The 56,174-nt window shown below is 59.7% G+C and carries 54 protein-coding genes (2 of these 54 only partly in view); 27 read left to right on the top strand and 27 right to left on the bottom strand.

Going from position 1 to position 56,174, the window contains the following annotated elements; all coding sequences use genetic code 11:
- Positions 1-617: the start of a murein biosynthesis integral membrane protein MurJ gene (gene murJ / locus KVQ82_RS05295; RefSeq protein ID WP_041065293.1), read on the bottom strand. It extends 922 nt beyond the left edge of the window; only the first 617 of its 1,539 coding nucleotides appear in the window; the start codon lies at positions 615-617; its stop codon lies beyond the left edge, outside the window.
- Positions 618-869: 252 nt separating this feature from the next.
- Between murJ and rpsT the strand changes: the two genes are divergently transcribed.
- The gene (gene rpsT / locus KVQ82_RS05290; RefSeq protein ID WP_003228351.1) at positions 870-1,142 is read left to right on the top strand and encodes a 30S ribosomal protein S20; all 273 of its coding nucleotides are present in this window, start codon (positions 870-872) and stop codon (positions 1,140-1,142) included.
- Between the two features lie 119 nt (positions 1,143-1,261).
- Here the strand turns inward: rpsT and KVQ82_RS05285 are convergent, their stop codons facing one another.
- From KVQ82_RS05285 to rplU, 5 genes are all read right to left on the bottom strand, one after another.
- The gene (locus tag KVQ82_RS05285; protein WP_222018292.1) at positions 1,262-1,729 is read right to left on the bottom strand and encodes a CreA family protein; all 468 of its coding nucleotides are present in this window, start codon (positions 1,727-1,729) and stop codon (positions 1,262-1,264) included.
- A 12-nt stretch (positions 1,730-1,741) separates the two neighbouring features.
- Positions 1,742-2,860, bottom strand: coding sequence for a glutamate 5-kinase (gene proB, locus KVQ82_RS05280; protein WP_041065290.1), 1,119 nt, complete (start codon positions 2,858-2,860; stop codon positions 1,742-1,744).
- A 123-nt stretch (positions 2,861-2,983) separates the two neighbouring features.
- Positions 2,984-4,207: an Obg family GTPase CgtA gene (gene cgtA, locus KVQ82_RS05275; protein WP_041065287.1), complete on the bottom strand. Its 1,224-nt coding sequence runs from the start codon at positions 4,205-4,207 to the stop codon at positions 2,984-2,986.
- A 194-nt stretch (positions 4,208-4,401) separates the two neighbouring features.
- On the bottom strand, positions 4,402-4,659 hold the full coding sequence (gene rpmA, locus KVQ82_RS05270; RefSeq protein WP_003228360.1) for a 50S ribosomal protein L27: 258 nt from the start codon (positions 4,657-4,659) through the stop codon (positions 4,402-4,404).
- Positions 4,660-4,694: 35 nt separating this feature from the next.
- Positions 4,695-5,006: a 50S ribosomal protein L21 gene (gene rplU, locus KVQ82_RS05265; RefSeq protein ID WP_003228361.1), complete on the bottom strand. Its 312-nt coding sequence runs from the start codon at positions 5,004-5,006 to the stop codon at positions 4,695-4,697.
- Between the two features lie 241 nt (positions 5,007-5,247).
- Between rplU and KVQ82_RS05260 the strand changes: the two genes are divergently transcribed.
- From KVQ82_RS05260 to KVQ82_RS05250, 3 genes are all read left to right on the top strand, one after another.
- On the top strand, positions 5,248-6,216 hold the full coding sequence (locus tag KVQ82_RS05260; protein ID WP_041065282.1) for a polyprenyl synthetase family protein: 969 nt from the start codon (positions 5,248-5,250) through the stop codon (positions 6,214-6,216).
- 124 nt (positions 6,217-6,340) lie between these two features.
- Complete coding sequence (locus KVQ82_RS05255; protein WP_041065279.1) at positions 6,341-6,682, top strand: zinc ribbon domain-containing protein YjdM; 342 nt, start codon at positions 6,341-6,343, stop codon at positions 6,680-6,682.
- A 206-nt stretch (positions 6,683-6,888) separates the two neighbouring features.
- Complete coding sequence (locus KVQ82_RS05250) at positions 6,889-7,146, top strand: hypothetical protein (protein WP_008078558.1); 258 nt, start codon at positions 6,889-6,891, stop codon at positions 7,144-7,146.
- Between the two features lie 110 nt (positions 7,147-7,256).
- On the opposite strand, the gene KVQ82_RS05245 is transcribed toward KVQ82_RS05250, so the two are convergent.
- The 3 genes from KVQ82_RS05245 to KVQ82_RS05235 all read right to left on the bottom strand — a co-directional run bounded on the left by KVQ82_RS05245 (position 7,257) and on the right by KVQ82_RS05235 (position 8,926).
- Complete coding sequence (locus KVQ82_RS05245; protein WP_198758327.1) at positions 7,257-7,874, bottom strand: FKBP-type peptidyl-prolyl cis-trans isomerase; 618 nt, start codon at positions 7,872-7,874, stop codon at positions 7,257-7,259.
- A gap of 122 nt (positions 7,875-7,996) precedes the next feature.
- Positions 7,997-8,302, bottom strand: a complete 306-nt coding sequence (locus tag KVQ82_RS05240; protein ID WP_096795239.1) for a DUF6482 family protein — start codon at positions 8,300-8,302, stop codon at positions 7,997-7,999.
- A 135-nt stretch (positions 8,303-8,437) separates the two neighbouring features.
- Positions 8,438-8,926, bottom strand: coding sequence for a TIGR00645 family protein (locus tag KVQ82_RS05235; protein WP_007963798.1), 489 nt, complete (start codon positions 8,924-8,926; stop codon positions 8,438-8,440).
- Positions 8,927-9,100: 174 nt separating this feature from the next.
- Between KVQ82_RS05235 and KVQ82_RS05230 the strand changes: the two genes are divergently transcribed.
- Complete coding sequence (locus KVQ82_RS05230) at positions 9,101-10,933, top strand: hypothetical protein (RefSeq protein ID WP_222018290.1); 1,833 nt, start codon at positions 9,101-9,103, stop codon at positions 10,931-10,933.
- A gap of 6 nt (positions 10,934-10,939) precedes the next feature.
- Here the strand turns inward: KVQ82_RS05230 and KVQ82_RS05225 are convergent, their stop codons facing one another.
- Together KVQ82_RS05225 and KVQ82_RS05220 are read right to left on the bottom strand one after the other, a co-directional pair.
- Entirely contained in the window at positions 10,940-11,269 is a 330-nt protein-coding gene (locus KVQ82_RS05225) for a hypothetical protein (protein WP_047296668.1), read from the bottom strand.
- A 323-nt stretch (positions 11,270-11,592) separates the two neighbouring features.
- Complete coding sequence (locus KVQ82_RS05220) at positions 11,593-14,031, bottom strand: Lon protease family protein (protein WP_086792869.1); 2,439 nt, start codon at positions 14,029-14,031, stop codon at positions 11,593-11,595.
- A 301-nt stretch (positions 14,032-14,332) separates the two neighbouring features.
- Here KVQ82_RS05220 and KVQ82_RS05215 point away from each other — a divergent pair, with 301 nt between their 5' ends.
- The 4 genes from KVQ82_RS05215 (at position 14,333) to KVQ82_RS05200 (ending at position 18,012) form a co-directional block, all read left to right on the top strand.
- Positions 14,333-14,821, top strand: coding sequence for a DUF3015 domain-containing protein (locus KVQ82_RS05215; RefSeq protein ID WP_041065261.1), 489 nt, complete (start codon positions 14,333-14,335; stop codon positions 14,819-14,821).
- A gap of 260 nt (positions 14,822-15,081) precedes the next feature.
- Positions 15,082-16,935 carry a DUF4105 domain-containing protein gene (locus KVQ82_RS05210; RefSeq protein ID WP_222018288.1) on the top strand — a complete coding sequence of 618 codons (1,854 nt, stop codon included), beginning with the start codon at positions 15,082-15,084 and terminating at the stop codon, positions 16,933-16,935.
- Between the two features lie 154 nt (positions 16,936-17,089).
- The gene (locus tag KVQ82_RS05205; RefSeq protein ID WP_007963787.1) at positions 17,090-17,446 is read left to right on the top strand and encodes a hypothetical protein; all 357 of its coding nucleotides are present in this window, start codon (positions 17,090-17,092) and stop codon (positions 17,444-17,446) included.
- A 71-nt stretch (positions 17,447-17,517) separates the two neighbouring features.
- Complete coding sequence (locus tag KVQ82_RS05200; protein ID WP_041065255.1) at positions 17,518-18,012, top strand: GreA/GreB family elongation factor; 495 nt, start codon at positions 17,518-17,520, stop codon at positions 18,010-18,012.
- Here KVQ82_RS05200 and gdhA read toward each other — a convergent pair.
- Positions 18,009-19,346 (bottom strand): NADP-specific glutamate dehydrogenase, encoded by a 1,338-nt coding sequence (gdhA, locus tag KVQ82_RS05195; RefSeq protein WP_108183853.1) that lies wholly within the window; start codon positions 19,344-19,346, stop codon positions 18,009-18,011. The two genes, KVQ82_RS05200 and gdhA, sit on opposite strands and share 4 nt — an antisense overlap.
- Positions 19,347-19,719: 373 nt before the next feature.
- Positions 19,720-21,384, bottom strand: a complete 1,665-nt coding sequence (gene ettA, locus KVQ82_RS05190; protein WP_047296679.1) for an energy-dependent translational throttle protein EttA — start codon at positions 21,382-21,384, stop codon at positions 19,720-19,722.
- Between the two features lie 286 nt (positions 21,385-21,670).
- Between ettA and KVQ82_RS05185 the strand changes: the two genes are divergently transcribed.
- The 7 genes from KVQ82_RS05185 to KVQ82_RS05155 all read left to right on the top strand — a co-directional run bounded on the left by KVQ82_RS05185 (position 21,671) and on the right by KVQ82_RS05155 (position 31,561).
- The gene (locus KVQ82_RS05185) at positions 21,671-25,519 is read left to right on the top strand and encodes a bifunctional diguanylate cyclase/phosphodiesterase (RefSeq protein ID WP_222018286.1); all 3,849 of its coding nucleotides are present in this window, start codon (positions 21,671-21,673) and stop codon (positions 25,517-25,519) included.
- 248 nt (positions 25,520-25,767) lie between these two features.
- Positions 25,768-27,021 (top strand): serine hydroxymethyltransferase, encoded by a 1,254-nt coding sequence (gene glyA, locus KVQ82_RS05180; RefSeq protein ID WP_041065242.1) that lies wholly within the window; start codon positions 25,768-25,770, stop codon positions 27,019-27,021.
- Between the two features lie 226 nt (positions 27,022-27,247).
- Complete coding sequence (locus KVQ82_RS05175; protein ID WP_041065239.1) at positions 27,248-27,820, top strand: hypothetical protein; 573 nt, start codon at positions 27,248-27,250, stop codon at positions 27,818-27,820.
- A gap of 82 nt (positions 27,821-27,902) precedes the next feature.
- Positions 27,903-28,457 carry a hypothetical protein gene (locus KVQ82_RS05170; protein ID WP_108183857.1) on the top strand — a complete coding sequence of 185 codons (555 nt, stop codon included), beginning with the start codon at positions 27,903-27,905 and terminating at the stop codon, positions 28,455-28,457.
- A 267-nt stretch (positions 28,458-28,724) separates the two neighbouring features.
- Positions 28,725-30,038, top strand: a complete 1,314-nt coding sequence (locus KVQ82_RS05165) for a C4-dicarboxylate transporter DctA (protein ID WP_095668274.1) — start codon at positions 28,725-28,727, stop codon at positions 30,036-30,038.
- Between the two features lie 84 nt (positions 30,039-30,122).
- The gene (locus KVQ82_RS05160; RefSeq protein ID WP_025108765.1) at positions 30,123-30,827 is read left to right on the top strand and encodes a FadR/GntR family transcriptional regulator; all 705 of its coding nucleotides are present in this window, start codon (positions 30,123-30,125) and stop codon (positions 30,825-30,827) included.
- Between the two features lie 23 nt (positions 30,828-30,850).
- A complete protein-coding gene (locus tag KVQ82_RS05155; RefSeq protein WP_222018284.1) occupies positions 30,851-31,561 on the top strand; it encodes a GntR family transcriptional regulator in 711 nt (236 codons plus the stop codon).
- A gap of 122 nt (positions 31,562-31,683) precedes the next feature.
- Here the strand turns inward: KVQ82_RS05155 and yjiA are convergent, their stop codons facing one another.
- The 3 genes from yjiA to KVQ82_RS05140 all read right to left on the bottom strand — a co-directional run bounded on the left by yjiA (position 31,684) and on the right by KVQ82_RS05140 (position 35,099).
- A complete protein-coding gene (yjiA, locus tag KVQ82_RS05150) occupies positions 31,684-32,655 on the bottom strand; it encodes a GTPase (protein ID WP_222018282.1) in 972 nt (323 codons plus the stop codon).
- A gap of 164 nt (positions 32,656-32,819) precedes the next feature.
- Positions 32,820-33,017 carry a YbdD/YjiX family protein gene (locus tag KVQ82_RS05145; protein ID WP_003228401.1) on the bottom strand — a complete coding sequence of 66 codons (198 nt, stop codon included), beginning with the start codon at positions 33,015-33,017 and terminating at the stop codon, positions 32,820-32,822.
- A 15-nt stretch (positions 33,018-33,032) separates the two neighbouring features.
- Positions 33,033-35,099, bottom strand: a complete 2,067-nt coding sequence (locus KVQ82_RS05140) for a carbon starvation CstA family protein (protein ID WP_007963766.1) — start codon at positions 35,097-35,099, stop codon at positions 33,033-33,035.
- Positions 35,100-35,258: 159 nt separating this feature from the next.
- On the opposite strand from KVQ82_RS05140, the gene KVQ82_RS05135 reads away from it, so the two are divergent.
- Positions 35,259-35,627, top strand: a complete 369-nt coding sequence (locus tag KVQ82_RS05135) for a PilZ domain-containing protein (protein ID WP_041065221.1) — start codon at positions 35,259-35,261, stop codon at positions 35,625-35,627.
- Positions 35,628-35,779: 152 nt separating this feature from the next.
- On the opposite strand, the gene radA is transcribed toward KVQ82_RS05135, so the two are convergent.
- From radA to katB, 3 genes are read right to left on the bottom strand one after another with little or no spacing between them, the layout of a single operon-like run.
- Positions 35,780-37,147: a DNA repair protein RadA gene (radA, locus tag KVQ82_RS05130; protein WP_003228407.1), complete on the bottom strand. Its 1,368-nt coding sequence runs from the start codon at positions 37,145-37,147 to the stop codon at positions 35,780-35,782.
- Positions 37,148-37,190: 43 nt separating this feature from the next.
- A complete protein-coding gene (locus KVQ82_RS05125) occupies positions 37,191-37,727 on the bottom strand; it encodes an ankyrin repeat domain-containing protein (RefSeq protein ID WP_108183861.1) in 537 nt (178 codons plus the stop codon).
- A gap of 60 nt (positions 37,728-37,787) precedes the next feature.
- The gene (gene katB, locus KVQ82_RS05120; RefSeq protein ID WP_222018280.1) at positions 37,788-39,329 is read right to left on the bottom strand and encodes a catalase KatB; all 1,542 of its coding nucleotides are present in this window, start codon (positions 39,327-39,329) and stop codon (positions 37,788-37,790) included.
- A gap of 285 nt (positions 39,330-39,614) precedes the next feature.
- On the opposite strand from katB, the gene mscL reads away from it, so the two are divergent.
- Positions 39,615-40,028, top strand: a complete 414-nt coding sequence (gene mscL / locus KVQ82_RS05115; RefSeq protein ID WP_007963760.1) for a large-conductance mechanosensitive channel protein MscL — start codon at positions 39,615-39,617, stop codon at positions 40,026-40,028.
- Between the two features lie 41 nt (positions 40,029-40,069).
- Here mscL and KVQ82_RS05110 read toward each other — a convergent pair whose 3' ends face one another.
- Positions 40,070-40,846, bottom strand: coding sequence for a ferredoxin--NADP reductase (locus KVQ82_RS05110; protein ID WP_041065214.1), 777 nt, complete (start codon positions 40,844-40,846; stop codon positions 40,070-40,072).
- 331 nt (positions 40,847-41,177) lie between these two features.
- On the opposite strand from KVQ82_RS05110, the gene KVQ82_RS05105 reads away from it, so the two are divergent.
- Together KVQ82_RS05105 and KVQ82_RS05100 are read left to right on the top strand one after the other, a co-directional pair.
- Positions 41,178-41,906, top strand: coding sequence for an autoinducer binding domain-containing protein (locus KVQ82_RS05105; protein ID WP_108183863.1), 729 nt, complete (start codon positions 41,178-41,180; stop codon positions 41,904-41,906).
- A gap of 150 nt (positions 41,907-42,056) precedes the next feature.
- A complete protein-coding gene (locus KVQ82_RS05100) occupies positions 42,057-43,181 on the top strand; it encodes a class I SAM-dependent methyltransferase (protein ID WP_222018279.1) in 1,125 nt (374 codons plus the stop codon).
- Between the two features lie 75 nt (positions 43,182-43,256).
- On the opposite strand, the gene KVQ82_RS05095 is transcribed toward KVQ82_RS05100, so the two are convergent.
- The 3 genes from KVQ82_RS05095 to KVQ82_RS05085 form a co-directional block, all read right to left on the bottom strand.
- Positions 43,257-43,424, bottom strand: a complete 168-nt coding sequence (locus tag KVQ82_RS05095; RefSeq protein WP_080963309.1) for a DUF2474 domain-containing protein — start codon at positions 43,422-43,424, stop codon at positions 43,257-43,259.
- An 84-nt stretch (positions 43,425-43,508) separates the two neighbouring features.
- Positions 43,509-44,516 carry a cytochrome d ubiquinol oxidase subunit II gene (gene cydB, locus KVQ82_RS05090; protein ID WP_007963753.1) on the bottom strand — a complete coding sequence of 336 codons (1,008 nt, stop codon included), beginning with the start codon at positions 44,514-44,516 and terminating at the stop codon, positions 43,509-43,511.
- A gap of 3 nt (positions 44,517-44,519) precedes the next feature.
- Positions 44,520-45,962, bottom strand: a complete 1,443-nt coding sequence (locus tag KVQ82_RS05085) for a cytochrome ubiquinol oxidase subunit I (RefSeq protein ID WP_041065206.1) — start codon at positions 45,960-45,962, stop codon at positions 44,520-44,522.
- Between the two features lie 541 nt (positions 45,963-46,503).
- Here KVQ82_RS05085 and KVQ82_RS05080 point away from each other — a divergent pair.
- The 3 genes from KVQ82_RS05080 (at position 46,504) to KVQ82_RS05070 (ending at position 48,423) form a co-directional block, all read left to right on the top strand.
- On the top strand, positions 46,504-47,742 hold the full coding sequence (locus KVQ82_RS05080) for an MFS transporter (protein WP_222018277.1): 1,239 nt from the start codon (positions 46,504-46,506) through the stop codon (positions 47,740-47,742).
- Positions 47,743-47,842: 100 nt separating this feature from the next.
- Positions 47,843-48,121 carry a type II toxin-antitoxin system RelE/ParE family toxin gene (locus tag KVQ82_RS05075; protein WP_222019360.1) on the top strand — a complete coding sequence of 93 codons (279 nt, stop codon included), beginning with the start codon at positions 47,843-47,845 and terminating at the stop codon, positions 48,119-48,121.
- A 14-nt stretch (positions 48,122-48,135) separates the two neighbouring features.
- Complete coding sequence (locus tag KVQ82_RS05070; RefSeq protein WP_222018274.1) at positions 48,136-48,423, top strand: HigA family addiction module antitoxin; 288 nt, start codon at positions 48,136-48,138, stop codon at positions 48,421-48,423.
- A 5-nt stretch (positions 48,424-48,428) separates the two neighbouring features.
- Here KVQ82_RS05070 and KVQ82_RS05065 read toward each other — a convergent pair whose 3' ends face one another.
- Together KVQ82_RS05065 and KVQ82_RS05060 are read right to left on the bottom strand one after the other, a co-directional pair.
- Entirely contained in the window at positions 48,429-48,980 is a 552-nt protein-coding gene (locus KVQ82_RS05065; RefSeq protein WP_222018272.1) for a DJ-1 family glyoxalase III, read from the bottom strand.
- A gap of 67 nt (positions 48,981-49,047) precedes the next feature.
- Complete coding sequence (locus tag KVQ82_RS05060; protein ID WP_222018270.1) at positions 49,048-49,497, bottom strand: DUF4879 domain-containing protein; 450 nt, start codon at positions 49,495-49,497, stop codon at positions 49,048-49,050.
- Positions 49,498-49,721: 224 nt separating this feature from the next.
- Here KVQ82_RS05060 and KVQ82_RS05055 point away from each other — a divergent pair, with 224 nt between their 5' ends.
- From KVQ82_RS05055 to KVQ82_RS05040, 4 genes are all read left to right on the top strand, one after another.
- Positions 49,722-51,017, top strand: coding sequence for an NCS2 family permease (locus tag KVQ82_RS05055; protein ID WP_222018268.1), 1,296 nt, complete (start codon positions 49,722-49,724; stop codon positions 51,015-51,017).
- Entirely contained in the window at positions 51,014-52,093 is a 1,080-nt protein-coding gene (trmA, locus tag KVQ82_RS05050; protein ID WP_041065191.1) for a tRNA (uridine(54)-C5)-methyltransferase TrmA, read from the top strand. Before KVQ82_RS05055 ends, trmA begins: the two co-directional genes overlap by 4 nt.
- 198 nt (positions 52,094-52,291) lie before the next feature.
- Entirely contained in the window at positions 52,292-52,741 is a 450-nt protein-coding gene (gene aroQ, locus KVQ82_RS05045) for a type II 3-dehydroquinate dehydratase (RefSeq protein ID WP_025108744.1), read from the top strand.
- Complete coding sequence (locus KVQ82_RS05040; protein WP_222018267.1) at positions 52,738-53,592, top strand: shikimate dehydrogenase; 855 nt, start codon at positions 52,738-52,740, stop codon at positions 53,590-53,592. Before aroQ ends, KVQ82_RS05040 begins: the two co-directional genes overlap by 4 nt.
- Before the next feature lie 79 nt (positions 53,593-53,671).
- Here KVQ82_RS05040 and KVQ82_RS05035 read toward each other — a convergent pair whose 3' ends face one another.
- Positions 53,672-54,349 carry a TetR family transcriptional regulator gene (locus KVQ82_RS05035; RefSeq protein WP_041065184.1) on the bottom strand — a complete coding sequence of 226 codons (678 nt, stop codon included), beginning with the start codon at positions 54,347-54,349 and terminating at the stop codon, positions 53,672-53,674.
- A 102-nt stretch (positions 54,350-54,451) separates the two neighbouring features.
- Positions 54,452-56,174, bottom strand: the 3' portion of a protein-coding gene (gene quiC / locus KVQ82_RS05030) for a 3-dehydroshikimate dehydratase QuiC (RefSeq protein WP_222018264.1). 179 nt of this gene lie beyond the right edge of the window; 1,723 of the gene's 1,902 nt are visible here — the last part of the coding sequence; the start codon falls outside the window, past its right edge — the gene reads right to left on this strand; the stop codon is at positions 54,452-54,454.

Here is a 56,174-nt window from a genome sequence, read left to right as displayed (position 1 = left end):
GGCAGTTGATAGAGCAACTGCGCCAGACCACCGACCAGCACCGCCCAGCCCAACGCCATGACCGGCGGGTTGAAATACGGCGTCAGGAACAGCGAAAACACGATCATGCTGACGTTAAGCAGGGTCGGCACGAAGGCCGGCACCGAAAAACGGTTCCAGGTATTGAGAATCGCCCCGGCCAGCGAGGACAGGGAGATCAGCAATATATAAGGGAACGTCACCCGCAACAGATCAGAGGTGAGCTGGAATTTTTCCGGCGTGTCGGTAAAACCCGGAGCCGTGGCCCAGATCACCCACGGCGCAGCGATCATCCCCAGCGCGGTAACCAGCGCCAGCACCAGGGTCAGCAAACCGGAAACGTAAGCGATAAAGGTGCGAGTCGCCTCTTCGCCCTTCTGGCTTTTGTATTCGGCCAGAATCGGCACGAAGGCCTGCGAGAACGCCCCCTCGGCGAAGATTCGTCGCAGCAGGTTGGGCAATTTGAAGGCAATGAAAAAGGCGTCCGTCGCCATTCCGGCGCCGAAGGTGCGAGCGATGAGCGTGTCACGGACGAACCCCAGAATCCGGGAAAGCATCGTGATAGAGCTGACAGCGGCCAACGATTTGAGCAGATTCATTGAGGAAATTAGTGCCTGTCGATAAACAGCAGGCGAACAATGCGCCCACTTGTGCGATACTCCGCGCCGCAACAGCACAGAGCCAAAGCTCGCGAGTTTACAGGTCAAGCGCCGGAAATAAATATCCCGCCTCTTTATACCTACCACTTAGCGGAACGTTTCAAGCGCCCTTGACAAGACTTCTCTTCATCGGCATGATTCGCGGCCTATTTTGTTTGCTATTTCCTAAAAAGTCTTTCGAGGAGCTCGACGGTGGCCAACTCACCTTCCGCCAAAAAACGTGCAAAACAGGCTGAGAAGCGTCGCAGCCACAACGCCAGCCTGCGTTCCATGGTTCGTACCTACATCAAGAATGTAGTTAAAGCCATCGACGCAAAAGACGCTGAAAAAGCTCAAGCTGCATACGTTCTGGCTGTGCCAGTTATCGACCGTATGGCCGATAAAGGCATCATCCACAAGAACAAGGCTGCTCGTCATAAGAGCCGTCTGAATGGCCACGTCAAAGCACTGAAAGAAGCTGCTTAATCGACGTAGTCATTAAAAACCGACCTTAGGGTCGGTTTTTTATTGCCTGCAATTTGATAAACGCAGAGCAAAAAAATGCAGGAGCGAGCAAGCTCACCCCTGCAATTGGTTTTGCGCCGTTACTGCTGGACCGGCACCCACGGCACGATCGGAATTGCGGTTACCGCATTCTGCGGACTCCCTTCGATCACGCGATCGCTGTAGACCAGATACACCAGCGTATTGCGCTTCTTGTCGAGGAAACGCACCACCTGCATGGTTTTGAACACCAGCGACGTGCGCTCCTTGAACACCTCGTCGCCATCCTTCAGCTCGCCCTTGAACTTGATCGGACCAACCTGACGACAGGCAATCGACGCCTCAGCGCGATCCTCGGCCAGACCCAGACCACCCTTCACCCCACCCGTTTTGGCGCGAGACAGGTAGCAGGTCACGCCGTCGACTTTCGGATCACCGAAAGCTTCAACCACGATCCGGTCATTCGGGCCGACGAACTTGAACACCGTCGACACCTGACCGATTTCCTCGGCCGAGGCCAGTAATGGCAACGCCATCAATAGCCCCAACAATCCTTTTGCCATGCGCATGCGTAATTTCCCTTAGACCAGAATCAGGTTGTCACGGTGAACCAGTTCCGGCTCAGCCATGTAGCCCAGCACGCCGACAATCGCATCCGACGACTGACCGATGATTTTTTGCGCCTCAAGCGCACTGTAGTTGGCCAGGCCACGGGCAATCTCGCGACCATCAGGTGCCACGCAGACCACCATTTCGCCCCGGCGAAAACTGCCCTGAACCAGCTTCACACCGACCGGCAACAGACTCTTGTGGCCCTGCGACAATGCCGACACCGCACCTTCGTCCAGCACCAGCGTGCCGCGAGTTTGCAGATGCCCCGCCAGCCATTGCTTGCGCGCCGCCAGCATGCCGCGCTCAGGCGACAGCAACGTGCCGATGCGCTCACCCGCCTTCAAACGATCAAGCACTCGCTCCAGACGCCCACCAACGATGATGGTATGCGCCCCGGAACGCGCCGCCAGACGCGCCGCACGCAGCTTGGTCTGCATGCCGCCACGCCCCAGCGCACCGCCGGTGCCGCCCGCCACCGCATCCAGGGTCGGATCATCGGCACGCGCTTCGTAAATCAGTTGCGCATCGGGGTTATTGCGCGGATCAGCATCGAACATGCCGTCGCGATCGGTGAGGATCACCAGCAGATCAGCCTCGACCAGGTTGGCCACCAGCGCTGCCAGCGTGTCGTTGTCGCCGAAACGAATTTCGTCGGTGACCACCGTGTCGTTTTCGTTGATCACCGGGATGACTTTCAGCTCGACCAGTGCACGCAGGGTGCTGCGGGCGTTCAGGTAGCGCTTGCGGTCGGACAAGTCATCGTGAGTCAGGAGAATCTGCGCGGTGTGCCGGCCATGCTCGGCAAAGCTCGATTCCCAGGCCTGCACCAGGCCCATCTGACCGATTGCCGCGGCAGCCTGGAGCTCGTGCATTGCACTGGGTCGTGCGGTCCACCCCAGACGGCTCATGCCGGCAGCCACAGCACCGGAAGACACCAGCACCAGCTCGACACCCGCCTCATGCAAGGCCACCATCTGCTCAACCCAGACACTCATTGCCGCGCGATCCAGCCCTTTGCCATCAGCTGTCAGCAAAGCGCTGCCGATCTTCACGACCCAACGCTGCGCACCTGTCACCTTGCTCCGCATCATCTTCAACCTTAGCTTGAGGGCAGCGCGACCCAGCGCCGCCCATGTCGTTATTTGTGACTTGCGATTTCCAGATACTAAAACGCCGCTCGATTGAGCGGCGCTTAAGTTTACTGCAACGAATCAGTCGCGCACGTAAATGATTTCCGGACCGTCTTCATCATCCACATCTTCTTCGTCCCAGTCATCGTCGCCGATGTCGTGGACCGACTTCACGCCACTGCGACGCAGGGCACGCTTGTCGTCCAGCGCCTGCAACTGTGCACGGGCTTCGTCTTCGATGCGCTGATCGAGATCGGCCAGCTCTTCCTTGTACGCCGGGTCGTTAGCCAGACGATCGGCACGATCTTCCAGGTAACGCATGATGTCGCGCGTCAGACGCTCAGTGCCTTCTTTGGCGATGGCCGAGATCACGTAGACCGGACCTTCCCACTGCAGGCGATCAACGATTTCCTTGACGCGCTCTTCATGCTCTTCTTCAAGGATCTGGTCGCATTTGTTCAGCACCAGCCAGCGGTCACGCTCGGCCAGCGACGGACTGAACTTGACCAGCTCATTGACGATCACTTCAGCCGCGTCCGGTGCACTGCTGTCATCCAGCGGCGCCATGTCGACGAGGTGCAGCAACAGACGCGTACGCGCCAGGTGCTTGAGGAAGCGAATGCCCAGACCGGCACCGTCGGAAGCGCCTTCGATCAGACCCGGAATGTCGGCGATGACGAAGCTTTTCCAACGATCGACACTGACCACACCCAGGTTCGGCACCAGCGTGGTGAACGGGTAGTCGGCGACTTTCGGCTTGGCCGCCGACACCGAACGGATAAAGGTACTTTTACCGGCGTTCGGCAAGCCCAGCAGACCCACGTCGGCCAGTACTTTCATTTCCAGTTTCAGGTCACGCTGCTCACCCGGCTTACCCGGAGTTGTCTGGCGCGGCGCACGGTTGGTACTGGATTTGAAACGCGTATTGCCCAGACCGTGCCAGCCGCCCTGCACTACCATCAGTTTCTGGCCAGCCTTGGTCAGGTCGCCAATCACTTCCTGGGTGGCCGAGTCGATCACGGTGGTACCGACCGGCACGCGCAGGATCAGGTCTTCACCCTTCTTGCCGGTGCAATCGGTGCTGCCGCCGTTGGAGCCACGCTCGGCATCGAAGTGCCGGGTGTAACGGTAGTCGACCAGGGTGTTGAGGTTTTCGTCGGCCATCATGTAGATGGAACCGCCGTCACCGCCGTCACCACCGTTCGGGCCGCCGTTCTCAATGAATTTTTCCCGACGGAAACTCATGCAGCCATTGCCGCCGTCGCCAGCTTTTACGCGGATCGATACTTCGTCTACAAACTTCATAACTCAACGCCTCTCGCCATACGGACGAGCCGAAAAACAATCAAGACATAAGACTCTTGCAAAAATGAGCGCAGCGACCCCAAACCACGACCTGCATCGCACGCCGACAGCCCATACAAACAGTTTTGCAAGAGACTCACCCCACAAACGAAAAAGCCCCGTCGCAAGACAGGGCTCTTCCAGCGATCTCGCGATTAAGCCGCGACAACGCTCACGTAACGACGACCGAAGGCGCCTTTTACTTCAAACTTGATCACGCCTTCGATTTTCGCGAACAGGGTGTGATCTTTACCCATGCCAACGCCGTAGCCAGCGTGGAATTGGGTGCCGCGCTGACGCACGATGATGTTGCCGGCCTTGATGACCTGGCCGCCATACATCTTCACGCCAAGGCGTTTGGCTTCTGAGTCGCGACCGTTACGGGTACTACCACCAGCTTTTTTGTGTGCCATGAGTTCAATTCTCCTAGTGAGGAATTAGGCTGTAATTAAGCCTGAATACCGGTGATTTTGATCTCGGTGAACCACTGGCGGTGGCCCATACGCTTCATGTGGTGCTTACGGCGACGGAACTTGATGATGCGGACTTTATCGTGACGACCTTGGGAGATCACTTCAGCCTTGACGGTTGCGCCAGCAACAACAGGTGCGCCGATGTTCACGTCGTCGCCATTGGCGACCAGCAGAACGCGGTCAAAAGTCACGGATTCGCCAGTAGCGACTTCCAGTTTTTCGATCTTCAGGTATTCACCTTCAGCGACCTTGTATTGCTTACCGCCGGTAACGATTACTGCGTACATGGTATTTCTCCGATAATCCTGCTCACCCAGCTCTTTATAAGAAGAGGTATTGGCTGGCATGGCTGCATGGGGCTGGAACGGCCCAAGTGCAATTGCGTAAGGCAGGTGCTGCCCAGGAAGTTCAGGGTGCGCGATTGTACGCAAGCATCGAGAGTCACGCAAGAGGCCGTCCATCGCGCCTTGACAGGCCCCGGTGGGGGTCCTAGCATGCCGCGCAACCCTTCTGGAGCAACTGTCGCTGATGCAACCCCAAGCTTTCTACCGCGCGGTGGCGGACGATTTTAGCGCCGTCGACGGCATCATCAAGAAGCAGCTGACTTCCCGAGTGCCGCTGGTATCGAAAATCGGCGATTACATCACCTCGGCCGGCGGCAAACGCCTGCGTCCTTTATTGGTGCTGCTGTGCGGCAAGGCCCTGGGTCGCGAAGGCGACGACCTGCGCCTGCTGGCCGCCACCATCGAATTCCTGCACACCGCGACCCTGCTGCATGACGACGTGGTCGACATGTCCGGCATGCGCCGTGGCCGCTCGACCGCCAACGCCATGTGGGGCAACGCTCCGAGCGTGCTGGTCGGCGATTTCCTGTACTCGCGCTCGTTCGAAATGATGGTCGAACTGGGCTCGATGCCGGTGATGAAGATCCTGTCCCAGGCCACGCGCATCATCGCCGAAGGCGAAGTGCTGCAACTGTCCAAGGTGCGCGACGCCAGCACCACCGAAGAAACCTACATGGAGGTCATCCGCGGCAAGACCGCGATGCTCTTCGAAGCCTCGACCCACAGCGCTGCCGCACTGGCCGGTGCCTCCGCCGAGCAGAGCGAAGCCCTGCGCACCTTCGGCGATCACCTCGGCGTGGCGTTCCAACTGGTCGACGACTTGCTGGACTACAAGGGCGACGCCGAGACCCTGGGCAAGAACGTCGGTGACGATCTGGCCGAAGGCAAGCCAACCCTGCCGCTGATCTTTACCATGCGCGAAGGCACGCCGGAACAGGCTGCCCTGGTGCGCCAGGCGATCCAGAAAGGCGGAATCGAAGACCTCGAAAGCATCCGCATCGCCGTGGAAGCCTCGGGTTCGCTGGAGTACACCGCGCAACTGGCCCGTGACTACGTGGCCCGTGCGATCAAGTGCCTCGACGCGCTGCCGGCCAGCGAATACCGCGATGCACTGGTAGAACTGAGCGAGTTTGCGGTCGCCCGCACGCACTGATCACCGCGCAATCAAAGAGCCGCAGCATTCCGCCGAAGCCTGCGGCTTTTTGTTGCCTGCCCTCTACGCGCTAAAACCTTATACAATGTGCGACTTTTAGCGATCCACATCCCAAGGAGCCTTAGTGAGCACGTTGCCACCCTGCCCGAAATGCAATTCCGAATACACCTACGAAGACGGTGCCCAACTGATCTGCCCTGAGTGCGCCCACGAGTGGTCGGCCAACGGCGAAACCGAAGTGGCGTCCGATGATGCCGTGAAGAAAGATTCGGTCGGCAACGTCCTGCAGGACGGCGACACCATCACCGTGATCAAGGACCTGAAGGTCAAGGGCACCTCGCTGGTGGTCAAGGTCGGCACCAAGGTCAAGAACATCCGCCTGTGCGATGGCGACCACGACATCGACTGCAAGATCGACGGCATCGGCCCGATGAAACTCAAGTCCGAGTTTGTCAGAAAGGTCTGATCCTGCTGTCAGCCATCCCACGCCCGGCGTGGGATGGAGCTGCGCCCTCTCCCGCTTTGCTCCCGCAGACTCGCGTAATAGCCAGACGCCAGCCGTTTTGACCTTACGCAATCTTTACCCGGAAAAAATCGCATTCCGCCAATAGACGCTTGCTATTTGACGAATAAGAATTATTCTCATTGGAACCTTCCAAGGAGATGAGACCCATGACTTATTTGATCGACGCCTGGCTGGATCGCCCACACCCGTACCTCAGAATCCTGCATCGGGAAACCGGGGAAGTCTGTGCGGTTCTGGAAGAAGAAGCCCTGCATGAGCTGCAGGATCAGGGCGATCTGGACGTCAGCAGCCTGAATTCCAGCGAGCCGCTGGTGCTCAAGGAGCTGGTGCGTAATCTGTTCCTGTTCTGCTATGCCCGGGCCTTGCGCCCGACCCATGAGCTGCATCACAAGATCGAAATATGAAAAGCAACCCAAAACCTGTGGGAGCGAGCTTGCTCGCGAAGGCAGCAACGCGATTGCAGATTTGAACCGGATCGCCTGCATTCGCGAGCAAGCTCGCTCCCACAAAGGTTTTACAGAACGTCCAGCAGCTCGACGTCGAACACCAGAACGCTGTGCGGCGGGATGCTGCCAACGCCTTGAGCGCCGTAAGCCAGTTCGCTCGGCACGTACAGGCGCCATTTGCTGCCGGCGTTCATCAGTTGCAGGGCTTCGGTCCAGCCGGCGATCACGCCGCCCACCGGAAATTCTGCTGGCTGGCCACGATCGTAGGAACTGTCGAACACAGTGCCGTCGATCAGCGTGCCGTGGTAGTGAGTACGCACGGTGTCTTCACGGGATGGCTTGGCGCCTTCACCTTGAGTCAGCACTTCGAATTGCAGACCGGAAGCCAGAGTAGTGATGCCTTCTTTCTTGGCGTTTTCAGCCAGGAACGCACGGCCTTCACCGGCAGCCGCTTCAGCTTTGGCGGCGGCTTCGGCTTGCATGATCTCGCGGATCACCTTGAAGCTGGCGGACATGGCTTCCTGATCGACACGGCTTGGCTTGCCGGCGAATGCGTCGGTCAGACCGGCCAGGATGGCGTCCAGGCTGACACCCGGTGGCGGGTTGTCGCGCAGCTGGTCGCCCAGCTGACGGCCAATGCCGTAGCTGACGCGGGTTTCGTCGGTGGACAGATTTACTTCGGACATGACACTGCTCCGCTGTGCGGACGGCCGCAAGACTTGCCGTGCGTGCACAGCGCGTCCCGGCGCGCCCGGAACCTAAAAGGGCGAGCAGACTAGCACAGATGCCCAGCAATGGCGCGCAACGCCTACAGGGCCGAGCGCCACGCCAGCGGCACTTTCAGGCTTTCCTCGTCACTGACGCCCAGGCCGCACATTTCGTCGTGCACCGAGGTATGGACGAGGTTGAACGGCAGCACCGGAAAGTTATGCAGCAAATCCCGCGCGTGCTCCACCGAACGCAGCTGCAGCATCTCGCCCTTGAGATCACTCAACGGATACGCGGCTCCATGCATCCGCGCTTCGAGCAGATAAATCCCGCCCTCCATGGAGATCAGGTTCAGCTCATCGACCTTTCTGGCGATGGCAAACGCATTCAACTCTTGCAGGTTCATGAAGGCACCTCGTGCGATGGCGAGCCAGGACCTTTACAGGGATATGCCCGCGCGCACCAAAGCACAAGCCGCAAACGACACCGCCCGTCTGTTTCGCAACAGACGGGCGGTGTTTTTGCAGCGATCAAACAATAGTCAGTGCTTGGTGAGCTTGTCCAGGTAACCCATCGCGAACGCCGAAATCACGAAGGTCATGTGGATGATCACGTACCACATCAGGTGCTCGGGATCGACGTTCTTGGCATCCATGAAGATCCGCAGCAGATGGATCGAGGAAATCGCCACGATCGACGCCGCCACTTTCATCTTCAGCGACGAGGAGTCCATGGTGCCCAGCCAGCTGAGCTTCTCTTTGCCTTCGTCGATGTTCAGCTCGGACACGAAGTTCTCGTAGCCGGAAATCATCACCATCACCAGCAAGCCGCCCACCAGCGCCATGTCGATCAGCGACAGCAGCACCAGGATCAGATCCGATTCGGCCATGGAGAACACGTTGGGAATGACATGAAACACTTCCTGGAAGAATTTCAATGCCAGCGCCAGCAGCCCGAGGGACAGCCCGATATAGATCGGCGCCAGCAGCCAGCGCGTGGCGTACATTGCATTTTCGATAAAGCGTTCCATTGACTCTCACACAATAAGGATTGAAATCGGCGGCGAGTATACCAGCCGACCGTGACAGCCAGAAACGGCCCGGCCCGCACCTCCAATCAGCGCAACCTGCGTGTGTGTATGATTTTTTTTCTGCTACTGTCCAAACCATTGACCGCCTAGCGAAAGTGGACAGGACGACTGGAAATGGATGTGCGATTGCCGTTGAAAACTGCCGGGATTTGCCTCGCTCTGCTGCTGGGCGGCTGCTCTCCCGGCGAAGAGAAAAAACCCTCGGTCAGCCTCGACGCGAAGACGACAACCTTCGAACATTCACTGGACGCCATCACCGATCCGAAGCTCAAGGATGCCGTGACCGAACTCGGCGGTTCGCTGCTGTTGCTCGAACGCGCGCAACTCAAGCTCGACAGCACACCCCTGAAAACCGTCTACGGCGAAGACACGCTCGGCATCCTCAAGCACTACCCTTCGCCGCAGGCGCTGGTCGATACTTTCATCAACGGGCTGTTCGTACTGCACAAGGACGCCAGCTCCGACTACCTCACCGACCTGCAGCCAGTGTTCCCGTTCAACCTGAACATTCCCGGCGGTTTTCTGTTTCCGCATGGCGTGGAATGGCAGTCGGTGACCCTGAGCAACAAGCGCGTGATCACCTATCAGCCGGAATGGTCGGAAACCGATCCCGGCATTCAGTTGAGCCCGTCCAGTTCCAATGTCAACAACCCCGATGACCTGACCGTGACCTACCCTTTCATCGAGGGGCTGGACGTCGACAAGAAGACACAACCGCAGCCAGTGAGCCTGCAGGGCAACGTCGAAGTCATCACGCCGCGCCGCCTGTTCAGCTTCAACCTGAGTCAGAAGGATGTCGGCCAGACCCGCACCGATGACAACCTCAGCGTCACCCTGCTGAAGCTTGCAAAAAACTACGCCGAAGTCGAATTCAGCAACAGCCTGCCATTGGCCCCCGAGGTCGAGGGTGCACAGCTCAATCCGTTGATCGTTCAGGCCCGCGACACCACCGGGCAATACCTGGTGCGCGCCGGCTCAATCAATGAGAGCCCGGCACAGGTGGCTTTCTACGAGAAACAACTGGCACATCTGCAACAGCAGAAAATCTGGAGCGAGGCGCTGGAAAAACAGCTTGAGGACGAACAGCAGGCCTTCGCACAGCAGCATCCGCGCCGCTATAGCAAGGTCTACTTCAACGGCCCCGTCGACACCCTCGAAGTCAGCGTGCTGGATTTTTCATCGGCGACCGTGACCCGCAAGGCACTGGATTTGCCGGTGCGCACCTTCAGTCAGCACACCACGGAAAAGACCATCCAGCCGCTGGACCCGGACGTAGTGGTGTATGACGATCTGGCGCCGAACTGGCTCAAGGGCGCGAGCCTGACCGAGGAAGCGTTGAAGGCCGGCATCCGCATCCATCAGTCCGTGGAGGATCCGAGCGCCGCGCGCATCGAGTTCTCCCACCGGCGTACCTTCAATGATGAATTGCTCGGCGATGATTTCAGCCCGGGAGAAAGCCCGGTGACGTTCTTCACCGAGAAACGCAGCGGCAAACTCGACGAGCCGATCGAACTGCCACCCGAGGCCTATCAGGTCGATCCGCTGCAAGCGACCATCACTTACGATTTGAACCTGTTCCCGGAAACTCCGGCAATTGCTGTGGGTTCGATGCCGCTGTTTCTGGCGAGCGTCGACAAGAAAACCTACGACGCCAAGGCCCTGCCCAAAGGCCTGGAGATCAAGAACAACACACTGGTGGTGGACCTGAAACGGTTCCCGGCCAACGCCTGGCGTTTCTTCGTCAAGGACGACAGCGGCAACTACCTGAAACAGATTCTCTCGGTCAGCCACGACGCGAGTGCGCAAGGCCCGGCGCTGTTCGGCGTGCATTACTTCTATGGCCGTCCAACGCAAGTAGAGACCTATCAGCGAACTGAACTCAATACCGTGCAATACGGCTTTGAGGTCAAGCTCGACAAGGTGCCGTTGCCCGACACGGCGCGGTGATTGCGCCTAATGGTCGAACACGCCGACCGGACGTCCACGGCCACCGTTGATCTGGCGCAGCTGCGCCTGCAGGTGCAGGCTCCAGATCTGCGGATCATTGGCCAGCTCGTAGCCGTGCATCGTCAGGCTTTCCACAATGGTGTCGAGAATCGACTCGGCGGCGACCGGCCCATGAAACGGGCCCTGGGCCTTGATGGCGGAGGGTTGTTCGCCGGCCATGCCGGCAGCGAAAAGCAAGGTCCACATACCGTTATCGCCGGCCAGAGGTTTGATGGCGCATTCGATACGGGTCACAAGACCCAGGCATTGACGGGTGAGGCAGAGGTTGCGCGACATGGCGGCGACCCTCGGTAAAACCTGTATTCAGCCTTCACGCGAAGGCTGTTTCGATCCAGTGATACTGTCGATGTCCTTGAGCTGAGAATAGAAGAAAAGTCCGCCGCGCAAGCCGGATAGAACCAGAAGGCGCCGAATGGTCATTGTGTGAATGTTGACGTCAGAGTAGTGGCACTTTTCCTGATGATCAGCGCAAAAATCAATCTGGAAAACAACTGTGGGAGCGAGCTTGCTCGCGAATGCGGATGTTCAGGCAACTAAATGTCGACTGGTATGCCGCCTTCGCGAGCAAGCTCGCTCCCACAGGATTTGCTCTAGACTTTTTAAGCTGGTTTGGCCTCGGCCAACGCCTCCTGCGCCAACTCCTTCTCGGCCTCTTTCAGATCCTCTTCGCTGATCATCTCGGCAATCACCCGCAGACGCTCGACCACGCGCGCATTGACGCTGCCTTCAGGGAACTGACCGTCAGCATCCGGCTCACCGGCCGGCTCGCCGACCAACAGGCTCAAAGCCTCGTCAGCCTGACGCACCGCGTACACATGGAACTGCCCGGCGCGCACGGCCGCCAGCACCTTCTCGTCGAGCATCAGCGTGGCGACGTTGGCCTGCGGAATGATCGCGCCCTGCTCGCCCGTCAGCCCACGCGCTTCGCAGAGACGGAAGAAGCCTTCGATCTTCTCGTTGACCCCGCCGACCGCCTGTACTTCGCCGAACTGGTTGATGGAACCGGTGATCGCAAAACACTGCTTGAGCGGGGTTTTCGACAGCGCCGAAATCAACGTGCAAGCCTCACCCAGCGACGCACTGTCGCCATCGACGTAACCGTAGGATTGCTCGAGCGCAATGCTCGCGGAAATCGCCAGCGGGAATTCCTGGGCGTAACGGCTGCCCAGGTACCCGGTAAGGATCATCACGCCCTTGGAGTGGATCGGCTGACCGAGATTGACCTCGCGCTCGATGTCGACGATACCGCTGCCGCCCGGGTACACCGTGGCGGAAATCCGCGCCGGTACACCGAACGCCGAATCGCCGACTTCCAGCACGGTCAGCCCGTTGCACTTGCCGACCGCAGCGCCGTCGGTGTCGATCAAGATGATCCCGGCGAGCATGTCGTCGAGAATCCGCGCCGATACGCGGCCAGTGCGAGTGGCTTTGGCTTTCAGCGCACGCTCGATGTGCCCGGCGTCGGTCATTTCATCACCGGCCAGATGACGAATGAAATCCGCCTCGCTGACCAGTTGGAACAGATCGCCGATCCGCGCCGACAAACGCCCCTGATGCTCGGCCAGCCGTGCGCTATAGGTCGCCAGACGCGCCACCGCATCGGCGGTCAGCGGCGCCATGCCTTCTTCCGAAGTGCGGGTTTTCAGCAACTGGGCGAACTGCTCCAGGCTTTCGTCGACCATCGGGATGTCTTCGTCGAAGTCGACCAGCACGCGGAACATCTCCTGGAAGTCCGGATCCAGGTCCTGCAGCGTGTAATACAACTGCCGCGCACCGATGATCACCACTTTGACCTGCAACGGTATGTGCTGCGGATTCAGGGTCACGGTGGCGAAACGGCCCATCTCGCCCAGCGGCGATTCCATCTTCAGTTTGCGCGATTGCAGGGCGCGCTTGAGTGCGTCCCACACGAACGGCTCACTGAGCATTTTTTCCGCTTCAAGAATCAGGAAGCCGCCATTGGCGCGATGCAATGCGCCCGGGCGCAACTGGCGATAAGTGGTGTAAAGCGCCCCCTGATCGGTGGTGTATTCAATGCGGCCGAACAGGTTTTCGTAGGTCGGATGCGGCTCGAACACCACCGGCGCACCGCCACTGTGCGGATGACCGACCACCAGGCTCGGCGCGTATTGCTCTTCCAGCAGCTTGCGCGCCACGGCGTCGGTCTTGCTGTCGTCGACCAGTTGCTCGACCACGGTTTTCAGCAGATACACCTGCATCGCTTGCAGGTAACCGCAGACCGCAGCGTTCTCCGCGTACTTCTCGGACAACGGCGAGAGCAACGGCTGCAAGGCCAGGGTGATGGTTTCTTCGTTGAGCTGACGCAACTGATTGTTCGACTCGCGCTTCCACTGCGGCAGGCTCGCGAGCTCTTCATTCAGCCGCTCTTCGAGGCCGGAAATATCCTCGTGGAAACGCTCGCGCTCGGCTTCCGGCAATTGCGAAAACTCGGCTTCATCCAGCGCCTTGCCTTCGAGCATCGGGGTGAAGGCGATGTTGCTGCTGTCGCGGTACAGGGCGACGTCTTTTTCCAGGGCCAGACGTTCGATGACGTCCAGTGCCTTGTCGTAGCGCTGGTTGAAGGCGCGGTCGATGGCGCTTTTTTTCTGCTGGTAGGACGGGTGTTCGAACACCGCCGGGAACGTCGCCAGCAGGTTGTCGATCAAGCCGTTGATGTCGCCGATGAACGCAGCGGCCGTTCCCGAAGGCAATTCCAATGCGCGGGGTTCGCGCGGCTCATCGAAGTTGTTGACGTAGACCCAGTCCGCCGGGGTCTGCAGGCGTTTGCCTTCGGCCTTCAGGTAGCGTTTGACGAACGAGAAGCGACCGGTGCCCGGTTCGCCCATGACAAAGACGTTGTAACCGGGGCGTGGCATGGCCACACCGAACTGCAAGGCTTCGACCGCACGTTCCTGGCCAAGCACACCGCGAAAGGGCTCCAGATCATTGGTGGTAGTGAAGCTGAACTGTTCAGCGGAAAACGGACGGGTCAGCGCTTCGGGCGCTAGACGCAAGCTGGCAGCAACAGGATCAGGCATCGGGCTTCCTTAACAATCAGGCGGGGCAGATAGCGGCATTCTGGCGCTGCCCGTGCCCCACTGGCAAGGCGCGCCATGCGACAAAGCATAGACAAGCGCCGAGCCGCGCGGCCCGCCCCGTGAATCCGGGGTTTTCAACGAATAATCAGCAAAAAATCACGGAACCACGGGAACGTGCCTAAACTCCAAACTGCGCGGCTGGAACTAATAACCGGCCCACTGGCTTCAAAAGGGTCTGTCTAGGCAGCACTTGGGGGGCCAGAACCCTGTCCATTGGTATGCACACAAAGAGAACAAAGCTATGAAACGGATTCTTCTCGGTACTCTCTTCACCGTTGTTTCCCTCAATGCCATGGCGCAAGCGCCAGGCGGTCCGGATTGCGGTTGGGGCAACATGCTGTTCGAAGGTCAGCGTGGCACCCCGGCACACTTCCTGGCATCCACCACTAACGGCACCTCCGGTAACGCTACGTTCGGTATGACTTCCGGCACCAACGGTTGCTCGACCAACGCGTCGCTGACCTACGGCGGTAAATCCTGGTTCGCCATGAATGGCATGATGAACGAGCTGTCCGAAGACATGGCAAAAGGCAACGGCGAAGCGCTGACGACTTACGCTGTGGTACTGGGCGTGGCGCCGGAAGACCGTGCGCATTTCGCCGCTGTCACTCACGAGCACTTCCAGCAAATCTTCAGCAAGGCTGACGTGACCGCCGAAGACGTGCATACCAACACCCTGGCTGTACTGAAATCAGACCCACGTCTGGCCAAGTACGCCACTCAGGCTTAAGCTCGACCCCACCCGCTTCTTTCGGGAAGCGGGTTTTGTTTTGAGTGCAATCACTCGAATGTGACGCTGAACCTGTGGTGAGGGGATTTATCCCCGATCGGCTGCGTAGCAGTCGTGAAACCATTCAATTGGGTGTATCTGATACACCGAGTTTTGCAGGTATGAGGGCCGCTTCGCAGCCCATCGGGGATAAATCCCCTCGCCACAGGGAGTGATCGCAGCCCGATCCGGTTTTTTTCTTTCGACTTAAGTTGCCACTTATGCTCAAACGCCTTGCCTGGCTGGCGCTCTGTGTCTGCGCCCCGCTGTCCGCCGCGCCTCACATCGACCCTCAACGTTTGCAGCAACTGGCCAACGACCGCTTCTGGATTTCCCTCGGTCATTACGAAACCGCCAAGCTCGGCGGCTGGCGCAGCTATGTCAGCGACAGGAAATTCTTTCTCGCGCCTGATGGCAACGAACACCCCGACCATGAGTTGGCCGCCACCGTGCAAGCGCTGTACGCCCCGGCCAGTCTCGGCGAGCAGCACGCGCAGTGCGTCTATCCGGCCCGCACCCGCTGGCTGAAAGCGCAGCTCAACCTGACCGATCTGCCCGCCCCCGATTGCGCCGAATTCAAGAAATGGTTCAAGGACGTCTCGCCGCACAGCGCGGTGATGATCTTCCCGGCGGCGTACCTCAACAGTCCGTCGTCGATGTTCGGCCACACCCTGCTGCGCATCGATCAGGCTGACGTGCAAAGCGACAAGACTTCGCTGCTCAGTTACGCGATCAACTTCGGTGCCTACATCGAAGGCTCCGACAACAGCATCCTCTACGCCTGGAAAGGCTTGATGGGCGGCTACCCGGGGCTGTTCGCGCTGGTGCCGTATCAGGAAAAACTCTCCGAGTACCGCAGCCTGGAAAACCGCGACCTGTGGGAATACCGGCTGAACCTGACGCAAGCAGAAACCGCACGTATGGTCGAACATGTGTGGGAACTGAAGCAGATCCAGTTCGACTATTTCTTCTTCGACGAAAACTGCTCCTATCGCCTGCTCGAATTGCTGCAGGTGGCGCGTCCAAGCCTGCGCCTGACCGAGCAATTCCCGCTGACTGCCATCCCTACCGACACGGTCAAAGCCGTGAAGGAAGCCGGACTGGTGGAAAGTATCGAATACCGCCCATCCCGTGAACGTGAATTGCTCAGCCGCGCCCAGCCGTTGAGCAGTGACGAACAGCAATGGGTGCTGAAAGTCAGCGCCGATCAGCAAGTGTTGCAAGACCCGACCTTCAAGGGTCTGCCCCGGGATCGACAGGCGCTGATCATCGATGCTGCGTATCGCCTGGAACGCTACCGCGCCAACGGTCAGGAACGTGATCCGCAGCGCGCTCAGCGCAGCTTCGAACTGCTGCGGGCGATCAACAAAAACCCGGCGCCGGAGCTGCAGATCCCCCAACCGGGCCTGCCCGAAGACGGCCACGAATCACGCACCTGGCAGGCCGGCATCGGCACCCGGGGCGACCGTGCGTTCGGCGAGTACGGTTTGCGCATGGCCTATCACGACCTCAACGACAACGCCGAAAGCTTCCCCCTCGGCGCACAGATCGAAATCCTGCAAATGAAGTTGCGCCAGTACGAAGGTAACCAATGGCAATTCCAGCAACTGGATCTGGCGACCATTCGCTCGCTGACCCCGCGCAATGAGTTGCTGCAGCCGCTGTCGTGGCAAGTCACTGGCGGCCTTGAGCGCGTACCGGGCAAACACGATGACGAAAACCTGGTCAGCCACGTCAACGGCGGCGGTGGCGGCACCTGGCAACTGGGCGAAGACACGCTCGGTTTTGCCCTTGGCACGGTGCGCATCGAACACAACAATGACTTCGCCGAATTCGTCTCCCCGGCCGGCGGTTTCAATACCGGCGTGTTGTGGAAAAACCCGCTGGGCAATCTCAGCCTGGAAGCCAAGGGCGATTACTTCTTCAATGGTGAAGTGCGCCGTAGCCTGAGCCTGAACCAGCAGTGGGAATTGTCGCGCAACCTCGGTTTGCGCCTGAGTGCGCAGCGTGAGTTCAGTCATGTGGCGACGCCGGAAAACGAAGTGATGCTCGAAGTGAAGTGGTATCACTATTAAAAGATCGCAGCCTGCGGCAGCTCCTACAGTGGGAATGCATTTTTCCTTTAGGAGCTGCCGCAGGCTGCGATCTTTTGATCTTCCTTTCACACCCCATCAACGAATCCCCTTCTAGACTTTCCCTATCAGCTGAGAATCGGCGCAGGAGAGTGCAATGTGGCGGTGTGCGGGACTGTTGGGTGTTTTGCTGTTGCTCGGGGGTTGCCAGACCACCCATGAAGACTTGATCGCCAAAGGTTATCCACCAGCCTTCGCCGACGGTTTCGATGACGGTTGCGTCAGTGGCCGGCAAGCCGCCGGCTCGATCAGTGGCGAGTTTCGCAAGAACGTGCCGCGCTACCTCAAAGACAAGCAATACGCCGAAGGCTGGACCGACGGCTTTCGCCAGTGTCAGGCGATGCTCGAGAACAAGGATCGCGAAGAGTATCGCAACGAACACTGGGACGAGCGCGAGCGCGCCTGGCAGCAACAGAAGGATCAGGACGCCGGACGGGCCTATCGCTCGCAATAGGTCGTTTCCAGACATCCAGTGAAACCAAATGCCGGCGTCCATGGCCCAAACTCTATGCAGAGGAGGACAGCATGAGCCGCGCTTTCGTCAACGAAGACAATGCCGCCGCGCAAGCCGATCAGCCCGTCGAACGGCAGGTCAGCGCGCAGCCCAATTACGTCACACCGCAGGGGCTGGCACAGCTGCAGGCCAAAGTCGCCGAGCTGCAAGCCCTGCACGCCGAACAATCGGCCAAGGGCGAACAAGCCGACAAGCAGCGCCTGGCCGATCTCGAAAGGGATTTGCGCTACTTCAACCAACGCCTCGCCAGTGCACAAGTCGCGGCTCCCGCGACCTCTACCGAAAAGGTGCAGATTGGCAGTTGGGTGACCTTTGCCGACGAGCACGACACCGAAAGTCGGGTGCAACTGGTCGGCGAAGATCAGGCCGACGCCAGTCAGGGCCTGATCAACTGGGGCTCGCCGCTGGGCCGGGCGCTGCTCGGCGCCCGGCTCAATGACGAGGTGCTGTGGCAGCGCCCCGCTGGCGATCAGCTGATTGAGGTGATTCGCATCGAACCGGCTTAAACCACGCCTTGGGCCAACATCGCATCGGCGACTTTGACGAAGCCGGCGATGTTCGCGCCTTTGACGTAGTTGATCCGCCCGTTCTCTTCGCCATAATGCACGCAAGCATGGTGGATCGACTGCATGATCGCGTGCAACTTGCTGTCCACCTCGCCAGCGGTCCACAGCAGGCGCATGGCGTTCTGCGACATCTCCAGCCCGCTGACCGCGACCCCGCCGGCGTTCGACGCCTTGCCCGGGGCGAACAGAATGCCGGCCTCGATAAAGATATCCACAGCCTCCAGCGTGGTCGGCATGTTCGCGCCCTCGGCGACGCACACGCAGCCGTTGCGCAGCAGTGCGCGCGCGGCGTTGGCGTCGAGTTCGTTCTGCGTGGCGCACGGCAGCGCGATGTCGCACGGCAGCGACCACGGCAACTGCCCGGCGCGAAACTCCAGACCGAACGCCGTGGCCAATTCGCTGATGCGTCCGCGTTTGACGTTTTTCAGTTCCAGCAGCGCCAGCCACTGTTCTTCGCTCAGGCCCGATTCGCAGTACAACGTGCCTTCGGAGTCGGACAGGGAAATCACCTTGCCGCCCAGGTCCATGACCTTGCGCGCCGCGTACTGGGCGACATTGCCGGAACCGGAGATCGCCACGCGTTTGCCTTCGACGGTCTGTCCGCGGCGCTTGAGCATTTCTTCGGCGAAGTACACGCAACCGAAACCGGTGGCTTCCGGGCGAATCAGGCTGCCGCCGTAGGTCATGCCTTTGCCGGTCAACACGCTGGTGAACTGGTTGCTCAGGCGTTTGTACTGGCCGAACAGGAAGCCGATCTCCCGCGCCCCGACACCGATGTCGCCAGCCGGCACATCGACGTCCGCGCCGATGTGGCGGTACAGCTCGCTCATGAACGCCTGACAAAAACGCATCACTTCGGCGTCGCTCTTGCCTTTCGGATCGAAGTCCGAACCGCCCTTGCCGCCGCCCATGGGCAATGAGGTCAGAGAGTTCTTGAACGTTTGCTCGAAGGCGAGAAACTTCAACACGCCCAGGTTCACCGAAGGATGGAAGCGCAGCCCGCCCTTATACGGGCCGATGGCGCTGTTCATCTGGATGCGGAAACCGCGATTGACCTGGACCTTGCCCTGATCGTCGACCCACGACACGCGAAACACAATCGCCCGCTCCGGCTCGCAGATACGCTCCAGAATCCCTGAGGTCAGGTAATGCGGATTGGCTTCGAGAAACGGCCACAGACTGCGCAGGACTTCTTCGACGGCCTGGTGGAATTCGGGTTGATCCGGGTCGCGTTTTTTCAGGCGGGCGAGGAAGGATTCGACGGATTCGATCATGGGAAAAGTCTCGGCAAATTTATTGTCGTTGGAAGCGATTGAGCCGGACTGTAACAAACGAATTGCGCACAGGAACAGCGCAAAATGTCGCAGTTATGAAATTAAATGGTGCACAGGATATAAATCAGGCGGTTTTTTGATCTGATTTTGCACCTGAATGGGGAGATCAGATTGAAGTGATGCACCAATAGTTACACCGCTATCGCTGGCAAGCCAGCTCCCACAGTTTTCGCGGCGTCCACACATTCCAGGTACAACAAAAAACCTGTGGGAGCTGGCTTGCCAGCGATGAACGCAACCCGGTATTGCTGAAGAAACCCAGGCAAAAAAAACGGAGCCCGAAGGCTCCGCTTTTTCATCCAACCAACCCGAATCAGGCCAGTTTCTTGTGGCGTACCCGGTGTGGCTGGGCCGCTGCTTCGCCGAGGCGTTTTTTGCGGTCGGCTTCGTACTCGGTGTAGTTGCCTTCGAAGAACACCGCTTGCGAGTCGTCTTCGTACGCCAGGATGTGGGTCGCGACGCGGTCCAGGAACCAGCGATCGTGAGAGATCACAATGGCGGCGCCCGGGAAGTCCAGCAAGGCTTCTTCCAGGGAACGCAGGGTTTCAACGTCGAGGTCGTTGGACGGTTCGTCGAGCAGCAGGACGTTGCCGCCCTCCTTCAAGGTCAGCGCCAGGTGCAGACGACCGCGCTCACCACCGGACAGGTCCTTGACGAACTTCTGCTGGTCGCCGCCCTTGAAGTTGAAGCGACCGACGTAGGTGCGCGACGGGATCTCGTAGTTGCCGATGCGGATCTGGTCGGAACCGTCGGAGATCTGCTGGAACACGGTCTTGCTGCCGTCGAGGTCTTCACGGCTCTGGTCAACACAGGCCAGTTGCACGGTTTCACCGACTTCGATGCTGCCCGAATCCGGCGTTTCCTTGCCCATCAGCATGCGGAACAGGGTCGATTTACCGGCACCGTTACCACCGATCACACCGACAATGGCGCCCTTCGGCATGGAGAACGACAGGTTGTCGATCAGGACGCGATCGCCGTAGCCCTTGGTGACGTTCTTGAATTCGATGACCTTGTCGCCCAGACGGGGACCGGCCGGGATGTAGATCTCGTTGGTTTCCGAACGCTTCTGGAATTCCTGCGACTGCATTTCTTCAAAGCGTGCCAGACGAGCCTTGGATTTCGACTGGCGGGCCTTGGCGCCTTTGCGCACCCACTCCAGTTCTTCCTTCATGGCTTTTTCGTGAGCCGACTGTTGCTTGGATTCCTGGGCCAGACGATCGGACTTGGCTTCCAGCCAACCCGAGTAGTTGCCCTCATAAGGAATGCCCGCGCCACGGTCGAGTTCCAGAATCCAGCCGGCGACGTTGTCGAGGAAGTAACGGTCGTGCGTGATCGCGACCACGGTGCCCGGGAAGTCGTGCAGGAAGTGCTCCAGCCACGCCACGGAGTCAGCGTCCAGGTGGTTGGTCGGTTCGTCGAGCAGCAGCATGTCCGGAGCGGACAGCAGCAGGCGGCACAGGGCCACGCGACGCTTTTCACCACCGGACAGGTGTTCGACCTTGGCATCCCACGCCGGCAGACGCAGCGCATCGGCGGCGACTTCCAGTTGACGCTCCAGGTTGTGACCATCGCTGGCCTGCAGGATCGCTTCGAGCTTGGCCTGTTCGGCAGCCAGCTTGTCGAAGTCGGCATCCGGATCGGCGTAAGCGGCGTAGACCTCGTCCAGACGCGCTTGCGCGTCCTTGATCACGCTGACCGCTTCCTCGACCACTTCACGCACGGTCTTGGTCGGATCAAGTTGTGGCTCTTGCGGCAGATAACCGATGTTCAGGTCCGGCATCGGACGGGCTTCGCCCTCGAACTCGGTGTCGACGCCGGCCATGATTTTCAGCAGCGTGGACTTACCCGAACCGTTGAGGCCGAGTACGCCGATCTTGGCGCCGGGGAAGAACGACAGCGAAATGTTTTTCAGGATTTCCCGCTTCGGCGGAACAACTTTGCCCAGCCGATGCATGGTGAAGACGTATTGAGCCATGGAGAACCTTGGGTCAGTGACAGATGAATGATTGGAGCGCAGGCGATGCCCGGCCAGACCGATGCGCGTCGTTCACTTGATGGTCATCAATGCGTGCGCGCTGAAAAAGTCTGAGTCTAGGAGCTGGAACGCTCCCGCGTAACCGGCAAAGCTACCTGAATGACGGAAGGCAGTCCAGCCGAGTGGGGCTGGCACTTCGCCACAACTCAAGGCATGCTAGCCGCCCTTCGGGCGTCCGGCTTATAGTGCACGTCGCGCCAGTCCAGCCAAACCGCAGGATTTCAGCTTGTCCAACGTTACCCCGCCAGCTTCTGTGAGCGCGTCCAACCCGGGGACCGGCTCGCCCCTGCGCGGAACATTGAAGGGTGCCTTGGCGACGCTGGTACTTTTGCTGCTGGCATTGCTGTTCTGGCAGTTGCTCGACCAATTGCGCGAGACTCAGAAAAACCAGCGCCAGTACACCATCGACTACACCGCCGACCTCGCCTCGCAGGTCAGCCTGAACATGTCGCTGAATGCGCAAATCGCCCTCAACCTGCTACCGATCGTCGAACAGCCACAGTCGTCCGACGAACAGCAGGCGCTGCTGCGCAAGCTCCAGCAATCGCTGCCGGACGTGCGCAGCCTGGCCCTGCTCAGCCCGTCCGGGAAAATCCTCAACGACAGCGCCAGCGACAGCCACGACGCCGATTACCTCGCTGAACTGGTGCGCCGCAGCCGCGCCCAGGCGCATTACTTCAGCAACGCCGACGACGGCTCGGTGGTGCATCTGTTATTGCATCAAGCCAGCGGCAGTACGCGCGGCTACTGGGTATTGCGCCTGACCCCGACCTTCTTCGACTCGCTGACCCAGCAGGGCGAAACCGGCATCCGCCCGTTGTGGCTGGTGGAAAACCGCCTCAACCACCAGATCATCAGCCGCGACGAAGCGCTGTCTTCAGCCAGGCCCGGCGTGCTGAGCCCCGACGACCTGGCCAACACTGTTTTAACCGTGCCGCTGAGCAGCAGCGACTGGCAGTTGCGCGGGCTGTTCGATCGCCAACGCGTGCTCGAAGAACTGCTGCCAGCGTTCATCGGCAAATGCCTGCTGGGTCTGGCGTTCTCGATGTTGCCGGTGATCGCGCTGCTCAACATGCGTCGCCGCCAGCGCCAGTTGCATGAAGGCCGCCGACGTTATCAGGACATCTTCGAAGGCACCGGTGTTGCGCTGTGCGTGCTCGATCTGTCCGGCCTCAAGCAGGTGTTCGACAAAGCGCAGATCCAGACCAGCGACCAGCTCAAGGCCTGGCTCGACCAACCGGTCCAGCGCCAGCAACTGCTGCAAGAACTGCGCGTTACCGAGGTCAATCAGGTCGCGCTACAGCTGCTCAATGTCAATTCCTGCGAGCACGCCTGGCAACTGCTGATCGACGGCCATCCGCACAGCCAGTGCGCCATCGGTAACCAGGTGCTCGACGCCGTTCTGCAGCAACAGAATCAACTGGAACTGGAAATCAGACTGCCGGATATCAACGGTCGCGATCAGCACCTGTGGATGGTTCTGCGCCTGCCTGAAGAGCTGCACGACTATAAAGCGGTGATTCTGAGCATCAACGACATCACCAGCCGCAAGCTGATCGAACTGTCGCTGCTGGAGCGCGAAGGCTTCTGGTCGGACGTGGTGCGCACGGTGCCAGATCATCTGTACGTGCAGGACGTGATCAGCCAGCGGATGATCTTCAGCAACCATCACCTCGGCCAGACCCTCGGTTACAACCGCTCCGAGCTGCACCAGATGGGCGAGTATTTCTGGGAAATCCTCCTGCACCCGGAAGACGCCGACTATTACCACCGCTCACGTCAGATGCAGCGGCACGCCGGTTACAGTCAGTTGCTGCAATGTCAGCTGCGCTTCCGCCATCGTGACGGCAAGTGGCGGCGCTTCGACATTCGTGAGCAAGCGCTGGCCCGCGACAAACACGATCAGGTCACGCGGATCATCGGCGTGGCCAAGGACATCACCGAGCAGATCGAGGCCAGTGAATCGCTGCGTGACAGCGAGCAGCGCTACCGCATGCTCGCCGAAAGCATCAGCGACGTGATTTTCTCCACCGACAGCAAGCTGTCGTTGAACTACGTCAGCCCGTCGGTGCAGGCGGTGCTGGGTTACGACGCCGAGTGGATTTTCCAGAACGGCTGGCAATCGACCATCGCCAACCCGCAACAGCTGAGCGGCATCTATTCCCTGATGGACCGGGTCAGCAAAGCGCTCGACAAGCCTGAGCAACTCGCACAGCTGCGAAGCCAGGTGCAGACGCAGATGTTCCTGTTCGACTGCCTGCGCGCCGACGGTCGCAAGATTCCGATCGAGCTGCGCCTGGTGCTGGTGTGGGACGAACACGGCGCGTTCGAAGGCGTGCTAGGCGTCGGCCGCGACATCAGCCAGCAGCGCCGCGCCGAAAAAGACCTGCGTATGGCGGCCACGGTATTCGAGCACTCGACTTCGGCGATCCTGATCACCGACCCCGCCGGTTACATCGTGCAGGCCAACGAAGCCTTCAGCCGGGTCAGCGGTTATGCAGTCTCGGAAGTGCTCGATCAGTTGCCGAACATGCTCACCGTCGACGAACAACAGGACGCACACCTGCGTTACGTGCTCAAGCAACTGCATCAGCACAGCACCTGGGAAGGCGAAGTCTGGCTCAAGCGGCGTAACGGCGAGCATTACCCGGCATGGGTCGGCATCACGGCGGTCCTCGACGATGAAGGCGACCTCGCCAGTTACGTGTGTTTCTTCAGCGACATCAGCGAGCGCAAGGCCAGCGAACAACGCATTCATCGCCTCGCCTACTACGACGCCCTGACCCACTTGCCGAACCGCACGCTGTTCCAAGATCGCCTGCACACTGCGCTGCAATCGGCCGAACGGCAGAAGTCGTGGGTGGTGCTGATGTTCCTCGACCTCGACCGCTTCAAGCCGATCAACGACTCCCTCGGCCACGCCGCCGGCGACCGCATGTTGAAAGACATGGCCACGCGCCTGCTGGCCTGCGTCGACGAAGACGACACCGTGGCGCGCATGGGCGGCGACGAGTTCACCCTGCTCCTGCAACACCGCTCCAGCCGCGAAATGGCGCTGAACCGGGCGATTCATGTGGCCGAGCAGATCCTTGCCAGCCTGGTGAAACCGTTCGTGCTGGAAGGCCGCGAGTTCTTCGTCACCGCCAGTATCGGCATTGCTTTGAGTCCGCAGGACGGCAACGAACTCAGTCAGTTGATGAAGAACGCCGATACCGCGATGTACCACGCCAAGGAGCGTGGCAAGAACAACTTCCAGTTCTATCAGGCCGACATGAACGCCAGTGCGCTGGAGCGTCTTGAGCTGGAAAGCGATCTGCGCCATGCGCTGGAACAGAACGAATTCGTCCTGTATTACCAGCCGCAGTTCAGCGGCGACGGCAAACGCCTGACCGGTGCCGAAGCGCTGCTGCGCTGGCGTCATCCGCGTCGCGGGCTGGTGCCGCCGGGGGATTTCATTCCGGTGCTGGAAGAACTCGGTCTGGTGGTCGACGTTGGCGACTGGGTCATCAGCGAAGCCTGCCGTCAGCTCAAGACCTGGCACCAGAACCGTGTGCGCGTGCCGAAGGTGTCGGTGAACATCTCGGCGCGACAGTTCTCCGATGGCCAGCTCGGCACGCGGATCGCCACCATCCTGCGGGAAACCGGGCTGCCACCGGCGTGCCTGGAGTTGGAGCTGACCGAAAGTATCCTGATGCGCGAAGTCAGCGAGGCGATGCAGATTCTCGCCGGGCTGAAGAACTTGGGCCTGAGCATTGCGGTCGACGACTTCGGCACCGGTTATTCATCACTGAACTACCTCAAGCAGTTCCCGATCGATGTGCTGAAGATCGACCGCACCTTTGTCGACGGCCTGCCGTCCGGCGAGCAGGACGCGCAGATCGCCCGCGCGATCATCGCCATGGCCCACAGCCTCAATCTGGCGGTGATCGCCGAAGGCGTGGAAACCCATGAGCAACTGGACTTCCTGCGCGAGCACGGCTGCGATGAAGTGCAGGGCTATCTGTTCGGCCGGCCGATGCCGGCGAGCCGGTTTGAAGCGCAGTTCAGCAATGATGCGCTGTTCATGTTCGACTGAGGTTCTGTGTAAAGGCTGCTGACCCCATCGCTGGCAAGCCAGCTCCCACAAGGGTTGATGTCGATCACAAGTCGTGTAGTTCACCCAGGTTAATGTGGGAGCTGGCTTGCCAGCGAAGAGGCCGGCAAAAGCACCGCACATCTGTCATGAACGCCACTTGTCTGCGACATGATGTCGTTTCATATGCCATCCAAAACCCATTGGGTTAGAATGCCCCCCTTTTCTGCCCCCGATCCTTGAGGACCGCCATGTTCAGCCGTGATTTGACTATTGCCAAGTACGACGCCGATCTCTTTGCCGCCATGGAGCAAGAAGCTCAGCGCCAGGAAGAGCACATTGAGCTGATCGCTTCGGAAAACTACACCAGCCCTGCGGTGATGGAAGCTCAAGGCTCGGTACTGACCAACAAATACGCCGAAGGCTATCCGGGCAAGCGCTACTACGGTGGTTGCGAGTACGTTGACGTCGTTGAACAACTGGCCATCGACCGCGCCAAAGAGTTGTTCGGCGCCGATTACGCCAACGTTCAGCCGCACGCCGGTTCGCAAGCCAACGCCGCTGTTTACCTGGCCCTGCTGCAAGGTGGCGACACCATTCTGGGCATGAGCCTGGCCCACGGTGGTCACCTGACCCACGGCGCCAGCGTTTCCTCCTCCGGCAAGCTGTACAACGCCGTGCAGTACGGCATCGACGCCAATGGCCTGATCGACTACGACGAAGTCGAGCGTCTGGCCGTTGAGCACAAGCCGAAAATGATCGTGGCCGGTTTCTCTGCCTACTCGCAGATTCTGGACTTCCCGCGCTTCCGCGCCATCGCGGACAAAGTCGGTGCCTACCTGTTTGTCGACATGGCTCACGTGGCCGGTCTGGTCGCCGCTGGCGTCTACCCGAACCCGGTGCCTTTCGCTGACGTCGTGACCACCACCACGCACAAGACCCTGCGCGGTCCACGTGGCGGTCTGATCCTGGCGCGCGCCAACGCCGACATCGAGAAGAAGCTGAACTCTGCAGTATTCCCGGGCGCCCAGGGTGGCCCGCTGGAGCACGTGATCGCTGCTAAAGCGATCTGCTTCAAGGAAGCGCTGCAGCCTGAGTTCAAGGCTTACCAGGAACAAGTGGTGAAGAACGCCCAGGCCATGGCCGAAGTGTTCATCGCGCGCGGTTTCGACGTGGTTTCCGGCGGTACCAAGAACCACCTGTTCCTGCTGTCGCTGATCAAGCAGGACATCTCGGGTAAAGACGCCGACGCCGCGCTGGGCAAAGCGTTCATCACCGTGAACAAGAACTCCGTGCCTAACGATCCACGCTCGCCGTTCGTCACTTCCGGCCTGCGCTTCGGTACTCCGGCTGTGACCACTCGTGGCTTCAAAGAGGCAGAGTGCAAAGAGCTGGCCGGCTGGATCTGCGACATCCTGGCTGACCTGAACAACGAAGCGGTGATCGACGCCGTTCGTGAGAAAGTCAAAGCCATCTGCAAGAAACTGCCGGTATACGGCGCTTGATGCGACGTTAAATCAGCAGCATGAAAAACCGGCCAAGTGATTGGCCGGTTTTTTTTCGTCTGCGTGAAAGTCGCTGCCGCCTCACTTAAAACTTGAAACAACAACTTCAAAGAAAAACAGGACACCAACAAAAATTAGCTGTTAGTGTTAAAAACAGAACACGCAACAGCAACTAAAAATCCACACAAAACAAAGAAACACCCATCAAAAACTCAAGGAAGAGTTCATGACAACAAACAGGCAAAAGTCATTTATCGCAACACTAACACTGGATCAGCACCATCTGAACGTCCTGGGCGCGCTTTATGAAAACCCAGTCTTGCGTTATGACAATTCATTTTCCGGCGGTTTTTATACAGGCGCCCCCAAAACGATCGATGATGCCCATCTATTGGGTTGCCGCCCCCAAAGGGAAGTAAAGAATGTTCAACCCATGAACATTTATTTCCGCTGCACTGATGATTATTACCACCTTTACATACGCGACCACGCCACGCACACCGGCTATTGCTTGAGCAAGGGTCGCGCCGGGGTATTAGGGGCTTTTCTGCCGGCGGGCAGCGATACCACCTCTTTCAACTTGCTGAGCCACGATAACCGGATCATCACCTTGCAGGATATGGGCGGTGATCGTCAGCGAGTGCGGCTCAAGGCACGCAACGCTGGCCAGATAACAGCGCTGCGTCGACGAGGCGCGCCCTACACCTACCTGGCCGAGACGGATAACACAGGCCTGCCGTTCACACTGAACATCATCGAGCGCAATGCATCGTTTCTCAGTGATCCCGACGAAATCTGACATCAACGTTCAAATATTCAATATTTACGCCATTGAACAGTCCGCTGTTTATTTATCAGCACTCAAATAATCGAGAAATACCATGAGCACCAATCAGGAAAAATCCTTTATTGCAACATTGAGCACTCGCTATGGCTACCCGCACTTCCCCAAGTTGACGTATGGCAGAAAGGTCACGACTCCGCGTCCTGATTATGAAGCTTTTACGTTCTCCCACCACCTGGATGTTTCAAACTATCTCTTTCTCAAGCCGGATGTTGCACCGGACGCACTGACTCTTTACTTCCGCTGCCTTGACGACTACTACACTATCTATATCTTCACGCCAGGCGAGTACTACTACAGAACCATCAGCCGTGAAGAAAAAGATTTCTTGAACGCTTATGCAACCGAAGATGGAGACCAGACCACGTTCAACTTGCTCAATGCCAAGGGCAATATCATCACGCTGGATCAGATCGAAACGGATACGCCCACCGTCAGAATCCAGACCCGAAGCGGCGCGCTGTTGTGCGCCGGGCAAAGTCGCAACAAGCATGACCCCAGAGTCGGCACGTTCGTACGCACCAACTCGAACCGCAGCGCCGGTGTTCTCGACTTCAAGCTCAATATCCTGAAGCGCAACGTGCCTTACTGAGCAGATTGAAATCCGCCAGCGTCAGCACAAACCAGCCCGGCCGAACATCGCCGGGCTTTCTCGTTGCGAACGGGCTCCACGGCAACACCGTGCAAAGCACCACTGGTCAGACCGGTCATGCCAATTTCCGACCTCCCTCTTGTATTTCAAGAAATCCCGCGCGTAGACTGCGCCTGCACTGGACATACCGGTAAGACCACAATAATTAAGTCCTGAATCTGATGTGCTCCGCACACGGCAGCCAGGACACCGACCAGGATTCCTCCCATGCTCAGATGGTGCTCGCGTTCAATCTTCCTCCAAGTGGTTCTCGGACTGGTGCTCGGCATCATCTGCGGACTGACCCTTCCCGAATATTCCGCTCAGCTCAAACCCTTGGGCGACGGCTTCATCAAACTGATCAAGATGCTGATCGGCCTGATCGTGTTCTGCGTGGTGGTCAGTGGCATCAGCGGCGCAGGGGATCTGAAGAAGGTCGGGCGTATCGGCCTCAAATCGGTGATCTACTTTGAAGTGCTGACCACCATTGCGTTGGTGATCGGTCTGGTGTTCGCGTTCAGCACCGGGATCGGCAGCGGCGCGAATATCCATCTGGAGCAGTTGTCCGCCGCTGACATGGGCGACATCGCCGAACGCGGCCAGCACATGCACACCACCACGCAGTTCCTGATGGACCTGATCCCGACCTCGGTGCTCGGCGCCTTTGCCGACAACAACATCCTGCAGGTGCTGCTGTTTTCGGTGCTGTTCGGCAGCGCACTGAATCTGGTGGGTGAAGCGGCCTCCGGGATCTCGCGACTGATCAACGAACTGAGCCATGTGATCTTCCGGATCATGGGCATGATCGTGCGTCTGGCGCCCATCGGCGTGTTCGGCGCCATCGCCTTCACCACCAGCAAGTACGGCCTCGATTCGCTGCAGCACCTGGGCAGTCTGGTCGGCTTGTTCTACCTGACCTGCGTCGCGTTCGTCAGCGTGATCCTCGGTGTGGTGATGCGTGCCTCGGGCCTGCGCCTGTGGCCATTGCTCAAATATCTGCGTGAAGAGCTGCTGATCGTCATGGGCACCGCCTCCTCCGATGCCGTGCTGCCACAGATCATGCGCAAACTCGAACATCTGGGCATCGGCAGCTCGACGGTCGGGCTGGTGATACCCACCGGCTACTCGTTCAACCTCGACGGGTTTTCGATCTACCTGACGCTGGCCATTGTGTTCATCGCCAACGCCACCGGCACGCCATTGGCGATGACCGACCTGCTGACGATTCTCCTGGTGTCGCTGATCACCTCCAAGGGCGCCCACGGCATTCCCGGTTCGGCGCTGGTGATTCTGGCGGCGACACTGACAGCGATCCCGGCGATTCCGGTGGTCGGGCTGGTGCTGGTGCTGGCGGTGGACTGGTTCATGGGCATCGGCCGGGCGCTGACCAACCTGATCGGCAACTGTGTCGCCACCGTGGCCATCGCCCGCTGGGAAAAGGACATCGACGTACAACGCGCAAACAAAGTACTCAGCGGTCAGCAGGGCTACACCTTTCAACCGCGTAAAACCGGAACTCCGGCGCACCAGCAAGAGTTCTGATTTTCAACCCTGCAGGAGCTGCCGCAGGCTGCGATCTTTTGATCTTGTTTGCGGCATCCCCTATAGGCTTACGGAGCTAGACAAGTGATCACCACATCAACCGTCGTCAACTCAGTCGTAGAAAAACTGCGCGCCGCCCTCGCCCGTGGTCAGTGGCGCTCCGGCGACATGCTGCCGGGCCAGCGCGAACTGGCCGAACAACTGGGCATCAGCCGTCCGAGCCTGCGCGAAGCGGTGATCGTTCTGGAGACCCTGGGCCTGGTCCGCTCGATGCCGGGCAAAGGCGTGGTAGTGCTCGACGCCCAGCTCAGTGACAGCCAGAGCCACGACAGCGCGGTCGCCGGCGCCAGCCTCGAAGACGTGCTGCAACTGCGCTACACCCTTGAGCCGTTCATTGTCGGCCTGGTCGCGCAGTCGATCAGCAGCAAGGAAGTCGGCCAGTTGCGCCTGACCCTGATGGACATGCGCGAAGCCCTTGAAGCGGGCGACAGCGAAGCCGGCGTCAGCGCCTACATCGCCTTCCACGAAGAGCTGTTCACCCTGACCTCGAACCCGATTTTCCAGAGCGTGGTGCAGCAGACCAGCAATGCCCTCAAGCAAAGCGCCGAAGTGCTGCGCAATTCGCCTGAGCATCTGGCCGAGCGCCTGGAAGAAAACGAAGCGGTGGTGCGCGCGATCCGCAGCAAGAACAGCGCTCAGGCCAGCGCCGAAATGCGTCGGCACATCCTGCGCGAAGGCCAGCGGATGGGCATCGAACTGAATATCCCGGAAGACAACCTCAGCCACTGAAGAACTCACACTGGAGACCGGCCATGAACAGTCTTGCCACGTCGCCGCACACTCGTCAGATGTCGGCACCTCTGCCCTTCTCGCGCCTGCGAGCGCCGGCAGATGCTCTGTACCCGCGGCTGTTCGAGGCGATTCTGGACCGGCGAATCGACCCGGCCAGCCGCTTCACCGAAGACAGTCTCAAGCAGATGTTTGGCGTCAGCCGCGCCGATGTACGCCGGGTACTGACGCAGTTGTCCCATGAGCAGGTGATTGTGCTGCGCGCCAATCATCGGCCGCGGGTCGCCGCACCGGATGCAGAGCAGACCCGACAAACCCTGCACGCTCGGCGCCTGACCGAAGCGACGCTGGTGCGTCTGGCTTGTCAGAATGCGTCGGCGGAGGGTTTGAAACGCTTGCGCACGCTGGTCGAACGCGAACGCCTGGCCGTGGTTCAGGAACGGCGTGCGGCGGCGATTCGTTTGTCCGGCGAGTTTCATCTGCAGTTGGCGCAGATGGCGGGGAATGCACCGCTGGCGCATTTTCTTGGCAGCCTGGTGCCGTTGACGTCGCTGGCGATTGCGCGGTGTGATGGATCAACGCTCGGTTGTTGCGCGTGGCAGGAGCACCTGGCGATTATCGAGGCGGTTGAATGTGGAGATGGGGTTAAGGCCAGTCTACTGATGAATCGGCATCTGGATGATCTGGAGCAGACGCTGCTGGAGCCAACCGTCAAGCATTGCGTTGTCGGTTGAATCGCCATCGCGGGCAAGCCCGCTCCCACAGGGTTATTGTCGTTCACAGATTGTGTGTACACCTATAAACCTGTGGGAGCGGGCTTGCCCGCGATGGCGTCAGCCCTGACACCGAAGAACCATCAGGCAGTAGCCACCTTGGCAAACCCCGCCCGAATCTTCTCTTCCGGCAAATCATCGGCAATAAACACGATCACGCTTTCCCGCGCCTCACCCTCGGCCCACTCGGTGTCCCAGTCGAAACCGTAGAGTTTCAGCACGCCCTGGAACACCAGGCGCCGATCCTCGCCAGCGATGTTCAGCACTCCCTTGTAACGCAGCAATTGCTTGCCGTGCTCTTCCAGCAACTCATTCATGAATTCGCTGAGCCGATCGATATCCAGCGGCTGGTCCGTGCGCAGCACCAGGCTGGAGATGCGATCGATGGAAGGCGCCTTGCTCACCGGACGCAGGCTGACCCCGCCGCCCAGATCGGCGTTGAGGTTGAAACCCCGCACATCAAGCAGTTCCGCCAGATCGATGTTGCCGTGCTCGACCACGCGGATTGGTGCACGGCGGTTGATTCGCGTCAGGCGTTTGCTCAGTGCATTGAACGTGGCCTCATCCACCAGATCAGTCTTGCTGACCAGCAAGCGGTCGGCGAAGCCGATCTGCGCCTGGGCGATGGTCTGGGTCAAATGCAGGTCGGCGTGGGCGGCGTCGACCAATGTGATGATGCCGTCGAGCAGATAGCGCTCACGCAGTTCTTCGTCGATGAAAAAGGTTTGCGCCACAGGCGCTGGATCGGCCAGCCCGGTGCATTCGATCACCAGCCGGTCGAAGGCGATTTCACCGCTGTCCAGGCGTTCGAGCAGCAGGTACAGGGCCTTGGTCAGATCAGTGTGAATGGTGCAGCAGACGCAGCCGTTGGCCAGGGTCATGACTTGCACCGGCTGGTCGCCGAGCAACTGGGTGTCGATGCCGGCGTCGCTGAATTCGTTCTCGATCACGGCGATTTTCAGACCGTGCTCGGCTTTCAGCAGATGGCGTAGCAAAGTGGTCTTGCCGGCACCGAGAAAACCACTGAGTACCGTTACGGGTATGGGAGAAGACAAAACAGATCCCCTTCACAAAATGAATGAACAACACAAAAACAAATGTGGGAGCGAGCTTGCTCGCGAAAGCGGTGTGTCAGTCAAATCATTCATCAACTGACACTCCGCATTCGCGAGCAGGCTCGCTCCCACAAGGGGGATTGCATCAACCGCAGGCTGTCAGCTCAACAGCACTTCGGCCCACCCTTGCCACCGTAACGCGCTTCCTGACGCTCGCGAAAGAACATCTCGTAGCTCATCACCGGCTTGTCCGGGTGTTTGGTTTGCATATGCTCGACGTAGGTGTCGTAGTCGGGCATGCCGACCATCAGGCGTGCGGCCTGACCGAGGTATTTACCGAGGCGACTCAGGTCATTGAACATGGTGCAATCCTCTGGTTACGCGTCCGGCAGGGCCTGGAATGGCGATTCTTTATCCGTACGCTCTTTTTTGCCCCAGGCGGCAATGCCGACCTTGAGCGCGTAGAACAGGATGCTGAAGACCACGAACAGGAACAGCGCGGTGAGCGTTGCGTTGGTGTAGGCGTTGAAGATCACGTGCTGCATCTGCTCGATGCTCTTGGCCGGAGCAATGACTTGGCCGGCGGCCAGGGCATCGCTGTACTTCTTGGCCAGCGACAGGAAGCCGATCGCCGGGTTGGCGTCGAACAGCTTGATGAAGCCCGCAGTCGTGGTGCAGATCAGCAGCCAGGCGGCCGGCAGCAGGGTGACCCAGATGTAGCGCTGGCGCTTCATCTTGATCAGGACCACAGTGCCGAGCATCAGCGCGATACCCGCCAGCATCTGGTTGGAGATACCGAACAGCGGCCACAGGGTGTTGATGCCGCCCAGCGGATCGATCACGCCCTGATACAGCAACCAGCCCCACATCGCCACACAACCGGCGGTGGCGATCAGGTTGGCGGTCCACGATTCGGTGCGCTTGAGCGCCGGAACGAAGGAGCCGAGCAGGTCCTGCAGCATGAAGCGCCCGGCACGGGTGCCGGCGTCCACAGCAGTCAGGATGAACAGTGCTTCGAACAGGATCGCGAAGTGGTACCAGAACGCCATGGTGTTTTCACCCGGCAGGACACTGTGCAGGATCTGCGCGATACCGACCGCCAGGGTCGGCGCACCGCCGGCACGGGCGAGGATGGTGGTTTCACCGATGTCATGGGCAACCGCTTGCAGCGCCTCAGGCGTGATCGCGAAGCCCCAACTGCTGACCATCTGCGCCACCGATGCCACGTCACCACCGACCACCGCGGCCGGGCTGTTCATGGCGAAGTACACGCCCGGCTCGATCACCGAAGCGGCAACCATCGCCATGATCGCCACAAACGATTCCATCAGCATGCCGCCGTAACCGATGTAACGGGCGTTGGTTTCGTTATCCAGCAGCTTCGGCGTGGTGCCCGACGAGATCAGTGCGTGGAAACCGGATACTGCACCGCAAGCGATGGTGATGAACAGGAACGGGAACAGACCGCCCTTCCACACCGGCCCGGTGCCGTCGACGAACTGGGTCAGCGCCGGCATTTTCAGCTCGGGCATGGTCACCAGAATACCGATCGCCAGAGCGATGATGGTGCCGATCTTGAGGAACGTCGACAGGTAGTCGCGTGGCGCGAGGATCAGCCACACCGGCAACACGGCGGCGACGAAGCCATAACCGATCAGCATCCAGGTGATTTGCACACCGGTGAAGCTGAAGGCCTTGGCCCACACCGGATCAGCGGCAATTTGCCCGCCGAGCCAGATCGAACCGAGCAGCAGCAACACGCCGATGACCGAGATTTCGCCGATGCGACCCGGGCGGATGTAGCGCATGTAGATGCCCATGAACATTGCGATCGGGATGGTCGCCATCACGGTGAAGATGCCCCACGGGCTCTCGGCCAGGGCCTTGACCACGATCAGCGCCAGCACCGCAAGGATGATGATCATGATCAGGAAGCAGCCGAACAGGGCGATGGTGCCGGGGATGCGGCCCATTTCTTCACGGACCATGTCGCCCAGGGAACGGCCGTTGCGCCGGGTCGACATGAACAGCACCATGAAGTCCTGCACCGCGCCCGCCAGCACCACCCCGGCAATCAGCCACAACGTGCCGGGCAGGTAGCCCATCTGCGCCGCCAATACCGGGCCGACCAGAGGTCCTGCGCCGGCAATCGCGGCGAAGTGGTGACCGAAAAGAATGTGTTTGTTGGTCGGCACATAGTCCAGACCGTCGTTGTTGAGCACGGCGGGGGTGGCCCGACGCGGATCCAGCTGCATCACATTGTTAGCGATGAACAGGCTGTAGTAACGGTACGCAACCAGATAGATGGCCACGGCCGCGACCACGATCCACAAGGCGTTGATCGCCTCGCCTCGGCGCAATGCCACTACGCCCAGGGCGCACGCTCCTACGATTGCCAGCACTAGCCAGGGTAAGTGGCGTAGCAGGCTATTATTATTTTTCATTTTATTATTCCAGCCAGGGTGGACAAGAAAGACAGCCACCCCGAGTTTAGCGCTACTGGCGGTAAAGACCATACCCCGACATTGGTCTAGACGCCTTGTCGATTGGCAGCCACCCGCCGGTCGGGTCTATAGTCAGCGAACGCTTCCGAGGATTGCGCCATGAGCGAACAACCAGCCAATCGCCGTCGCTTCAAACGTATTGCGTTCGATGCCAGAACCGAGCTGAGTCAGGGCCAATTCATCTGGCCGGTGAAACTGATCGATCTGTCCCTCAAGGGGCTGCTGATCGAGCGGCCGGAGCCTTGGCTCGGGGATAAGGAACAGGATTTCTTCGTCGACATTCATCTGAGCGATGACGTGGATATCCAGATGGATGTGCATCTGGCCCATGAGGATCACGGCCAACTGGGGTTTGTCTGCCGGCATATCAGCCTGGAATCGATCCAGCGCTTGCGGCGGTTGATCGAACTGAATCTGGCGGATGAGGCCGAACTGGAGCGCGAACTGGGCGCTCTGATCGAAATCTAGCCCCCAAAATCAACCTGTGGGAACACTCTTGTGGTGAGGGGATTTATCCCCGATGGGGCACGGAGCGGCCCCGATAAATCCGGGTCTGCTGCGCAGCCCATCGGGGATAAATCCCCTCACCACAGGTTTTCATTCAATCAAGGGAATGGCAGCTATTCGAACAGTGCGTCGAGCGCCTGCTCCAACCGGGTCACGGCAATGATCTGCAGCCCCGCCGGCGCCTCTTTCGGCGCATTGCCTTTGGGCACAATCGCGCGTTTGAAGCCATGCTTGGCCGCTTCCTTCAAGCGCTCCTGACCGCTCGGCACCGGGCGTACCTCGCCGGACAAACCGACTTCGCCAAACACCAGCAGATCATGCGGCAGCGGCCGGTTGCGCAGGCTCGACATCACCGCCGCCATCAACGCCAGGTCGGACGCGGTTTCCAGCACCTTCACCCCGCCGACCACGTTGAGGAACACGTCCTGATCGTGGGTCGGGATGCCGCCGTGCCGATGCAATACCGCCAGCAACATCGCCAGACGATTCTGGTCCAGACCCAGGGTGACCCGGCGCGGGTTGGCCAGATGACTGTCATCGACCAGCGCCTGCACTTCCACCAGCATCGGCCGCGTGCCTTCCCACGTGGCCATGACCACACTGCCCGGGACTTCCTCTTGGGCACGGGTGAGAAAAATCGCCGACGGGTTGGAGACTTCTTTCAGGCCCTTGTCGGTCATGCCGAAGACGCCGAGTTCGTTGACCGCGCCGAAACGGTTTTTCACCGCCCGCAGCAAGCGCAAACGCCCGTCCGATTCGCCTTCGAAATACAGCACGGTATCGACCATGTGCTCCAGGACTCGCGGGCCGGCGAGCGCGCCTTCCTTGGTGACGTGACCGACGAGAAAAATCGCCGTGCCGCTCTGCTTGGCATACCGCACCAGCAACGCCGCACTCTCACGCACCTGCGAGACGCCACCCGGCGCTGATTGCAGCTGTTCGGTGAAAATGGTCTGGATCGAGTCGATCACCATCACCTTGGGTTTTTCCTGACGGGCGGTGGCGATGATGGTTTCGATGCAGGTTTCGGTCATCACCCGCAGTTGATCCTGCGGCAGTCCGAGACGGCGGGCACGCATGGCCACTTGTTGCTGCGATTCTTCGCCGGTGACGTACAGCGCCGGCATGCTCTTGGCGAGGTTGCACAGTGTCTGCAACAGGATCGTCGACTTGCCGATGCCCGGGTCACCGCCGATCAATACCACCGAGCCGTCGACCAGACCGCCACCCAGGACCCGGTCCAGCTCACCGGACGCGGTAGAGAAACGCGGAATCTCTTCGATGCTGACTTCGGCCAGGGTCTTGATCTGCGCCTGCTGCCCGGCCCAGCCGGTACGCCCGGTGGGCGCCGTGGCGCCGCCGCTCTCGATCATGGTTTCGGTCAGGGTATTCCAGGCGCCGCACTCGCCGCACTGGCCCGCCCATTTGGGAAAGGTTGCGCCGCATTCGGTGCAGCCGTACATGCGCTTGGCCTTGGCCATCTGGATCCCCCGGCAAAAACCGCGATGATAACGCAGCCACCGCTCAGCGCGGCACGGCGGTGCGGATTTCGCCGTTGGCCAGACGCGCGGCGCTATTGCCCAGCGGATCCTCGGCATTGAGGTCGGCGCCCTTGGCCTTGAGCGCGTCGAGCAGCTCGATGCGCTTGAACAACCCGGCGTACATCGCCGCAGTCTGGCCGGCGCCGTTGCGCTGATCGGGGCTGCAATCGGTGGCCATCAACCGTCGGGCAATCTGCATCTCGCCCTTGAAGATCGCGCCCATCAGCGCCGTATTGCCGCGTTGATCCTGCGCACAGGCATCAGCCCCCGCCGCCAGCAGTCGCTCAACTGCCGTCCCCTGGCCGTGATACGCTGCCAGAATCAGTGCGGTGTAGCCCTTGCTGTCGCGGGTATCGAGGGAATAACCGGACTCGATGAAGGTCTCGAGCATCGGCACATCACCACGCCGGGCCGCATCGAAATAGTAATCCTGCAACTGGGCCTTGATCGCCTCGGGGTTCTGTTCGGCCAGCGCTGTACATGACAGGCAACCGAGCAGCAATAACAGACAAAATCGCATCAGCCTTCTCCTTGAGCAGAACGGGGCCTGCATCAGGCCCCGCGTTGCATGGCGTCGAGATCAGTCGACCAGTTTCGCTGCCAGCGCCTTGACCCGGCTCAGGTCACCCTTGGCCACTTTGGTCACGCCAGTGCCGTATTCCGGATCGGCCTTATAAAGGAAGGACAGGATGATGTGCTTGCTCTCGTCATCGGTGGTGGCCAACGAGCCGCCGAAGCTGGCAATCAGGTCCTGACGTTCCTGCTGGCTGAACGAGCGGTACAGATCACCGGCCTGCTTGAAGTTCTGCTCGCGCTGAATCTTCGCCTGCTGGGTGCTGCCGGACAGCGCCAGCTGGCTGTAACGCGCGCTTTGCGGCTCTTCACGCGGTTGCAGGCGGCTTGGCTGATAGTTCACGCCAGACTGCGTGGCTGCGAAGTTCATCGCACCGTCCTGATTGCCATTATTGACGGCAACTTTGGGCGCGTTGATCGGCAACTGCAGAGCATTGGCTCCCAGACGATACATTTGCGTATCGGCATAAGAAAACACTCGGCCTTGCAACAGACGATCTTCCGAAGGTTCGATACCCGGCACAACATTGGCCGGGGCCATCGCAACTTGTTCGGTTTCCTGGAACACGTTGGCCGGATTACGGTTCAACACCATTTGTCCAACTTTTCGCTCAGGAACATTTGGCCAGATCTTGGTAGCGTCCAATGGATCGAAATCAAACTTGGACAAATCTTGCGGATTTAGCACTTGGATGTACAAGTCCCATTTCGGAAAATCGCCCTTGTTAATATGGGTGACCAGATCATTAGTCATATGACTGTAATCCTTGCCCTGAACTTTCTCGACTTGTTCAGGTGTCAGGTTTTTGATGCCCTGCAAACTTTTCCAGTGAAACTTCACATAGTGCACTTCACCTTTGGCGTTCACCAACTTGTAGGCATGCACGCCATTACCGTCCATCTCCCGATAACTGGCTGGAGTACCCGAATTGGAATACAACTCGGTCAGCGTGCGAGTGGCTTCCGGTACGTGGGAGAAGAAGTCGAAACGACGCGAGTCATCGTCCAGGTTGGTACGTGGATCGGGCTTGAAGGCGTGAACCATGTCCGGGAACTTGATCGCATCGCGGATGAAGAAGGTCGGGAAGTTGTTGCCCACCAGATCCCAGTTGCCATCGGCGGTGTAGAACTTGGTGGCAAAACCCCGTGGATCGCGCAGGGTTTCCGGGGAGTGGTTGCCGTGCACCACGGCGGAGAAACGCACGAAGACCGGTGTGACCTGGCCAGCGGCGAATACTTTGGCCTTGCTCAAATCGCTGAGGTCGTTGGTCACGGTGAAGGTCCCGTGAGCCCCGGTGCCGCGGGCATGCACCACGCGCTCGGGAATGCGCTCACGGTCAAAACGCTGAAGCTTCTGGATCAGTTGCACATCCTGCAGCAACACCGGGCCGGTGGCACCGGCGGTCTGCGAATTCTGGTTGTCGCCGACCGCGGCACCGTTATCCCGGGTCAGGGGTGCAGCGTGCACGGAGAAAGTCAGCAAGCTGGCGGCCAGCACGCCGAAAGTACGGCGATGGGGAAAAGCCCCCAGTCCAAGAGTGGAGTTCATATCAGGTTCCTCTGGTTTTTTGGGCGCATCCAGGTGCGCAAACCAGAGGCTAGAGGGCTATGGCGGTGAACATAAATAGAAAGTTCGTAACTCGACGATTGAAAAAAATGGCTTTGTGATCAGCGATTTACGGCGTAAATCGCGCGCGATTAGTGGCACTTTGCAAACTAATCGTTGATTCATGTGTCGATAAAAACGGGCATTGTAAGAAGGTGTTTCGCGCAGGACGCGTTTTGCTGATTTACACTGCGTACACCAACCTCATCTGTAACAAGGAAATAACCTATGGGCGTGCTAAGTGAGTTCAAGGCCTTCGCGGTCAAAGGCAATGTGGTCGACATGGCCGTCGGTATCATCATCGGTGCAGCCTTCGGCAAAATCGTTTCGTCGTTTGTCGGCGACGTGATCATGCCGCCAATCGGCCTGTTGATCGGTGGGGTGGACTTCAGTGATCTGGCCATCACGCTGAAAGCCGCCGAGGGCAACGCCCCAGCCGTGGTACTGGCTTACGGTAAATTCATTCAGAGCATTCTGGACTTCGTGATCGTCGCCTTTGCGATCTTCATGGGTGTGAAAGCCATCAACCGCCTGAAACGCGAAGAAGCCGTGGCCCCTTCCCTGCCGCCGGTTCCAACCAAAGAAGAAGAGTTGCTCGGCGAGATCCGCGATCTGCTCAAGGCGCAGAACAATCGGCCTTGACGGCTTCATGAATGAAAACGGCGCCTGATGGCGCCGTTTTTTTACCAGTAATTTTCCACCGCCACCTGACCGGGCCGCCGCGCCAGGCTCAGGCTCATGTGGCGTTTCTTCAACAACGCGCGGGTGTCATCGATCATCTGCGGATTGCCGCACAGCATGACGCGCGAGTGCTCGGGGGTCAGTTCCACGCCGGCCTCACGTTCCAGTTCGCCGCTTTCGATCAACGTGGTGATGCGACCGTGCAAGGCGCCAGGCCAGCGCTCGCGGGTAACCGTGGGGATGAACCGTAATTTATGGGCATGCTCTGCCAGGTAATCACGTGTGGAAAGCTCAGCGATCAATGATTGATAGGCCAGCTCCCTTGCCTCGCGCACGCTGTACACCAGAATAATTCGCTCGAAACGCTCCCACACTTCGAAGTCCTGCAAGATCGACAGAAACGGCGCCACGCCGGTCCCTGTGGATAACAACCACAGATCCCGGCCGTCGACAAAACGATCCAGCGTCAGGTATCCAAAGGCCTGGCGCTCCACCAGCACGGTATCGCCGACCTGCAACCGGCTCAGTTCACTGGTGAATTCGCCACCCGGCACCACAATAGAGAAGAACTCGAGAAACTCGTCGAAGGGTGAAGAAACCATCGAGTAGGCACGCCACACCGTGCTGCCATCCGCCTTGGTCACGCCCAGGCGGGCGAATTGTCCTGCGCGGAACCTGAAACCCGTATCGCGCGTGGTGCGCAAAGTGAACAGGCTGGGGGTCAAGGGCTGCACGTCGAGCAAGGTCTGGGCAGTAAACTTTTCTGCACTGACAGTCATGGGCCACTCCACTGTAAAGAACCCAGACAGTTTCGCGCAAACTGACACTGTAAACACCACTGTTTTTGTAATGTCTTTTCATTTAGCGAAGCCAATGAGAAACAAACTCAGATACAACCAATGGAGAAACTTTCATATCTCAATCTGAAATTGAATGACACCTTGAATACAACGCTCTACTCCGGACTAATAACATTCTTGCAATCAAACTTCTCTGCAAAGAGCAAAAAAGTTCAACGCCAACTGTAGGACATGTCCTACACTCGATTGCGTGATGGATTCATTGGATCCAAACAGCCCAGCGCGTAAAACGACTCACGGAGAGTTTGTGATGGAAATGTGGAAGGAGTCGCAATTAAAGCAACTGACTTTCGCGAGAGAAATAGAGACCGCTTATCCGATCCTGCTGAGATTCGCTCAAAACATAGGCTTCAACTTTTGTGCTATCTCTTTGACATCAAACAATCGGACCGCTGACTTTAAAGCCTTGCAAATCAATAACTATCCCAAAGAATGGAATAATCTCTATGAACAGAAAAGCTACAGCAAAGTTGACCCGGTAGTCATACACTGCAACCAGTCAATGCTGCCGATTGTCTGGACCGAAAAGTTGTTTGCGCCGACTCCACAGTTGTGGGACGCGCAACAGGAGCATGGATTGCGCCACGGTTGGTCCCAGTCGTTTCACCATGAAGCCAGCGGGCTGTGCAGCACACTCAGCCTTGTCAGGAAAAATGGTCCTCTGAGCCCGCTCGAGTTGTACGAGCATTTTGGCTACATGTTTTACGCGACCAGTCATCTGAGTGATCTGTTTGCCAGAACCCTGCCCACAGCCCCGAAAAAACCCCAACAACCGCACCTTTCACCGCGGGAACTGGAAGTGCTGAAGCTCTCGGCGCTCGGCAAAACAGCCTATGAAATCGCCAGGATCCTCTGCCTGAGCGAACGAACCGTGAATTACCACGTGCAAAACGTGATTATCAAACTGAACGTCTGCAACAAAATCTCCGCCGTCATCGCCGCCAGCCGCTGCGGCCTTCTCGACGCCCCCTCCGCCTAAAAGCCACGGGTATTTCAACAGAAAAAAACGTACCATTTGAGGCCTTCCCGAGTGATGACGTGAGCAGTGACGTCGTATTGCACTCGGACGGTTCCGCCGCACATTCCCTTGGCCGCGGGCCACCCGTTGATTATCCAGAGTCCCCGCCCCATGCCTTTGCTCGACACGCCCTTTGCCCAACTCGACCTGATCCGCCAGCCCGAGCAGCAGAATGAACCTCTGCAAGCCTTCGACGCGGCTGACGAGTACCTGCTCAATCATCTGGCCGCGCAACAACCGGCCGCAGACACTCGGGTATTGGTACTCAATGACAGCTTCGGGGCCTTGGCAGCGAGCCTGGCGGGCAAGGTTCAGGTCAGCAGCAGCGGCGATTCGTTTCTCGCGTTCCAGGGACTGGAAAAGAACCTGGTACGCAACGGCTTGGCATTTGATGCCGTGCGTGGGATTGCGGCGAGTGAGCCGTTAGTCGGGCCGTTCGACAAGGTGTTGATCCGCGTACCCAAGACGCTCGCACTGCTGGAAGAGCAACTGATCCGTCTGCAAGGGCAACTGGCCCCCGGCGCCGAAGTGGTGGCAGCGGCCATGGTCAAACACTTGCCGCGCGCCGCCGGTGATCTGCTGGAGCGTTACATTGGCCCGGTACACGCTTCACTGGCGGTAAAAAAGGCTCGCCTGCTGATCGCGGCACCCGAGGCCAAAGCCCCGGCGACCTCGCCCTACCCGTCGCGCTACCAGCTCGACGAGCCGGCCATCGAGTTGCTCAACCACGCCAACGTGTTCTGCCGTGAAGGTCTGGATATCGGCACCCGGGCCTTTCTCCCGCACCTGCCCAAAAACCTCGGCAGCGCCCGGGTCGCCGACCTTGGCTGCGGTAACGGCGTACTGGCCATCGCCAGTGCTCTGCACAACCCTGACGCACACTACACGCTGGTCGACGAATCGTTCATGGCCGTGCAATCGGCAGCGGAAAACTGGCGCGCCGCGCTCGGCGAACGCGAAGTGATCGTGCGCGCTGGCGATGGTCTGGCCGGGCAGGAGCCGCAATCGCTGGACGTGGTGTTGTGCAATCCGCCGTTCCATCAGCAGCAAGTGGTCGGCGATTTCCTCGCCTGGCGCATGTTCCAGCAGGCCCGCGAGGCGCTGGTGGTGGGCGGTGCGCTGTACATCGTCGGCAACCGGCACCTGGGTTATCACAGCAAGCTGGCGCGACTGTTCCGTGGCGTTGAGCAAGTGGCGGCCACGCCGAAATTCGTGATTCTCAAAGCCCGCAAGTAAAGCATCAGGCAAAAAAAACCCTCCGCGGTACAGAGGGTCATAAAACCGTGCCCAAGGGCAACGGGACGGGATGTCTCAGTGTGTGGTCAGGCCGGCCGCGCTCATGAACAGGCGCATCAGACTGGCGGCAATGAACAGCGCGCCGACGCTACCGATCCAGATCAGGGCCAACCAGCCGAGCCGCTGCCACAGCGGCTTTTTTTCGGCTTCTTCAATCTCGTGCAGGGAATGTTTGCCGTTCATTGCATCGTTCCTCCATCAGGCGATGGCGTCGCCAGGGACGCCATCGCGAACAGGTTCGCTCCCACAGGTGTGCGGGGCGGCAGTCTAGTGGTAACCGTCTTCATGGGTGACCTTGCCGCGGAACACGTAGTAGCTCCAGAAGGTGTAACCCAGGATGAACGGGATGATGAACAGCGTACCGACCAGCATGAAGCCCTGGCTTTGCGGCGGTGCGGCGGCGTCCCAGATCGAGATCGACGGCGGCACGATGTTCGGCCACAAACTGATGCCCAGACCGCTGTAGCCGAGGAAAATCAGCACCAGGGTCAGCAGGAACGGCATGTAGTTGGCGTTGCGCGCCACCGCGCGGATCAGCCCGTACAAGGTGACCAGCACCAGAATCGGCACCGGCATGAACCAGAACAGGTTCGGCATGCTGAACCAGCGAGTGGCGATTTCCGGGTGGGCCAGCGGCGTCCACAGGCTGACGATACCGATTACGGCCAGCAGCACGAACGCCAGCGGCCGCGCCAGGTTGTGCATCTGCTCCTGCAACTTGCCTTCGGTCTTCATGATCAACCAGGTACAACCGAGCAAGGCATAGGCCACCACCAGCGCGGCGCCGCAGAACAGGGTGAACGGTGTCAGCCAGTCCAGTGAGCCGCCGGCGTATTGCCGATTGACCACCGGCAAGCCGTCGATGAATGCCCCGAGTGCCACGCCCTGGAAGAACGTCGCCGCCACCGAGCCGCCGATGAACGCTTTGTCCCACAGGTGACGTTTGTCGTCCTTGGCCTTGAAGCGGAACTCGAATGCCACGCCGCGGAAAATCAGCCCGATCAGCATGAAGATCAGCGGCAGGTACAGCGCCGACAGCACCACCGAATAGGCCAGCGGGAACGCGCCAAACAACGCCGCGCCGCCCAATACCAGCCAGGTTTCATTGCCGTCCCACACCGGGGCGACAGTGTTCATCATCACGTCACGGTCGGTCTTGCCCGGGATGAACGGGAAGAGAATCCCGATCCCCAGGTCGAAACCGTCCATGACCACGTACATCATGATGCCGAAGATGATGATCACGGCCCAGATCAGCGGAAGATCAATACCCATGAGTCAAATCTCCTTTTCCAGGCTGCGCGGCGAGTCAGCGTCGGCGCCTTCGTCATCGGCGGCGGACAACGGACGCGCCGGGGTGCGTTTCTGGCCGGGACCACCTTCGTTGGTCTCCTTGCCTTCGTCGGTTTTCGGCCCTTTGCGCACCAGGCGCATCATGTAACCGAGCCCTGCACCGAACAGCGCGAAATACACCACAACGAACATGATCAGGGTGATGCTCATCTGCATGAAGCTGTGATTGGAGGACGCATCCGCCGTGCGCATCAGCCCGTAGACCACCCACGGTTGACGACCGATTTCGGTGGTGAACCAGCCGGCGAGGATCGCGATCAGGCCGGACGGCCCCATCCACAACGCCAGATACAGGAACGGGCGTGAGGTATAGAGCGTGTCGCGCTTGCGCAGCCACAGGCTCCACAGACCGGTAAAGATCATCAGGAAACCGAGGCCGACCATGACCCGGAACGACCAGAACACGATGGTCGAGTTCGGCCGGTCTTCTGGCGGGAACTCCTTGAGCGCCGGCACCTGCTTGTCCAGCGAGTGGGTCAGGATCAGGCTGCCGAGGTACGGGATCTCCACGGCGAATTTGGTTTTCTCTTCTTTCATGTCCGGCCAGCCGAACAGGATCAACGGCGTCGCTTCGTTGCCTTTGTTTTCCCAATGGCCTTCGATCGCGGCGATTTTCGCCGGCTGGTGCTCAAGGGTGTTGAGGCCGTGGAAGTCGCCGATCACGGCCTGGATCGGCGCGACGATCAGTGCCATCCACATCGCCATCGACAGCATGGTGCGGATCGCCGGGTTGTCCCTGCCGCGCAGCAAGTGCCAGGCCGCTGACGAGCCGACGAAGAACGCCGTGGCGACGAACGCCGCCGTCGCCATGTGCATCAGGCGATACGGGAACGACGGGTTGAACACGATGGCCAGCCAGTCGGTCGGGATCACTTGACCGTTGACGATCTCGAAGCCTTGCGGCGTCTGCATCCAGCTGTTGGACGCGAGAATCCAGAACGTCGAGATCAGCGTGCCGATCGCCACCATCACCGTGGAGAAAAAGTGCAGTTTTCGTCCGACCTTGTTCCAGCCGAACAGCATCACCCCGAGGAAACCGGCCTCGAGGAAGAACGCCGTGAGCACCTCGTAGGTCAGCAACGGTCCGGTGACGGAACCGGCGAAGTCCGAGAAACGGCTCCAGTTGGTACCAAACTGGTAGGCCATGACCAGACCAGAGACCACCCCCATGCCGAAGTTGACGGCAAAGATCTTCGACCAGAAATGGTACAGGTCTCGGTAGGTGTCGTTATGGGTTTTCAACCACAGCCCTTCGAGCACCGCCAGGTAGCTCGCCAGACCAATGGTGATGGCCGGGAACAGGATGTGGAACGAGATGGTGAATGCGAACTGAATTCGGGCGAGATCGAGCGCCTCTAAACCGAACATAAGTCTTCCTCTGTCAGGTAATACCGGCGATGGGGCTTGTGGCCCCTGCACCTACTGCCCCCACGGATATCGAGTGCGGCGAATTCTGATTCGTTCTTTTTTAATAACCATCGCAACGCAGGGAGTCTGGCCGTCGGGCCACCAGACCATGGCCCGGGAGGGTCTTGATCTGGATCAAGCAACGTTAAAAGAGTAGTCCCATTTCCGACGAAGAACGGCGTGGTCGTTTGCCGCGTGACAAGTTGCCTCAGCGCCTGAGTAACGCTCTGAAATACATCCCCCAGAGCGGCACGACCTGTAGGGAGGGGATTCATCCCCGATGGGCGGCGAAGCAGCCCCACAGACATCCTGCCTTTTGGTGCATCGTCAATTTTTTACGACTGCTGCGCAGCCGATCGGGGATAAATCCCCTCACCACATTGAGATGAGGTATGCCAGGGAGCGATAGATGTCTGGCTAACTAAATTTTTCGTCATGGCAACTTCCTGTTACAGACTGGTGATAACCTCCCCCTTCCGCCCAGAGCCAGACCTGCCTTCAGATGCCCAGCCAAGAGCCCCTGCTGTTACGTCACCATCGTCCTTTTCTTGCGTTCTGGTTCGCCCGGATCTTCACTGCCAGTGGCTTTCAGATGCTCACGGTGGCGATCGGCTGGAATCTGTATCAGTTGACCGGCAACGTGCTCGACCTGGGTCTGGTCGGTCTGGTGGAATTCGCGCCACGGGTGCTGTTCATGCTGCACACCGGTCACGTCGCCGACCGCTATGACCGGCGCCGGGTCGCGGCGATCTGTCAGTCGTTGCAGGCGTTGATTGCCCTGGCACTGGCCATCGGCAGTGCGACCGACCACGTCACCCGGGAAATGATCTTTATCCTCGCCTTCTTGCTCGGTGCCGCACGCTCCTTCGAGATGCCGACGACCCAGGCGCTGCTGCCAAGTATCGTGCCCAGCGCCCTGTTTCCACGGGCGGTCGCCGCAGCTCAATCGGCTCAACAGTCAGCCACCATCGTCGCCCCGGCCCTCGGTGGCTTGCTTTACGCGTTCGGCAGCGTCTGGGTTTACGGCCCGACGGTATTGCTCTATGTCATCGCCTGCACCTTGATGCTCAACCTGCCTGCCCGACAAACGCCACTGAACAAAGGCAAAGCCACGCTCGACTCGTTGCTGGCGGGCATCCGTTTCATTCGCAGCCGCCCGGACATCCTCGGGGCGATCTCGCTGGACTTGTTCGCCGTGCTGCTCGGCGGCGCCACCGCGTTGCTGCCGGTGTTCGCCAAGGACATTCTGCTCACCGGGCCGTGGGGCCTGGGCCTGCTGCGTTCGGCGCCGGCAGTCGGCGCGCTGGGGATGTCGCTGTTTCTGGCGCGATTCGCCGTCGAGCGCAATGTCGGGCGCGTGATGTTCACCGCCGTCGGCGTCTTCGGCGTGGCGACCATCGCCTTCGGCCTGTCGACCTCGTTCTGGTTCTCACTGGCGGTGCTGGTGGTGCTCGGCGCGGCGGACATGATCAGCATGGTGATCCGCGCCTCCTTCGTTCAGTTGGAAACCCCGGACGAAATGCGTGGTCGGGTCAGCGCGGTGAACGGCCTGTTCATCGGCGCCTCGAACCAGCTGGGCGAATTCGAATCCGGCCTCACCGCACACTGGTTCGGCACCGTCCCGGCTGTAGTGATGGGCGGGATCGGCACACTGGTGGTCACCGGGACGTGGATCAAACTGTTCCCGACCCTGGCCAAACGCGACCGGATGCATGTGCCGGTGGAGGAGGCGAAGGTCTGAGGCACATCAGCCAAATCAACACGCCAAGCACAAATTGATCGAAAAGGTGCGGTACATAGTTACCGCACAAAGTGTAATGTATCGCCTTACACTCGCCGCCATGATCAAATCCTTTCAGCACAAAGGCCTTCGTGGTTTCTATGAAACAGGTTCGACCCGCGGAATTCGCGCCGATCACGCAAAACGTCTGGCGCGTATGCTGCAGTTCATGGATCGCGCAGCACTTCCCGCAGATCTTGATTTGCCGGGTTGGCGTCTGCATCCACTGAAGGGTGAACTGTCCGAATACTGGTCGCTCAGTGTTTCAGGCAACTGGCGGGTTATCTTTCGTTTTGTCGGTTCGGACATCGAATTGGTCGATTATCTGGACTACCCCTGACAGGAGGCAGGCTCATGCCCATGCACAACCCGCCACACCCCGGTGAAACCCTGCTCACGGATGTCTTGCCAGAGTTAGGCATCAGCGTGAGTGAGTTGGCCAGACATCTGGGCTTCGCCCGCCCTCACCTTTCCCGCGTATTGCACGGCCATGCACCGATCAGCCCGGATCTGGCGGTACGGCTGGAGCGAGCAGGCATTGGCAAGGCGCGTGTGTGGCTAGGCGTTCAAACCGATTACGATCTGTGGCAAGCAGAGCATCGGGAGCAACCCGCCATTACGCCTATCGCTGCCCACGCCTGAAGCCATCACACCAACATCTCCCCCGCCACTTTCGCCCGCAATGCCTTGCCACCAAGTTGCTCGACCAGCGTCAGGGCAAAGTCCAGTGCGGCGCCGGAGCCCTGGGCGGTGATGCAATTGCCGTCGACCACCACCGGTTGATCAACAAACGTACAGCCCGACAGTTGATGACTGACACTTGGCAGGCAGGTCATGCGTCGCTGGCGCAATACGCCAGCGGCTTGCAGGGCGATGGCCGGGGCTTCGCCGATGGCAGCGAACAGGCGTCCGGCGCTGGCCTGATCCTTGAGCAATTGTTGCAGCGGCTGATGCGCCGCCAGATGTTGAGAACCGACAGCCCCGCCGGGCAGGACGATCAGGTCAAACGTCTGCGCCAGTACATCGACCAGCATGCCATCGGCCGTCAGGCGCGTACCGCGTGCGCAGGTCAGCATGCGCCGGCCTTCGATGCTGGCCGCCACCACTTCAATGCCGGCGCGGCGCAGCACGTCGATCAGGGTCACGCTGTGCAGATCATCGATGCCCTCGGCGAGGGTAATCAGGGCTCTAAAGGTCATGGGCGCCATCCGCTGAGTGATCTTTAAAGCGTAGTCAGCTTTGCCTTGCCCTGTTCGATGGCAGCCGTTACTTGATGTAAAGCTGGGTCGACATCGTGTTGCGTGGCGCGTTGATCGAGGTGTTGCTGAAACTGAAGGTGCCTTCCTGCTTGCCAGCCAGATCGAAGGTATACAACGAGCCAACGGTTTTGCTGCCGGGCGTGCATTCGGTCAGATTGCCGGTATCGAAAGCGCACACCGGGGCGCGGGTGCCATTCACTTCAAAACCGTCCAGCGTGGCATGCGGCTGGTTCTGGCCATAGCCGATTTCCAGCACATACACCTTGATGCTCGGGCCGCTGTGATTACATTGGGTTTGCGGCTGGTTATCGCCAATGTCTTCCAGGCCACAGGCCGGCGACTGGACCTTGATCACTTTCACTTCGGTCAACGGTGGCGCCGAGGCTGCCAGTACCGCCGTCGGCCCGGCCATCAGCCCTGCCATGAACCCGAAAGCCTGCATCCAGCGCTTGCACATGTGATCGCGTTTCCCCGAAAAATTCAGCGCGCAGTATGGCGCAGATAACCCTGCTACAAAACTTCGACGACGTTCGACACCAACAACCGCCATATTCCTCACGCTGCTGGTATGATGCGCGGCTTTTTCCGGCCCACCACAAATTCCCAGGCGCTTGCGACGGTCTGTGCTTTGCTGTTGAGGTCGACACATTCACGGCGCCACGCGCGCCACGGGGAGCAGACATGCTGGAAAGGCTGTTTCAACTCAAGGCACACAACACCAACGTGCGGACCGAGATTCTGGCGGGCGTCACGACTTTCCTGGCCATGGCCTACATTCTGTTTGTCAACCCGAGCATTCTCGGCGAGACCGGCATGGACAAGGGCGCGGTGTTCGTCGCCACCTGTCTGGCAGCCGCCATCGGCTCGACCATCATGGGCCTGATCGCCAACTACCCGATCGCGCTCGCCCCGGGCATGGGCCTGAACGCCTTCTTCACTTATACCGTGGTCCTGCACATGGGCCACACCTGGCAAGTGGCGCTGGGCGCGGTGTTCATCTCGGCGGTGTGCTTCTTCCTGCTGTCGATCTTCCGCATCCGCGAATGGATCATCAACAGCATCCCGCTGCCCCTGCGCTCGGCAATTGCCGCCGGTATTGGCCTGTTCCTGGCGCTGATCGCCCTGCACAACGCCGGTATCGTGGTCAGCAACCCGGCGACCATGGTCGGCCTCGGTGACCTGAAAGCCCCGGCCCCGATCCTTGCCACCCTCGGCTTCGCCCTGATCGTCGCTCTCGAAGCACTGAAAGTGCGCGGCGCAGTGCTGATCGGCATTCTGGCGGTGACCATCATTTCCATCGCCATGGGCTTCACCCCGTTCGGCGGCGTGACCTCGATGCCACCTTCGCTGGCCCCGACCTTCATGCAACTGGACATCAAGGGCGCCCTGGACATCGGTCTGGTCAGCGTGATCTTCGCCTTCCTGTTCGTCGACCTGTTCGACAACTCCGGCACCCTGATCGGCGTCGCCAAGCGCGCCGGCCTGATGGGCAAGGACGGCCACATGCCGAAAATGGGTCGTGCACTGATCGCCGACAGCACCGCGGCGATGGCCGGCTCACTGCTGGGTACTTCGACCACCACCAGCTACATCGAATCCGCGGCTGGCGTGAGCGCTGGCGGCCGGACCGGTCTGACGGCGATCGTCGTGGCGATCCTGTTCCTGTTGGCGCTGTTCTTCTCGCCACTGGCGGGCAGCGTTCCGGCATTCGCCACCGCACCGGCGCTGCTGTTCGTCGCCGTGCTGATGACCTCGGGCCTGGCGGAAATAGACTGGGAAGACATCACCGTTGCCGCACCGGTGGTGGTCACCGCGCTGGCGATGCCGTTCACTTACTCGATCGCCAACGGCATCGCCTTCGGTTTCATCTCCTGGACCGTGATCAAGCTGCTGTCGGGCCGCGCCCGTGAGCTGAACCCGGCGCTGGTGATTCTGTCGATTCTGTTCGTGATCAAGTTGGGTTGGTTCAACGCATGACTTTCGATTCCCAGGCCTACGCCACTCAGCTCGAAGACAAGGTCACGCGTTTGCGCGACCTGCTGGCCCCGTTCGATGCACCAGAGCCGACCGTGTTCGACTCGCCGCTGCAGAACTTCCGCCTGCGCGCGGAATTTCGCCTGTGGCGCGAGGCCGGTGAGCGGCACTACGCGATGTTCTCCCAGGACGACAAACGCACGCCGATCCTGATCGAAGAGTTCCCGATTGCCAGCTTGCGCATCAACCAGTTGATGCCGCAGCTCAAGGCCGCGTGGCAGGCCAGCGCGGCGCTGAGCCACAAGCTGTTCCAGGTGGAATTCCTGACCACCCTGGCCGGCGACGCGATGATCACCCTGTGCTACCACCGTCCGCTGGACGAGCACTGGCATGCGGCCGCGTCGAAGTTGGCGGCTGATCTCAACGTCAGCGTCATCGGGCGTTCCAAGGGCAAGCGCGAAGTGATCGGCCACGATTACGTGGTGGAGAAACTCGACGTCGGCGGTCGCACCTTCAGCTACCGTCAGCCGGAAGGCGCGTTCACCCAGCCCAACGGCACGGTGAACCAGAAAATGCTCAACTGGGCCTACGAAGCACTGGGCGATCGTCCTGACGATCTGCTGGAGCTGTATTGCGGCAACGGCAACTTCACCCTGCCGCTCGCCACCCGCGTGCGCAACGTGCTGGCCACCGAGATCAGCAAGACCTCGGTCAACGCCGCACTGAGCAACCTCAGCGAAAACGCTGTGGATAACGTCACGCTGGTACGTCTGTCCGCCGAAGAGCTGACCGAAGCACTCAACGAAGTGCGCCCGTTCCGTCGCCTGCAGGGCATCGACCTGAAGAGCTACGAGTTCGGCAGTGTGTTTGTCGACCCGCCGCGCGCCGGCATGGATCCGGACACCTGCGAGCTGACGCGGCGCTTCGACAACATCCTGTACATCTCCTGCAACCCGGAAACCCTGGCGGCCAACATCGCCCAGCTGCACGACACGCACCGCATCAGCCGCTGCGCGATGTTCGATCAGTTCCCGTGGACGCATCACATGGAGTCCGGGGTGTTGCTGACCCGCCGTTGATGGCGAATGCCGGATACGAGAAAGCCGTCGTGAGTGACGGCTTTTTTGTGGGTGCAGTTTCTTGATCTGTGCGATCACCGAACATAAAACGTCGGAGGCAACGCCGTTCAATTGACCATGGTAACCATCTGGTACATTTTACCTCCACAGGCTGAAACCTTCGGCCCAAGCCAAAAACAATAAGTGGAGTTTGCCCCCATGCCCCCTATCGTTCTGGTGCTCAACGGCCCGAACCTGAACCTGCTCGGCACCCGTGAACCGGCAACCTACGGTCACGAAACCCTGGCTGACATCTCTGCCCTGTGCGGGCGCGCCGCTGAAGAATTCGGCCTGGCCGTGGAGTTTCGCCAGACCAATCACGAAGGCGAACTGCTCGACTGGATTCATGCGGCACGCGGCCGTTGCGCCGGAATCGTGATCAACCCGGCAGCCTGGACGCACACATCGGTGGCGATCCGCGACGCCTTGGTCGCCAGTGAGTTGCCAGTGATCGAAGTGCATCTGTCCAACGTGCATGCCCGCGAGCCATTCCGCCATCACTCGTTCGTCTCGGCCATCGCCACGGCGGTAATGTGCGGCTTCGGCAGCCATGGCTATCGCCTGGCTCTGGAGCATTTCAGTCAGCGACTGAAGGGGCGCGCAGCATGACCCGTAAACCGGTAATACTGGCTGGCCTGATCGGCGCGGGCATTCAAGCCTCGCGCACGCCAGCCCTGCATGAACACGAAGGCGATGCCCAAGGCTTGCGCTATCTGTATCTGCTGATCGACCTCGATCAGTTGCAACTCGACAGCAATGCCCTGCCCGACTTGCTGCAGGCCGCCGAACGGATGAACTACACCGGCCTGAACATCACCTTCCCGTGCAAGCAGGCAATCATCCCGCTGCTCGACGAACTGTCGCCGGAAGCCCGGGGCATCGGCGCGGTCAACACCGTGGTGCTCAAGGACGGCAAACGCATCGGCCACAACACCGACTGCCTGGGTTTTGCCGAAGGTTTTCGCCGTGGCCTGAAAGACGCTGCGCGTGCACGTGTCGTACAGATGGGTGCCGGTGGCGCAGGGGCGGCGGTGGCCCACGCGCTGTTGAGCGAAGGCGTGCAGCAACTGAGTATTTTCGACGTCGATCGCGAGCGCGCCGAGAGTCTGGCGAACAACCTCAACCAGCATTTCGGCTCAGGTCGCGCGGTGGCCGGGCACGATCTGCCGAGTACGCTGAACCAGGCCGATGGTCTGGTGAACACCACGCCGATGGGCATGGCCAAACTGCCGGGGATGCCCGTGCCGGTGGAGTTGCTGCGCAAGGAATTGTGGGTCGCGGAGATCGTGTACTTCCCGCTGGAAACCGAACTGCTGCGCAACGCCCGCGCCTTGGGCTGCCGCACGCTGGACGGCGGCAACATGGCGGTGTTTCAAGCGGTGAAGGCGTTTGAGCTGTTCAGCGGCGTGGTGCCGGATGCGCAGCGCATGCTGGCGCATTTTCAAAGCATGAACGTTTAAAAGATCAAAAGATCGCAGCCTTCGGCAGCTCCTACAGGGCCTTGTGTAGGAGCTGCCGAAGGCTGCGATCTTTTGCTTGTCACGGCTGCAAGTAGCGCAACACCGACTCGCAGATCATCTCGCGATGACGCTGCTTGATGCTTTCGTCCGGCAGGTCGATCTGAAAGATCTCACCGAAGGTGTGGCGGTTCGAGACGCGGTAGAAGCAGAACGAGCTGATCAGCAAGTGCACATCCAGCGCGTCGAGCCCGGCGCGGAACACCCCTTCTTCAGCACCGCGGCGCAAAATCTCGCCCAGCGAATCGAGGATCGTATTGTTCATCGCCTTGATCGCATCGGAACGCTTCACGAATTCGGCGTTGTGGATGTTTTCGATGCAGACGATGCGCACGAAATCGACGTTGCGGTCATGGTGGTCGAAGGTGAACTCCACCAGTCGGCGGATCGCCACCACCGGCGGCAACTCGGCGAGGTGCAGGCGGTTTTCGGTGCTGCGGATATCGCCGTAAAGCTTCTCCAGAACCTCGACGTACAACTGCTCCTTACTGCCGAAGTAGTAATAGATCATGCGTTTGGAGGTATGGATACGCTCGGCGATCGCGTCAACGCGGGCGCCGGACAACCCCTGCTGGACGAACTCGACGATCGCCTCCTGCAGGATGTTCTCGCGGGTCTTTTCCGGGTTGTTCTTGCGACTCTTGCGCGGCTCGATGCCGGATACGACGGAGGCGGCGGGGAGTTCTGAAGTCATTGTCATTGCGGGCTCACGGCCATCACTGCACAGGTGGGCGATTATGGGCCGCGCTGCACAGTGAAGGAAGCCACGCGGCCCGTGTTTAATCCCGCGTTTACGAAATTCCTACAACTTCGCCTGGCGCACCGCGCCGCTGCGTGATTTGGCCATCGCCGCCAGACGTACCGCGACGTTCGCCGCACCATAACCGGCATAGCCGCTTTTACGCTGGATGATCTCGAAGAAGAAGCGTCCCTCGAACGGCTCGGTATAGACGTGGAACAACTCACCGCCCTGGGCATCGCGGTCGTAGAGCACGTTGTAGTACGCCAGTTCGCTGAGGAACTCGTCGTCGAAATCGAAGCGCGCAGCGAGGTCGTCGTAATAGTTGAGCGGGATATCCAGCAACGGCACGCCAGCCTCCTTGGCGCGGCTGACTTCGGCGAAGATGTCATCACAATCGAAGGCGATGTGATGCACACCGGAGCCGCGATAACTCGACAGTGCGTGAGAGATCGCAGTGTTGCGGTTCTCCGAGATATTCAGCGGCAAGCGGATCGAACTGTCGCGGCTGCGCAACGCGCGGCTCTTCACCAGCCCGTACGGATCGGGCAGCACCACTTCATCGTCGGCCTCGAAATCCAGCAGGCTCTTGTAGAACAGCACCCAACTGTCGAGGCTGTCGGCCGGCAACGCCATGGCCATGTGATCGATGCGCTTGAGGCCGCCACGGGCCAGGGCGTTCGGCAGCAGATTGAAGTCGGTGCCATAGACATCCGCCGCTTCATCCACCAGATAAATCAGGCTGCCGTCCGGTGCACGCACCGCGGCCAGTTCCAGTTCGTTGGGGCCGACCAGGCCGCGATAGGGCTGGCCCTTGTAGGCGACGGCGCGGGCCAGGGCGCTGGCGCTGTCCTTGACCCGCACGGCGGTGGCGCACAGCGACGGGCCGTGCGCCTCAAAGAAACTGTGGCCGAACGAATACGGTTCGGCGTTGAGGATCAGGTTGATATCGCCCTGACGCAGCAGGCTCACGCTCTTGGAGCGATGCTGCCCGGCCTTGACGAAGCCCAGGCGCTCCAGCCAATTGCTCAGTTTGGCGCCGAGGCTTTCGTCGACAGCGAATTCAAGAAACTCAATGCCGTTGTACTCGCTGGCCGGCGGCGTTTCGAAGAGGATCTCGCGGTTGGCCACCGGCGTCGGTTGCTGCTCCAGCCGCTGACGGGTCTTCTCTTCCAGATACAGCAGCGAACGCAGACCATCGGCGGCATTCGCTCGAGGTGGCGCGGCGCGGAAGCCGTCGTTGAAAATTTCCAGCGACAACGGCCCGGTGTAACCGCTCTGGATGATCGGCGCGAGGAAGCCCGGCAGATCGAATTCGCCCTGCCCCGGGAAGCAACGGAAATGCCGGCTCCACTCCAGCACATCCATGGCGAGAATCGGCGCGTCGGCCATTTGCACAAAGAAGATCTTGTCGCCGGGAATGTCGGCAATCGCGCTTGGATCACCTTTCAGCGACAAGGTGTGAAAGCTGTCGAGCAGCACGCCGAGGGCCGGGTGATCGGCCTGGCGGACGATGTCCCAGACCTGTTGATACGTATTGACGTGCCGGCCCCAGGCCAGCGCTTCATAACCGATGCGCAACCCGCGCGCGCCGGCCCGTTCGGCCAGCAGGCACAGGTCATCGACGAGAATCTGTTGATCGCCGACGCTGTCTGCCGAGGCGTTGCTGCAGACCAGCACCAGGTCGGTGCCCAGTTCCTGCATCAGGTCGAATTTGCGCTCGGCCCGCTCCAGATTGCGCGCCAGCCGATCACGCCGGCAACCTTCGAAATCGCGGAACGGCTGG

The sequence above is a fragment of the Pseudomonas sp. AO-1 genome (assembly GCF_019775695.1).
In the GTDB taxonomy this organism is placed as follows: domain Bacteria; phylum Pseudomonadota; class Gammaproteobacteria; order Pseudomonadales; family Pseudomonadaceae; genus Aquipseudomonas; species Aquipseudomonas parakoreensis.
The sequence above is the reverse complement of the archived record's forward strand: the minus strand, read 5'-3'. Positions and strand labels throughout refer to the sequence as shown.

What these genes read in the sequence shown, in the direction of transcription:
- KVQ82_RS05285 (WP_222018292.1), bottom strand. Translation starts at nt 1,729, where the DNA reads ATGCGCATGGCAAAAGGATTGTTGGGGCTATTGATGGCGTTGCCATTA.
- proB (WP_041065290.1), bottom strand. Translation starts at nt 2,860, where the DNA reads ATGCGGAGCAAGGTGACAGGTGCGCAGCGTTGGGTCGTGAAGATCGGC.
- cgtA (WP_041065287.1), bottom strand. Translation starts at nt 4,207, where the DNA reads ATGAAGTTTGTAGACGAAGTATCGATCCGCGTAAAAGCTGGCGACGGC.
- rpmA (WP_003228360.1), bottom strand. Translation starts at nt 4,659, where the DNA reads ATGGCACACAAAAAAGCTGGTGGTAGTACCCGTAACGGTCGCGACTCA.
- rplU (WP_003228361.1), bottom strand. Translation starts at nt 5,006, where the DNA reads ATGTACGCAGTAATCGTTACCGGCGGTAAGCAATACAAGGTCGCTGAA.
- KVQ82_RS05260 (WP_041065282.1), top strand. Translation starts at nt 5,248, where the DNA reads ATGCAACCCCAAGCTTTCTACCGCGCGGTGGCGGACGATTTTAGCGCC.
- KVQ82_RS05250 (WP_008078558.1), top strand. Translation starts at nt 6,889, where the DNA reads ATGACTTATTTGATCGACGCCTGGCTGGATCGCCCACACCCGTACCTC.
- KVQ82_RS05245 (WP_198758327.1), bottom strand. Translation starts at nt 7,874, where the DNA reads ATGTCCGAAGTAAATCTGTCCACCGACGAAACCCGCGTCAGCTACGGC.
- KVQ82_RS05240 (WP_096795239.1), bottom strand. Translation starts at nt 8,302, where the DNA reads ATGAACCTGCAAGAGTTGAATGCGTTTGCCATCGCCAGAAAGGTCGAT.
- KVQ82_RS05235 (WP_007963798.1), bottom strand. Translation starts at nt 8,926, where the DNA reads ATGGAACGCTTTATCGAAAATGCAATGTACGCCACGCGCTGGCTGCTG.
- KVQ82_RS05230 (WP_222018290.1), top strand. Translation starts at nt 9,101, where the DNA reads ATGGATGTGCGATTGCCGTTGAAAACTGCCGGGATTTGCCTCGCTCTG.
- KVQ82_RS05225 (WP_047296668.1), bottom strand. Translation starts at nt 11,269, where the DNA reads ATGTCGCGCAACCTCTGCCTCACCCGTCAATGCCTGGGTCTTGTGACC.
- KVQ82_RS05220 (WP_086792869.1), bottom strand. Translation starts at nt 14,031, where the DNA reads ATGCCTGATCCTGTTGCTGCCAGCTTGCGTCTAGCGCCCGAAGCGCTG.
- KVQ82_RS05215 (WP_041065261.1), top strand. Translation starts at nt 14,333, where the DNA reads ATGAAACGGATTCTTCTCGGTACTCTCTTCACCGTTGTTTCCCTCAAT.
- KVQ82_RS05210 (WP_222018288.1), top strand. Translation starts at nt 15,082, where the DNA reads ATGCTCAAACGCCTTGCCTGGCTGGCGCTCTGTGTCTGCGCCCCGCTG.
- KVQ82_RS05205 (WP_007963787.1), top strand. Translation starts at nt 17,090, where the DNA reads ATGTGGCGGTGTGCGGGACTGTTGGGTGTTTTGCTGTTGCTCGGGGGT.
- KVQ82_RS05200 (WP_041065255.1), top strand. Translation starts at nt 17,518, where the DNA reads ATGAGCCGCGCTTTCGTCAACGAAGACAATGCCGCCGCGCAAGCCGAT.
- gdhA (WP_108183853.1), bottom strand. Translation starts at nt 19,346, where the DNA reads ATGATCGAATCCGTCGAATCCTTCCTCGCCCGCCTGAAAAAACGCGAC.
- ettA (WP_047296679.1), bottom strand. Translation starts at nt 21,384, where the DNA reads ATGGCTCAATACGTCTTCACCATGCATCGGCTGGGCAAAGTTGTTCCG.
- glyA (WP_041065242.1), top strand. Translation starts at nt 25,768, where the DNA reads ATGTTCAGCCGTGATTTGACTATTGCCAAGTACGACGCCGATCTCTTT.
- KVQ82_RS05175 (WP_041065239.1), top strand. Translation starts at nt 27,248, where the DNA reads ATGACAACAAACAGGCAAAAGTCATTTATCGCAACACTAACACTGGAT.
- KVQ82_RS05170 (WP_108183857.1), top strand. Translation starts at nt 27,903, where the DNA reads ATGAGCACCAATCAGGAAAAATCCTTTATTGCAACATTGAGCACTCGC.
- KVQ82_RS05165 (WP_095668274.1), top strand. Translation starts at nt 28,725, where the DNA reads ATGCTCAGATGGTGCTCGCGTTCAATCTTCCTCCAAGTGGTTCTCGGA.
- KVQ82_RS05155 (WP_222018284.1), top strand. Translation starts at nt 30,851, where the DNA reads ATGAACAGTCTTGCCACGTCGCCGCACACTCGTCAGATGTCGGCACCT.
- KVQ82_RS05145 (WP_003228401.1), bottom strand. Translation starts at nt 33,017, where the DNA reads ATGTTCAATGACCTGAGTCGCCTCGGTAAATACCTCGGTCAGGCCGCA.
- KVQ82_RS05140 (WP_007963766.1), bottom strand. Translation starts at nt 35,099, where the DNA reads ATGAAAAATAATAATAGCCTGCTACGCCACTTACCCTGGCTAGTGCTG.
- KVQ82_RS05135 (WP_041065221.1), top strand. Translation starts at nt 35,259, where the DNA reads ATGAGCGAACAACCAGCCAATCGCCGTCGCTTCAAACGTATTGCGTTC.
- radA (WP_003228407.1), bottom strand. Translation starts at nt 37,147, where the DNA reads ATGGCCAAGGCCAAGCGCATGTACGGCTGCACCGAATGCGGCGCAACC.
- KVQ82_RS05125 (WP_108183861.1), bottom strand. Translation starts at nt 37,727, where the DNA reads ATGCGATTTTGTCTGTTATTGCTGCTCGGTTGCCTGTCATGTACAGCG.
- katB (WP_222018280.1), bottom strand. Translation starts at nt 39,329, where the DNA reads ATGAACTCCACTCTTGGACTGGGGGCTTTTCCCCATCGCCGTACTTTC.
- mscL (WP_007963760.1), top strand. Translation starts at nt 39,615, where the DNA reads ATGGGCGTGCTAAGTGAGTTCAAGGCCTTCGCGGTCAAAGGCAATGTG.
- KVQ82_RS05110 (WP_041065214.1), bottom strand. Translation starts at nt 40,846, where the DNA reads ATGACTGTCAGTGCAGAAAAGTTTACTGCCCAGACCTTGCTCGACGTG.
- KVQ82_RS05105 (WP_108183863.1), top strand. Translation starts at nt 41,178, where the DNA reads ATGGAAATGTGGAAGGAGTCGCAATTAAAGCAACTGACTTTCGCGAGA.
- KVQ82_RS05100 (WP_222018279.1), top strand. Translation starts at nt 42,057, where the DNA reads ATGCCTTTGCTCGACACGCCCTTTGCCCAACTCGACCTGATCCGCCAG.
- KVQ82_RS05095 (WP_080963309.1), bottom strand. Translation starts at nt 43,424, where the DNA reads ATGAACGGCAAACATTCCCTGCACGAGATTGAAGAAGCCGAAAAAAAG.
- cydB (WP_007963753.1), bottom strand. Translation starts at nt 44,516, where the DNA reads ATGGGTATTGATCTTCCGCTGATCTGGGCCGTGATCATCATCTTCGGC.
- KVQ82_RS05085 (WP_041065206.1), bottom strand. Translation starts at nt 45,962, where the DNA reads ATGTTCGGTTTAGAGGCGCTCGATCTCGCCCGAATTCAGTTCGCATTC.
- KVQ82_RS05080 (WP_222018277.1), top strand. Translation starts at nt 46,504, where the DNA reads ATGCCCAGCCAAGAGCCCCTGCTGTTACGTCACCATCGTCCTTTTCTT.
- KVQ82_RS05075 (WP_222019360.1), top strand. Translation starts at nt 47,843, where the DNA reads ATGATCAAATCCTTTCAGCACAAAGGCCTTCGTGGTTTCTATGAAACA.
- KVQ82_RS05070 (WP_222018274.1), top strand. Translation starts at nt 48,136, where the DNA reads ATGCCCATGCACAACCCGCCACACCCCGGTGAAACCCTGCTCACGGAT.
- KVQ82_RS05065 (WP_222018272.1), bottom strand. Translation starts at nt 48,980, where the DNA reads ATGACCTTTAGAGCCCTGATTACCCTCGCCGAGGGCATCGATGATCTG.
- KVQ82_RS05060 (WP_222018270.1), bottom strand. Translation starts at nt 49,497, where the DNA reads ATGTGCAAGCGCTGGATGCAGGCTTTCGGGTTCATGGCAGGGCTGATG.
- KVQ82_RS05055 (WP_222018268.1), top strand. Translation starts at nt 49,722, where the DNA reads ATGCTGGAAAGGCTGTTTCAACTCAAGGCACACAACACCAACGTGCGG.
- trmA (WP_041065191.1), top strand. Translation starts at nt 51,014, where the DNA reads ATGACTTTCGATTCCCAGGCCTACGCCACTCAGCTCGAAGACAAGGTC.
- aroQ (WP_025108744.1), top strand. Translation starts at nt 52,292, where the DNA reads ATGCCCCCTATCGTTCTGGTGCTCAACGGCCCGAACCTGAACCTGCTC.
- KVQ82_RS05040 (WP_222018267.1), top strand. Translation starts at nt 52,738, where the DNA reads ATGACCCGTAAACCGGTAATACTGGCTGGCCTGATCGGCGCGGGCATT.
- KVQ82_RS05035 (WP_041065184.1), bottom strand. Translation starts at nt 54,349, where the DNA reads ATGACAATGACTTCAGAACTCCCCGCCGCCTCCGTCGTATCCGGCATC.